This window comes from Paenibacillus sp. JQZ6Y-1, assembly GCF_040719145.1.
In the GTDB taxonomy this organism is placed as follows: domain Bacteria; phylum Bacillota; class Bacilli; order Paenibacillales; family Paenibacillaceae; genus Saccharibacillus; species Saccharibacillus kandeliae.
In genome coordinates this window covers 1-57,671 of record NZ_JBFDUZ010000008.1, presented here as the reverse complement: position 1 = coordinate 57,671, position 57,671 = coordinate 1, and the positions used below count along the sequence as shown (strand labels likewise).

Below are 57,671 nucleotides of genomic sequence, written 5' to 3'. Positions count from 1 at the left end.
TTCGTTCACCGAAGCACAAATACTGGCTGGAAAACCATTGTATCCTTTGAATGACGGCAAGGCGTCCTGGCTGCGAATGTAACGATCCGCAATCATATCGAGCTCTTGCGTGGTAATGCCTGGCTCAATGTGCTGCTTGATTAGAGCATGGGTTTCAGCGACGATACGCCCTGCTTCCCGCATAAAGCCAAGTTCTGTTTCGGATTTGCAAATGATCATTTTGCTTAACCCCGAAGCAGTGACACAATATCGGATGATACCTGGTCAATGCCCTGTTCGCCATCAATGTCTCTTACCAAATCCTGATCACCGTAGTACGACAGCAGCGGTGCAGTCTTGTTACCATACTCATCAAGACGCGTTGCTACGCTTTCCTCGTTGTCATCCGGTCTTTGGTAGAGTTCACCACCATCCAGGTCGCAGATGCCTTCCTGTTTTGGCGGATTGAAAACAATATGATAGGTAGCGCCGCATGTTCTACAAATGCGTCGTCCGGTAATACGAACGAGCAGCTTGTCGCGGTCTACTTTCAAATTGATTACGTGGTCCAGCTTGCGGTTCATTGCTGCCAGCATTTTGTCGAGCGCTTCAGCCTGAGCCAGCGTTCTTGGATAACCGTCAAGCAAAAAACCTTTTTCGCAATCGGGTTGAGCGAGTCGCTCCTCCACGATTCCGTTTGTTACATCATCCGGTACAAGCAAGCCTTGATCAATATAGGACTTGGCTTTTACTCCGATTGGAGTTTCCTGTTTGATCGCCAGACGAAAAGCATCGCCTGTTGAAATATGAGGAATGCCGAGTTCCTTTACGATTACTGCAGCTTGTGTTCCTTTTCCTGCTCCCGGAGGTCCAATGAATAGGATATTCACGCTACATCACTCCCCCCAAAACGACTTTTGCAAGAACAGCACGGAAAGGTGCCGGTTAGAACGGGATCACCCATTCAGCCGGAACCTGCCGTCTATTTATTGATAAAACCTTTGTAATGACGTTTAATAAGTTGGCTTTCGATCGTTTTCATCGTATCCAGTGCAACACCGATTACGATAAGAAGCGATGTACCACCGATTTGAACCGATTTCGGCAAACCGGAGATTGCCCCGAGGAATACCGGCAGTACCGAGATGATCGCAAGGAACAGGGAACCTGTCATCGTCAGACGCGTCATAACTTTCGTCAGATACGTTGCCGTAGGTTTACCTGGACGTACGCCCGGAATATAACCACCGTTCTTCTTCATATTATCCGCCATTTGCGTAGGATTCATTTGCACAAATGTATAGAAGAAAGTAAAGCCTATAATCATTACTACATACAGGACCATACCAAGCGGTTTGTCATACCACAGATTTGCGGTAATCCATTTTGCCCAGCCGTGTGTGGACCAGAAGCTTGCAATAATGATCGGGAATTGAAGCAGGGATACAGCGAAGATTACAGGGATAACACCAGCCGAATTGATCTTCAGTGGGATATGTGTATTCTGACCGCCATACATTTTGTTGCCTACTACGCGTTTTGCATATTGTACTGGAATTTTACGAATACCCTGTTGGATAAAGATAACGCCCACTACGATCAAAATCACGACGAGAACAACAACAACCAGCTTAATCACATTCATGAACGTCTGGCCCTGAGCGAGAAAGTCCGATTGAACCATATCGCGGATATGCTGCGGAATAGCCGCAACGATACCTGCGAAGATGATAATCGAGATCCCGTTACCAATCCCTTTTTCGGTGATTTGCTCACCCAACCACATCAAGAATGATGTACCGGCAGTCAATACAATAGCAATCAGAGCATAACTCCAGAACGTTGCGCCTGGAATCATCTCTGTATTGTATAAACGGTTAAAACCGATAGACGTACCAAAAGCCTGGATCAGACCCAAAATGATTGTACCATAACGGGTGACCTGTGCCAGTTTCTTTTTACCGTGTTCCCCTTGTTTTGCCCATTCCGCAAACTTCGGAATAACGTCCATCGACAGCAACTGCACGATAATGGACGCGGTGATATACGGCATAATTCCGAGGGCAAAGATCGAGAAACGAGACAATGCACCACCGGAAAAGGTGTTTAGAAGACCGAACAATTCTTGGCCCTGGTTATTTACAGCAGTGAAAACTTCCGTATTTACTCCAGGTACTGGTACGAACGAACCGATACGGTAGACAATCAGCACCAGCAAAGTAAAAATGATCCGATTTCTAAGGTCTTCCACCCGCCATATATTCTTCAGGGTCTTGAACATTAGATCACCTCGGTTTTACCGCCGGCAGCCTCGATCTTCTCTACCGCAGATTGAGAGAACTTATTCGCTTTTACATTCAGTTTTACAGTCAGATCACCGTTACCCAGGATCTTGATTCCGCTTTTCGTATTTTTTACAATACCTTGCTCAACCAAGAATGCCGGAGTCACTTCAGTATCAGCAGCCAGACTGTTCAGCTCAGCTACGTTTACCAGAGCATACTCTTTACGGGTAGGGTTAACAAATCCACGTTTCGGCAAACGACGATACAATGGGTTTTGTCCGCCTTCAAATCCTGGACGAACACCGCCGCCAGAACGGGAGTTTTGTCCTTTGTGACCACGACCCGATGTTTTACCTGTACCGCTACTAGTACCACGACCTACGCGTTTGCGTTCTTTGCGGGAACCAGGAGCTGGTGAAAGCTCATGCAATTTCATCGTTCGTTGCACCTCCTTATTGATAATAGGCTAATCTTTCGATCAATTAGCCTTGAATTTCTTTTACAGATACCAAGTGTTTTACCTGGTTAACCATGCCACGGATTGCAGCGTTATCTTCTTGAACGACCGATTGGTGCAGCTTACGCAGACCCAATGTTTTCACAGTAACACGTTGTGTTTCTGGACGACCGATCACGCTACGTACGAGGGTAATTTCCAATTTAGCCATGAGATTCCCTCCTTAACCGAGCAGCTCTTCGATTGTTTTTCCACGCAGTTTAGCTACGTCTTCGGCACGTTTCAGGCGAGACAAGCCTTCCAGTGTAGCGTTAACCATGTTCATGGAATTCGAAGAACCCAGGGATTTTGTCAAAATGTCACCTACACCAGCAAGTTCCAGAACGGCACGAACTGGACCACCAGCGATAACACCAGTACCTTCGGATGCTGGTTTCAGCATTACGCGGCCTGCACCGAATTTACCGTTTACCAGGTGAGGAATAGTTGTTCCTACGAGTGGAACGTGGATCAGGTTTTTCTTGGCATCTTCGATACCTTTACGGATCGCATCAGGTACTTCGCCAGCTTTACCCAGACCAGCACCAACCCAGCCTTTACCGTCGCCTACTACTACCAGCGCGCTAAAGCTGAAACGGCGTCCGCCCTTAACTACTTTAGCAACACGGTTGATATGAACTACTCTTTCAGTCAGTTCCAAAGTGTTTGGATCAATACGCAAGTCGTTTACCTCCTTTTTGCAATGGTTTAGAATTGAAGACCCGCTTCACGAGCAGCATCCGCCAGGGCTTGAATCCGTCCGTGATACAAGTAGCCACCGCGATCGAATACTACAGCTTCGTGTCCTTTTTCTTTTGCACGTTTAGCGATCAGTTCGCCAACTTTTGCAGCAGCTTCTACGCTACCACCGTTAGCAATCTCGCCAACTTCTTTATCAACAGTGGAAGCAGAAACCAGAGTTACGCCTGCCACGTCATCGATCAGTTGAGCATAGATGTGCTTATCGGAACGGAACACGTTCAAACGTGGACGCTCAGAAGTACCAGTGATGTTCTTACGAACACGCAGATGTCTTTTCAGACGAGCTTTATTTTTATCAGCTTTAGTAATCATGACTGTATATTTCACTCCCTTCATTATACATAAGCTAGCTTGAGGTTAAGCTGCTTGGGGTAATGAGCCATTATCCCCTAGCTTATTTCTTCTTACCAGCTTTACCTTCTTTACGCAGAATGCGTTCGCCTTCGTATTTGATACCTTTACCTTTATAAGGTTCTGGTTCACGTACGGAACGGATTTTCGCAGCATAAGCGCCTACGCGCTCTTTGTCGATACCGTTAACTACGATACGAGTGTTCGAAGGAACATCAAATTCGATACCAGCTTCCGGTGTGATTTCTACCGGGTGAGAGTAACCAACGTTCAGAACGATTTTCTCGCCGGATTTGCTTGCGCGGTAACCGACACCAACCAGTTCCAGGGCTTTGGAGAAACCAGTAGTTACTCCGCTAACCATGTTGCTTACTACGCTGCGTGTAGTTCCGTGCAGGGAACGATGCAGTTTGTTGTCAGAAGGACGCTCAATCGTGATCACGTTACCTTCAACGACTACTTTCATATCTTTGTGAAGTTCGCGAGACAGGGATCCTTTCGGACCTTTTACTGTCAGAGTAGTGTTGTTCAGAGTTACCTCTACACCACTTGGTACTTCAATTGGTTTACGACCAATACGGGACATTGCATTGCACCTCCTTATTTTATGACGTTAATTACCAAACGTAACAAACGACTTCGCCGCCGCTTTTCGCTTGACGAGCTTCTTTATCAGTTACTACTCCGTTGGAAGTAGAGATGATCGCGATTCCGAGTCCACCAAGAACACGAGGAACCTCGTTGCTCTTTGTGTAAACACGAAGTCCTGGTTTACTGATACGTTTCAGACCAGTAATTACGCGTTCGTTATTTTGACCGTATTTCAGGAAAATACGGATAATTCCTTGTTTGTTATCCTCAATGACTTCAGCATCACGGATGAAACCTTCACGTTTCAGGATATCAGCGATTTGCTTTTTCATTTTGGAAGCTGGAACTTCAACCGTTTCGTGACGCACAGTGTTGGCGTTACGAATACGTGTAAGCATATCAGCAATTGGATCTGACATAGACATGTGTGTGAACCTCCTTCCTGTTAATCAATGGTTTACCAGCTTGCTTTTTTCACGCCAGGAATCTGGCCTTTGTACGCCAATTCACGGAAGCAAATACGGCAGATTTTAAACTTTTGCAATACGGAATGTGGACGACCACAACGTTCGCAACGAGTATATGCACGCACTTTGAACTTCGGAGTACGTTGTTGTTTTACTTTCATTGAAGTTTTAGCCACTTCGCCTGACACCTCCTAAATATTTTCGGAGAAAAAGGGGCTTATATTAGAACCCCGTACATTTCACATCTTATTTTACGAAAGGCATTCCCAGTTGAGTCAGCAGTTCGCGAGATTCTTCGTCTGTTTTTGCAGTTGTTACGATAACGATATCCATACCACGTACTTTATCAACTTTATCGTACTCGATCTCCGGGAAGATCAGCTGCTCTTTCAGACCCAGTGTGTAGTTACCACGACCGTCAAACGCTTTGGAAGAAACACCACGGAAGTCACGTACGCGAGGCAGTGTGATGTTAACCAGTTTGTCCAGGAAGTAGTACATACGATCGCCACGCAGTGTTACTTTAACACCGATAGGCATACCTTCACGCAATTTAAATCCAGCGATGGATTTTTTTGCGCGAGTGATTACTGGTTTTTGACCAGCGATCATTTGCAGTTCGCTAACAGCGGAATCCAATACTTTGGAGTTCGATACTGCTTCACCAACACCCATATTGATTACGATTTTTTCAACTTTTGGTACTTGCATTACTGTACTGTAGTTGAACTTAGTAGTCAGGGCTGGCACGATTTCATTCAGGTACATATCTTTCATTCTTGAAGCCATTCTGGAAAGTCCTCCTTTCTTTAAGGAAAATTATTAATCGATAGTATCGCCGGAGCGTTTAGCTACACGAACTTTTTTGCCGTTGTCCAATGTTTTGTAACCAACGCGGGTTACTTTCTTTCCGTCCTTAGGATCAACGTGCATTACGTTAGACACGTGAATAGGCGCTTCTTGCTCGATGCGTCCGCCTTGCGGGTTCAGCTGAGACGGTTTTTGGTGTTTAGTAATCATGTTCACACCTTCAACCAGCACGCGGTTTTCACGAGGGTAAGCAGCGATGATGCGACCTTTTTTACCTTTGTCTTTACCGCTGATTACGATAACAGTGTCATCCTTTTTAACGTGCAGCTTGTTGTTGTGGGATTCCAAAACTTTTTTCACTTTAGCCATTTCTGTACACCTCCTATAACTCACTCAGGCACAGAGCCTTATATCGATATCGTTTAGATGACTTCCGGAGCCAGGGAAACGATTTTCATGTAATCACGGTCACGCAGTTCACGAGCAACTGGTCCAAAGATACGAGTACCACGAGGGCCTTTATCGTCTTTGATTACCACTGCTGCATTCTCATCAAATGCGATGTAAGAACCGTCTTTACGACGTACAGAGCTCTTCGTGCGAACAACTACTGCTTTCACTACATCACCTTTTTTGACAACGCCGCCTGGTGTTGCTTGTTTTACAGAACAAACGATAGTATCACCGATTGCAGCTGTACGACGTCCAGTACCACCGAGTACGCGGATACACATCAGTTCTTTTGCGCCAGAGTTATCGGCTACAGCCAAACGTGTAAATGGTTGAATCATTGTTAGTTCCTCCTTCCGGGCAGCTTATCGTAATCATCAAATGATGATTGCTTCTTCTACTACTTCCACGAGTCTCCAGTTTTTGTCTTTCGACAGTGGACGAGTTTCCATGATTTTAACGATATCACCGATTTTCGCAGTGTTGTTTTCATCATGAGCTTTGAATTTCTTAGTGTACTTGATACGTTTGTGGTACAGATCGTGTTTTTTGTAAGTTTCTACAGCAACAACGATAGTTTTGTCCATTTTATCACTGACAACTTTACCTACCTGTACTTTACGGGCATTGCGTTCGCTCATAGTGTGCCTCCTCCCTTGCTGACGGGCATCAACAGTCCGTCAAATATTGGATTATGAAGTAATTCCGAGTTCTCTTTCACGTACTACTGTTTTAGCACGTGCAATTTGCTTGCGAACAGCGCTAATACGAGTAGGGTTATCCAATTGACCGGTAGCAAGTTGAAAGCGCAGGTTAAAGAGTTCCTCTTTAAAACCAGCAATCTTTTGCTCGATTTCAGCAGTGGTAAGGTTGCGCAATTCATTAGCCTTCATTTGCTTCACCACCCAATTCTTCACGTTTCACAAACTTAGTTTTAACTGGCAGTTTATGAGAAGCCAGACGCATCGCTTCGCGAGCGATTTCTTCAGATACGCCAGCAAGTTCAAACATAATTTTTCCTGGTTTTACGATGGCAACCCATTTCTCAACGTTACCTTTACCACTACCCATACGAACCTCAAGAGGCTTTTGAGTGATTGGTTTGTCCGGGAAAATCTTGATCCATACTTTACCACCACGTTTGATATAACGAGTCATAGCAATACGGGCAGCTTCGATTTGACGGTTCGTGATCCAAGCAGGCTCGAGAGACTGCAGACCGAATTCGCCGAAGTTCAGTTCAGTACCGCCTTTAGCGCGTCCTTTCATACCTGGACGATGCTGTTTACGGTGTTTTACACGTTTAGGTACCAACATGATTAGTTGCCTCCTTCCTGAGCAGCTTGTTTCTTAGCCGTAGGAAGAACCTCGCCACGATAGATCCATACTTTTACGCCGATGCGGCCGTAAGTTGTATGAGCTTCAGCTGTACCATAATCGATATCAGCACGAAGTGTATGCAGTGGAACAGTTCCTTCGCTATAACCTTCGGAACGGGCGATTTCAGCACCGCCAAGACGTCCGCTAACGGCTGTTTTAATACCTTTAGCGCCAGAGCGCATAGTTCTTTGAATCGATTGTTTCAGAGCACGACGGAAAGAAACACGACGTTCCAGTTGTTGTGCAATGCTTTCTGCAACGAGAATTGCATCCAGCTCTTGGTTTTTGATTTCGGAAATGTTGATGTGAACTTTTTTACCGCCTGCAATTTTAGTAACTTCGTTACGAAGTACTTCAACTTCAGAACCACCGCGTCCGATAACCATACCTGGTTTCGCAGTGTGGATTGTTACGTTCACACGATTAGCCGCTCTCTCGATTTCGATACGGGAGACAGCGGACTCTTTCAGTTTTTTCTTCAGGTATTCACGAATCTTAACGTCTTCCAGAAGAAGATCGCCAAAATCTTTACCAGCGTACCATTTAGATTCCCAGTCACGGATAATACCTACGCGCAATCCGATGGGATTTACTTTTTGGCCCACACGTTTTCCCTCCTTTTATTTTTCAGTTACCACCAAAGAAATGTGGCTTGTACGTTTGTTGATCTTACTAGCGCGACCCATCGCACGGGGACGGAAGCGTTTCAGAGTAGGACCTTGGTTTACGTAAGCTTCGGAAATGAACAGGTTGTTCACATCCATAGACTCGTTCTTCTCGGAGCTGATGAACTCAGCATTAGCGATTGCGGAGTTGAGCAGTTTCTCAACTACCGGAGACGCAGATTTTGGTGTATGACGCAGAATTGCGATCGCTTCACCAACTTGCTTACCGCGGATCAGATCAACAACCAGTTGAACTTTGCGCGGAGCGATGCGTACAAACTTTGCATGTGCTTTCGCTTGCATTGCGTGACCTCCTCTCTTACTGTTACTACTCTATATTAACGTCTTGTTTTTCTGTCATCGTCAGTGTGACCTTTGTACGTACGTGTTGGTGCAAACTCACCGAGTTTGTGTCCAACCATATCTTCCGTTACGTATACAGGCACGTGCTTGCGGCCATCATAGACTGCAAATGTATGTCCGATGAATTGTGGGAAAATTGTAGAACGACGGGACCATGTTTTGATCACTGCCTTTTTGCTGTCGGCATCCAGAACTTCTACTTTTTTCAGCAGATATCCATCCACGAAAGGACCTTTTTTAAGACTGCGGCTCATATATTGAATCCTCCCTTCACTGTTCGTCAATCCGTTACATCAGTCACGCACAAAGATTATTACTTCGTGCGGCGACGAATGATGTATTGATCGGAAGCTTTACCTTTTTTACGAGTTTTGTAACCCAGAGTTGGTTTACCCCAAGGCGACATTGGAGATTTACGACCGATAGGAGCTTTACCTTCACCACCACCGTGTGGGTGATCATTCGGGTTCATAACTACGCCTCGAACTTGTGGACGTTTGCCCAACCAGCGGTTACGACCAGCTTTACCGATTTTGATCAATTCGTGATCTTCGTTACCTACGGAACCGATTGTAGCGCGGCATACTTTCAGTACACGACGTACTTCACCGGAAGACAGGCGGATAGACACGTATTTTTCTTCTTTACCAAGCAATTGGGCTTCCGTACCAGCTGCACGTACCAGCTGACCACCTTTACCTGGTTTCAATTCGATGTTGTGGATAACTGTACCAACCGGAATGTTTTCCAGTGGAAGGGAGTTACCGATTTTGATATCAGCGTCCGCGCCGGAGAATACTTGATCTCCAACTTTCAGGCCTTTTGGAGCGATGATATAACGTTTTTCACCATCTGCATAGTGCAGCAGCGCGATGTTGGAAGTACGGTTCGGGTCGTACTCGATTGTAGCAACGCGACCTGGTATTCCATCTTTGTTACGTTTGAAGTCGATGATACGGTATTTACGTTTGTGTCCGCCGCCGTGGTGACGAACTGTAATTTTACCTTGGTTATTGCGACCAGCTTTTTTGAAAAGCGGAGCCAGCAACGTTTTCTCCGGTTGATTCGTTGTAATCTCTTCGAATGTAGAAACACTCATATTACGACGAGCCGGCGATGTCGGTTTGTACTTTTTAATAGGCACAGGTTGTCCCTCCTTACTCTACAGATTCAAAAAACTCTAGCGGTTTGCTATCGGAAGTCAATGTTACGATCGCTTTTTTCCATTCGGAAGTATAGCCATTGTAACGACCATAGCGTTTTGGTTTAGCAGGCATGCGAAGAGTGTTAACTTTCGACACTTTCACTTTGAAGATTTCTTCAATTGCCTTTTTGATTTCGGTTTTGTTAGAACGAATGTCTACTTCGAAAGCATATTTCAATTCGCTCATATACTCAGCAGTGCGCTCAGTAATTACCGGACGCTTAATGATATCACGAGGATCCTTCATTACGCGAACACCTCCTGTACCTTCTGAACTGCATCCTTAGTCAGAATCAGTTTGTCGTGAACGAGCACGTCGAGAACATTCACACCATCAGCTGCAACAAATTTAACGCCTGGGATGTTACGAGCGGACAGAGCAACATTGTTGTCGTATTCCGGAGCAACGATCAGTGCTTTACGGTCTACTTTCAGGTTGTTCAGAATCGCTAAGAATTCTTTCGTTTTTGGAGTGTTCAGAGTCAGAGCATCCAGAACGATGATTTCGTTAGCAATTACTTTGGAAGACAGAGCCGATTTGATCGCCAGACGACGAACTTTTTTAGGCAGTTTGAAAGCATAGCTACGCGGAGTCGGTCCGAATACTACGCCGCCGCCTTTCCATTGTGGAGAACGGATAGAACCCTGACGGGCACGTCCAGTTCCTTTTTGTTTCCAAGGTTTGCGTCCACCACCGCGAACTTCAGAACGTCCTTTAACTTTGTGAGTACCCAGACGAAGGGAAGCGCGTTGCATAACAACTGCATCGTGGAGCACACTAGCATTAGGTTCGATACCGAATACGGAATCGCTCAATTCGATTTCGCCAACTTGGCTACCATCGATACTATAAAGTGCTACTTTTGGCATTTCATGTTCCTCCTTTCTTTTTTACTTATTTTTTCACCGTTTCTTTTACTTTAACGAAACTGTTTTTAGGGCCCGGGATGGAACCTTTAACAAGGATAACGTTACGCTCAGCATCCACGCGGATAACTTCAAGACGTTGGATCGTTACTGTATCATGACCCATATGTCCTGGCAGACGTTTACCTTTTGGTACACGGTTAGCCTGGATGGAACCCATGGAACCTGGTCTACGATGGTAACGGGAACCGTGGGACATTGGTCCGCGGCTTTGGCCCCAACGTTTGATAACGCCGGCAAAACCTTTACCTTTAGAAATACCCGTTACATCAACGAATTCACCTTCAGCAAACAGATCTGCTTTCAGTTCCTGGCCAACCTCGACACTAGCGAGGTCAACACCGCGAATTTCGCGAACGTAGCGCTTAGGCACAGTGTTTGCTTTAGTAGCATGTCCTGCTTCCGGTTTGTTTGCACGACTTACTTTCTTGTCTGCAAAACCGATTTGTACCGCTTCGTATCCGTCATTTTCCAGGTCTTTCTTTTGCAGCACCACACATGGGCCTGCTTCGATAACCGTTACAGGAATGACGTTACCTTCTGCGGTAAAGACTTGAGTCATACCCAGTTTTCTTCCTAAGATACCTTTCATGTTGACACCTCTTTCTACTTTCCGTAGTACCACAATCTATGTGGATTACAATTTAATTTCGATATCTACGCCAGACGGTAAGTCCAGACGCATCAGAGCATCCACAGTTTGTGGAGTTGGGTTTACAATGTCGATCAAACGTTTATGTGTACGTTGTTCGAATTGTTCACGAGAATCTTTGTATTTATGCACTGCACGGAGAATAGTGATTACTTGTTTCTCAGTTGGCAGCGGGATCGGTCCCGATACTCCTGCGCCGGAACGTTTAGCCGTTTCAACGATTTTCTCTGCGGATTGATCAAGAATTCTGTGATCGTAAGCTTTCAAGCGAATACGAATTTTTTGCTTTGCCATTTTTTAGTCCCTCCTTCTATCGCCCAATTTATTATCGGACATACTCCGTGAAAATTTTCCGACCGCACCGCTCATGGCAAAGGAGCCGGGTGTGTCAGTAACCTCTCACATCATCGCAACGTCTCAGCACAACATTAGTTATTATATATGATGAGACCGTATTGACGCAAGTCTTTTTTGAAACTTTCCATAAAAAAATAAGGCCCGCTTCACAATGAAGGAAGCAGACCTTATCGGACTTTCGATTAGGATACATTGTTGCTTCGTTACAATACACTGTTGCTTATTGAAAATCTTCCTTCGTCTATAAAAGACGGATCAGGAAAGATTTATTATTTGGAGATGGATGCAACCGCACCAGCGCCTACTGTACGACCGCCTTCGCGGATCGCAAAGCGTGTGCCTTCTTCGATCGCGATTGGGTTGATCAGGGATACGCTAACAGTGATGTTGTCACCTGGCATAACCATTTCAGTACCTTCTGGCAGGGAGATAACGCCAGTTACGTCAGTTGTACGGAAGTAGAACTGTGGACGGTAACCAGTGAAGAAAGGCTTGTGACGGCCACCTTCTTCTTTTGTCAGAACGTATACTTGAGCGGAGAACTCAGTATGTGGGTTAACGGAACCCGGTTTGGACAGTACTTGTCCACGCTCGATTTGAGTACGATCAACACCACGCAGCAGTGCGCCGATGTTGTCACCCGCTTGAGCGGAATCCAGCAATTTACGGAACATTTCTACGCCCGTAACAACGGATTTTTTAGTTTCTTCGTGGATACCAACGATTTCGATTTCATCGCCGACTTTAACCACACCACGCTCTACACGGCCTGTAGCAACTGTACCACGACCAGTGATGGAGAATACGTCCTCGACAGGCATCAGGAAAGGCTTGTCAGTTTCGCGTTCTGGAGTTGGGATGTAAGTGTCGATTTCTTCGAACATTTGAACGATTTTTTGAGCCCACTCACCATCAGGGTTTTGCAGTGCTTCACGAGCAGAACCACGAGTGATTGGAGTGTCGTCGCCTGGGAATTCATATTCGCTCAGCAGATCGCGAACTTCCATTTCAACCAGTTCCAGCAGCTCTTCGTCTTCAACCATATCACATTTGTTCAGGAATACGACGATGTAAGGAACACCTACTTGACGGGACAGCAGGATGTGCTCACGAGTTTGTGGCATTGGGCCGTCAGCTGCGGATACAACCAGGATTGCTCCGTCCATTTGAGCCGCGCCAGTGATCATGTTTTTAACATAGTCGGCGTGACCTGGGCAGTCTACGTGTGCGTAGTGACGGTTAGGAGTTTCGTACTCTACGTGTGCAGTAGAGATTGTGATACCGCGCTCGCGCTCTTCTGGTGCTTTATCGATTTGGTCGAATGCTACAGCAGCACCGCCATAAGTTTTGGACAGTACAGTAGTGATTGCAGCTGTCAGAGTTGTTTTACCATGATCGACGTGACCGATAGTACCGATGTTAACGTGCGGTTTATTACGTTCAAATTTAGCTTTAGCCATTTTAAACATTTCCTCCTTAAAGGTAGTGTTGTGTATTGATATTAAGTACGGAATGTATGGAAGAAAGCGGTCAAGCCGCTCTCTCTACATCCCATAGGTAAAAACAAAGTTGGGCGTATTAGCCGTTAGCTTTTGCACTAACTGCTTCAGCAATGCTCTTAGGCACTTCTTCGTAGTGAGAAAGTTCCATGGAGAACACGCCGCGTCCTTGTGTACCGGAACGAAGTGTTGTGGAATAACCAAACATTTCGGACAGAGGTACTTTAGCACGGATAATTTGAGTACCGCTGCGGGAATCCATACCTTCGATACGGCCGCGACGGGAGTTCAGCATACCCATTACGTCACCCATGTACTCTTCTGGTACTGTAACTTCAACTTTCATGATTGGCTCCAGCAGGACAGGTTTACACTTGTCTTTTGCGGATTTCAATGCCATCGAACCGGCAATTTTAAATGCCATCTCGTTGGAATCGACATCATGATAAGATCCGTCTACAACTGTAGCTTTTACGTCTACAACCGGGAAGCCTGCAAGAACACCGTTCTTCATTTGCTCCTCGATACCTGCGAGTGCAGGACCAACATATTCTCTTGGTACGGAACCACCGACGATTTTGCTTTCGAATTGGTTACCAGTACCTGCTTCGAGAGGTTCGAATTCAACCCATACGTGACCGTATTGACCACGACCACCGGATTGACGTACGAATTTACCTTCGACGCGAGCTGGCTGACGGAAAGTTTCACGATAAGCAACCTGAGGTTGACCTACGTTCGTTTCAACCTTGAACTCACGACGCATACGGTCGATGATGATATCAAGGTGAAGCTCACCCATACCTGCTAGGATGGTTTGTCCTGTTTCTTCGTTAGTCGAAGCGCGCAGAGTAGGATCTTCTTCTGTCAGTTTACCCAGAGCAGTTGCCATTTTATCTTGGTCTGCTTTGGTTTTAGGTTCTACAGCGATTTCGATAACCGGATCAGGGAAGTTCATAGACTCCAGAATGATCGGGTTTTTCTCATCACACAGTGTATCACCTGTTCCTGTATCTTTCAAACCTACAGCTGCAGCAATGTCACCAGCGTAAACTACGCTGATTTCTTCACGGCTGTTGGCGTGCATTTGCAGAATACGACCGATACGTTCGCGTTTGCCTTTAGTGGCATTCACTACGTAAGAACCGGATTGCAGTACACCAGAGTATACACGGAAGAATGTCAGTTTACCAACATAAGGGTCGGTCATGATTTTGAACGCCAGTGCAGAGAAAGGATCTTCATCCGAAGAATGACGAACTTCTTCTGTACCGTCTTCGAGTTCACCTTTGATCGCCGGTACATCCAGTGGAGACGGCAGGTAGTCGATGACAGCATCCAGCATAGGCTGAACACCTTTGTTACGGTAAGAGGAACCACAGATTACTGGGAAGATCTTAACATCACAAACACCTTTACGCAAAGCGCCTTTGATCTCATCGATCGTCAGTTCTTCGCCTTCCAGGTATTTCATCATCAGGTCTTCGTCCAGTTCTGCAACTTTCTCTACCAGTTCCATGCGAAGCTCTTCAACAGTATCTTTCAGATCGGCTGGGATCTCGATATCTACCGGATCTTTACCCAGATCATCTTTGTACTGGATAGCTTTCATTTCAACGATATCAATGATACCAACGAAGTCGTTTTCAGCGCCGATAGGCAGTTGAATGGCAACAGCGTTTGCTTGCAGACGATCGCGCATGTCTTTAACAACATTCAGGTAGTCTGCACCAATGATATCCATTTTATTGACATAAGCGATACGAGGTACGCCATAACGGTCTGCTTGTCTCCAAACAGTCTCGGATTGTGGCTCTACGCCCTCTTTCGCACTAAATACGCCTACGGCCCCGTCCAATACACGCAGGGAACGTTCAACTTCAACTGTGAAGTCAACGTGACCTGGAGTATCAATGATATTAACGCGGTGGCCCTTCCACTGTGCAGTTGTCGCAGCAGACGTGATAGTGATACCACGCTCTTGCTCCTGCTCCATCCAGTCCATAGTCGCAGCACCTTCGTGAACTTCACCGATTTTGTGCGTACGGCCTGTGTAGAACAGGATACGTTCTGTAGTGGTTGTTTTACCGGCATCAATGTGTGCCATGATACCAATGTTACGTGTATTTTTCAAGGAGAACTCTCTTGCCATGAATAGGTACTCCCTTCAAAAATATGAATTTTTGAAAATAGGCTTGAATCCTACCAGCGGTAGTGAGCAAACGCTTTGTTCGCTTCAGCCATTTTGTGTGTGTCTTCGCGTTTTTTAACGGATGCGCCAGTGTTGTTGGATGCGTCGATGATTTCAGCAGCCAGACGCTCTTCCATTGTTTTCTCGCCGCGGTTGCGGGAGTAGTTTACGAGCCAACGCAGACCCAAAGAAGTACGTCTCTCCGGCTTAACTTCGATAGGTACTTGATAGTTAGCACCACCGACACGGCGAGCTTTAACTTCGAGAACCGGCATGATGTTCTTGATTGCCGCCTCGAATACTTCCATAGGATCATTTCCTGTGCGTTCTTGAATCAGGTTGAACGCGTTATAAAGAATGCTTTGAGCAACTCCACGTTTTCCGTCGATCATGACGCGGTTGATCAGGCGTGTAACAAGTTTGCTGTTATAAACCGGATCAGGCAGCACGTCTCTTTTGGTAACTGGACCTTTTCTTGGCATGGTTATCCCCCTTTCTCAATTATGCAGCGCAGTGATCTGCGCTAGCGAATTACTTTTTCTCTTTTGGACGTTTTGTACCATATTTCGAGCGAGCTTGCATGCGGTTGTTAACACCAGCAGTATCCAGTGCGCCACGAACGATATGATAACGAACCCCTGGTAAGTCTTTAACCCGGCCACCGCGTACGAGTACTACGCTGTGCTCTTGAAGGTTATGACCGATACCTGGAATGTAAGCAGTAACCTCGATACGGTTAGTTAAACGTACACGAGCATACTTACGAAGCGCGGAGTTCGGTTTTTTCGGAGTCATCGTACCTACACGAGTGCAGACACCACGTTTTTGTGGAGCACTCAGGTTTGTCTCTTGACGTTTCAGAGCGTTAAACCCTTTTTGCAGTGCAGGAGATTTCGATTTCTCGATTTTCGCTTGACGTCCTTTACGGACCAATTGATTAATAGTTGGCATTGTATTGCCACCTCCTTCCAATATGTTTGGCACTTTTGTAAACCGTCTGTTAAGCCCACAGACCCAGGCGGTTCATAAAAGAGCAAATGAAAAGTTCTTGCCTGCCATACGACCTGCAAAAACGTTCCTGACTTCCTTTATTTAAGAATGACAGCCATCGCACTGCCCACTTCGATACCGCATGCTTTGCCCAGTTCCTTCATCGTCTCCACATAGGTGACTTTGACGGAATGTTTGTTGCAAAGCTGTACGATTCGGGTGATCAGATGCTGTTCTGCATCCTGCGCAACATAGACTTCTTCAGCCTGTCCAAGTTCGACCATCCGCATTGTCTGCTTCGTGCCAATCTTGATGCGGGCATCCTGTAATCCTTTATCATTAGTCATCTTACGATTCCCTCCAAAAGAACAGGGATCAACGTTCTACTCACGCACCTTTGCTATAGTAGCATTATCATAGGCAAGGTGTCAATACATAAATCAATTGTAGCGAAAAGATTATTTCGTTTCAGTTCCCATTTCATTATCAACCACAAAACGGAAGCCCGACCAGAAAAAGGATTGCTCTTCTTTCTGGTCAGACTCTATTCTGTGTTGGCAGCTTCATAAACTGAAGTTACCAATAACCTGCTGCCGTATGCACAGCAGCAAGCTGTAGATCTACTACTCGACCGTTACAGTCTCCAGATTCTCTTCGTTTCCTTCGATTTGTTCCGGCTCTTCAAATTGAACGCTGCGGTAACGGTTCATACCTGTACCAGCAGGAATCAGCTTACCGATAATAACGTTCTCTTTCAGACCGAGCAGTTTGTCGACTTTACCTTTGATTGCAGCATCAGTCAGGACACGAGTAGTCTCCTGGAAGGATGCAGCAGACAGGAAGGAGTCAGTTTCCAGAGATGCTTTGGTAATACCGAGCAATACTGGTTTCGCAACGGCTGGCTCACGGTCAGCAATAATTGCCACTTTGTTAGCATCTTCGTATTCGTAGATGTCGACAAATGAACCTGGCAGCAGCGTTGTTTCCCCGTTATCGACGATACGGATTTTGCGCAGCATCTGTCTGATCATAACTTCAACGTGTTTATCGTTGATTTCTACACCCTGGTTACGATATACGCGTTGTACTTCTTGCAGGATGTAGTTTTGAACGCCACGGATACCTTTGATACGCAGCATTTCTTTCGGGTCGATCGAACCATCAGTCAGCTCGTCCCCTGCTTCGATTTCCATGCCTTCTCTTACTCTCAGGCGGGAACCGTAGGTAACGGAGTAAACTTTTGTTTCCGCTTCACCTTCAACCTCGATCTCACGACGGTCTTTAGCTTCACGGATTTCTTTCACGACGCCGTCGATCTCACTGATTGTCGCCTGACCTTTAGGGTTACGGGCTTCAAACAGCTCTTGGATACGCGGCAAACCTTGTGTAATATCGTCTCCGGCAACACCGCCGGTGTGGAATGTACGCATGGTGAGCTGTGTTCCTGGTTCACCGATGGATTGAGCAGCGATAATACCAACCGCTTCACCGATCTCAACGTGTTTACCAGTTGCCAAGTTACGACCGTAGCATTTTTTACATACGCCATGACGGGTACGGCAGCTCAGTACGGAACGAATCTGTACTTTGTTGATGCCAGCTGCAACGATTGCTTCCGCTTTATCGGAGTCAATCAGTTCGTTGCGGCCAACGATCACTTCGCCAGTTTCTGGGTGACGAACAGTTTCGAAGCAATAACGTCCTTCCAGACGATCGTACAGATCCTCGATAACCTCTTTACCGTCTTGGATACGTCCAACGATAAAGCCTTTGTCCGTTCCGCAATCGTCTTCGCGAACGATTACGTCTTGGGCAACGTCTACGAGACGACGAGTCAGGTAACCGGAGTCAGCCGTACGAAGGGCTGTATCCGCCAGACCTTTACGCGCACCGTGAGTAGACAGGAAGTACTCGAGTACCGTCAGACCTTCACGGAAGTTCGATTTGATTGGGAGCTCGATGATCCGACCGGATGGGTTGGCCATCAGACCACGCATACCGCCCAGCTGGGTGATCTGCGATTTGTTACCACGGGCTTTGGAGTCAACCATGAGCATGATGGAGTTGTAACGATCCATCGATTTCATCAGGATGTCAGTCAGCTCGTCTTTGGTACGGGACCAAATTTCGATAACACGGTCATAACGCTCTTCATTTGTAATCAGACCACGACGGTACTGATTGGTGATAACAGCAACTTTTTTATCGGATTCAGCCAGCAATGCGGTTTTTTCCGGTGGAACGACAACGTCTGCCACACCAACGGTAATACCCGCACGAGTGGAATACGTGAAGCCCAGTTGCTTGATTTTATCCAAAATGACCGAAGTCAATGTTGTATGGTAGATCTCGAAGCAACGTGCAATGATTGTACCGAGGTATTCTTTGCCGACAGCGCCGGTTTGTGGAACAGCCTTCATGAATTCCAGTACGTTTGTACCTTTTTCATAGATGAAGTAGTGATCCGGGATACCTTGATACAGGTTGGCACGAGTTGGTTCGTTGATATACGGGAAGGACTCAGGGAAGATCTCGTTAAAGATAATCCGTCCAACCGTAGTGATCAGCATACCTGTTTGCTGCTTGTCAGTGAAGCTGGTTTTACCCAGTGCACTTGCCGGAATAGCAACACGAGCATGCAGGGAAGCTGTGCCACGTTGGTACGCGGATACGGCTTCGTTAACGGTACGCAGAATCATACCAGCGCCTTTGGCTTCCATGTTATCCATAGTCAGATAGTAGGAGCCGAGGACCATATCCTGGGATGGTGTAACAACCGGTTTACCGTCTTTAGGGTTCAAGATGTTACCGGATGCCAGCATCAGCAGGCGTGCTTCCGCTTGTGCTTCCGCAGACAATGGAACGTGAACCGCCATTTGGTCACCGTCAAAGTCAGCGTTGTATGCTGTACATACGAGTGGATGCAGACGGATCGCGCGACCTTCAACCAGAATCGGTTCAAATGCTTGGATACCGAGTCTATGCAGCGTCGGTGCACGGTTCAGCAGAACTGGATGTTCTTTGATAACTTCTTCCAGCACGTCCCACACCTCAGGGCTTACGCGTTCAACCTTGCGCTTCGCACTCTTGATGTTGTGTGCCAGACCTTTGTTAACCAGCTCTTTCATTACGAAAGGCTTGAACAGTTCCAGTGCCATTTCTTTTGGAAGACCACATTGGTACATTTTCAGGTAAGGACCTACGACGATAACCGAACGACCAGAATAGTCGACACGTTTACCGAGCAAGTTTTGACGGAAACGACCCTGTTTACCTTTCAGCATGTGGCTGAGGGATTTCAGAGGACGGTTACCCGGACCAGTTACTGGACGTCCACGACGACCGTTATCGATCAGAGCATCGACTGCTTCTTGCAGCATACGTTTCTCGTTTTGTACGATAATGTCAGGAGCGCCCAGATCAAGCAGGCGTTTCAGACGGTTGTTACGGTTGATAACACGACGATACAGATCATTCAGGTCAGATGTTGCAAAACGTCCGCCATCCAGCTGTACCATTGGACGGATTTCCGGTGGAATAACCGGCAGTACGTCCATGATCATCCAATCTGGGGAGTTGCCAGAATTACGGAATGCTTCGATAACTTCAAGGCGTTTGATCGCACGGTTGCGACGTTGACCTTGAGCAGTACGCAGCTCTTCACGCAGGAATTCCAGTTCTTTGTCCAGATCGAGATCTTGAAGCAGTTTTTTGATCGCTTCCGCACCCATGCCTGCTTGGAATCCGTAGCCGTATTTTTCACGGTAGCTGCGGTATTCTTTTTCGGACAGCAGTTGTTTCTTTTCCAGTGGTGTCTCGCCTGGATCGGTAACAACGTAGGATGCAAAGTAAATAACTTCTTCCAGGGAACGTGGGGACATGTCCAGTGCCAGACCCATACGGCTCGGGATACCTTTGAAGTACCAGATATGCGATACAGGTGCTGCCAGTTCGATATGACCCATGCGCTCACGACGTACTTTAGCGCGTGTTACTTCAACGCCACAACGGTCACAAACGACCCCTTTGTAACGTACGCGTTTGTATTTACCGCAATGGCACTCCCAGTCTTTGGTTGGTCCGAAAATGCGTTCGCAGAACAGACCGTCCTTTTCCGGTTTGAGCGTACGGTAGTTGATTGTCTCCGGTTTTTTAACTTCTCCGCGGGACCAAGAACGAATTTTGTCTGGGGAAGCAAGCCCAATTTTCATAAATTCGAAATTGTTAACGTCTATCAAGAGACACCCCTCCTAAGGCCAAATCCTATTTATTGTAAAGCTCTGTATTCCGCACAAAACCCAATGCACCGTCCGACGAATGAGGCTGAACCGGAATACCTCCGGTTCGCCTGCATCTGTCATCGGACAATGTTGGGAATATGACAAGTGATATTAATCTACGCCGACTTCGGAGCCTTCCAAGTTCAGGCTCAGTTTATCATTGGTGTTTTCCTCTTCGTCATCCAGCTCTTTCATCTCAATTTCGTTTTCTTCCTCATTGAGAATCTTAACGTCCATACCCAAGCTTTGCAGCTCCTTGATCAATACTTTGAACGATTCAGGAACGCCCGGTTCAGGAACGTTTTCGCCTTTGACGATCGATTCGTACGTTTTTACACGACCAACGACATCATCGGATTTGACTGTAAGGATCTCTTGCAGGGTGTATGCAGCGCCGTAAGCTTCCAGCGCCCAAACTTCCATCTCACCGAAACGCTGACCACCGAACTGAGCTTTACCACCCAGCGGCTGTTGCGTAACGAGAGAGTAAGGACCAGTGGAACGGGCATGGATTTTATCATCGACCATGTGGGCGAGTTTGATCATGTGCATGACACCGACAGTGACTTCACGCTCAAACTCATCACCAGTTCTGCCATCGTAAAGAACGGTTTTACCGTTACGCTGCATACCGGCTTCTTCCATAGTGTCAAATACATCGTACTCGTTCGCGCCATCGAATACCGGTGTAGCGACATGAATACCAAGCTTCATGGCTGCCATACCGATGTGGACTTCCAGGATCTGACCGATGTTCATACGGGAAGGTACGCCCAGCGGGTTCAGTACAACCTGTACAGGTGTACCGTCCGGCATAAACGGCATATCTTCTTCCGGCAGAATACGGGCTACGACCCCTTTGTTACCGTGACGTCCGGCCATTTTATCGCCTTCGGAGATTTTACGTTTTTGCGCGATGTAGACACGTACCAGATGGTTTACACCCGGTGGCAATTCGTCACCGTTTTCTCTGGTAAATACTTTTACGTCTACAACGATACCGTCAGTACCGTGAGGTACTCTCAGGCTGGTGTCGCGAACTTCGCGAGCTTTCTCACCGAAGATTGCGTGCAGGAGACGTTCTTCCGCAGTCAGTTCGGTTACACCTTTCGGAGTAACTTTACCAACGAGGATATCGCCAGCAGCGATCTCAGCACCGATGCGGATAATACCGCGCTCGTCGAGGTTTTTCAACGCGTCTTCACCGACGTTCGGGATGTCGCGTGTAATTTCTTCAGGTCCGAGTTTGGTATCGCGGGCTTCGGATTCGTATTCCTCGATATGGATCGAAGTGTATACATCCTCTTTGACCAGCTTCTCGCTCAGCAGGATCGCATCCTCGTAGTTATAACCTTCCCAGGTCATAAATGCGACGACAACGTTACGGCCGAGTGCGATCTCGCCCATCTCCGTGGAAGGACCGTCTGCCAGGATATCGCCTTTTTTGACAATATCGCCAGTTTTAACGATCGGACGTTGGTTGATGGACGTACCTTGGTTCGAACGCATAAATTTGTGTAATTTATACTTAACAAGGTCGCCTTTGACTTCTTTGCCATCTACGTTCTCAATACGGCGCAGCGTAATTTCGCTGGCTGTAGAACGCTCGATGATACCGTCAAACTTCGTAACGATACATACGCCGGAGTCTTTTGCAGCTTTGTGTTCCATACCCGTACCGACCAGAGGCGCCTTCGGAATAAGCAGTGGCACCGCCTGACGCTGCATGTTGGAACCCATGAGCGCACGGTTGGAGTCATCGTTTTCCAGGAACGGAATGAGTGCTGTTGCCACGGACACAACCTGTTTAGGAGATACGTCCATGTAGTCAACGCGCTCACTTGGCATAGGGAGAATGTTATCTGCCTGTTTGTTATAACGGACGATAACCATCTCATCTGCAAAGGAGCCGTCTTCTGTCAGCTGCGCATTCGCCTGAGCGATTACATAGTTGTCCTCTTCATCGGCTGTCATATAGTCGATATGCTCGGTTACGCGATGCGTTTTCGGGTCAACACGACGATATGGAGCTTCGATAAAGCCGTACTCGTTAATACGAGCAAAGGTGGACAAGGAGTTAATCAGACCGATGTTCGGTCCCTCTGGTGTCTCGATTGGACACATACGACCGTAATGACTTGGATGGACGTCGCGGACTTCAAAGCCTGCGCGCTCACGCGTCAAACCACCGGGTCCGAGTGCGGACAGACGACGTTTGTGCGTCAGTTCGCCCAGCGGATTCGTTTGGTCCATAAACTGGGACAGCTGGGAGCTACCAAAGAACTCTTTGATCGATGCAATAACCGGACGTATGTTGATCAGTGCCTGTGGTGTGATGACGTTAGCATCCTGAATCGACATTCTCTCACGAACCACACGTTCCATACGGGACAAACCGATACGGAATTGGTTCTGAAGCAATTCACCTACGGAACGCAGACGACGGTTACCCAGATGGTCAATATCGTCGGTATCGCCGATACCTTGAAGCAGGTTCAAGAAGTAGCTGATCGATGCGATAATATCAGCTGGTGTGATGTTTTTGACGGATTTGTCGATGATACCGTTAGCGATAACCGATACTACTTTGCCATCTTCCAATGGGGAGAAGACACTGATGTTTTGCATCGGAATATCATTGGCATCCAGAACGCCGCCAGCTACATGATACGTTTTGAAATTCAGGTCGCCTTCCAGATATGGCATGATTTCGTCCAACAGACGACGATCTACCACTTGGCCAGCTTCCGCAATAATTTCGCCAGTATTTGTATCAATCAGCGTCTCAGCCAGCCTTTGGTTGAAGAGACGATTTTTGATATGCAGCTTTTTGTTGATTTTGTAACGACCAACATTCGCCAGATCATAGCGTTTTGGATCGAAGAAGCGTGCTACGAGCAGGCTTTTTGCGTTATCCAGTGTTGGTGGCTCGCCCGGACGAAGACGCTCGTAAATCTCGATCAGCGCTTTCTCGGTAGAGTCGGTGTTGTCTTTATCTAAAGTGTTGCGGATATATTCGTCATTGCCGAGCAGGTCCAAAATTTCAGCATCGCTGCCGAATCCGAGTGCGCGCAGCAGGACAGTTACTGGAATCTTACGGGTACGGTCAATACGGACGTAAACAATGTCCTTCGCATCCATTTCCAGTTCCAGCCATGCACCGCGGTTAGGAATAACGGTAGCTGTATATGATGTTTTACCATTTTTATCGACTTTAGTGCTGAAATAGACGCTGGGAGAGCGAACCAACTGGCTGACAATAACCCGTTCTGCACCGTTGATAATAAAGGTGCCGGTTTCCGTCATCAGCGGGAAATCACCCATGAATACTTCCTGCTCTTTGACTTCACCCGTTTCCTTGTTGATGAGACGGACTTTGACCCGCAGTGGAGCTGAATACGTAACGTCGCGCTCTTTTGCGTCGTCTACTGTATATTTAGGCTCACCCAGGCTGTAGTCGATGAACTCAAGCACCAGATTGCCAGTGAAATCCTGAATTGGCGAGATATCCTGGAACATTTCACGCAATCCTTCATCCAAAAACCACTGATAAGATTTTTGTTGGATTTCGATCAGGTTTGGTACTTCAAGAACTTCGTTAATTCGTGCATAACTTCGCCGAGTGCGTCGACCATATTGAACAAGATGTCCTGCCAACTTATACTCACCCCTTAATGTCTACTCACTTAAAAATTTCATTGCGAACTGCTGTTTGGATCACGTATAATAAGTTCATAACACAGAAGTTCACACCCACAAATAGAGAAAAGCCCTTATCGAAATGGTTCGAAAAAAGAGCACCATCAGCTATCAACGGATGTGATCCAGCGTCTACACTTGCAATTCCGGTTGAAATTCACCGAAAGAACGATTATTATACGTTTATGGGCAATATTAAACACCCTTTATAGTGCATAATTTTCGACATTTGCAGAAAACTAAAGCCAAAAAGGGCATCTTAATACTGACATTTCATAATAATATCATATTAAGCTTATGCAGTCAACTATACTGTTTCACAATTATTGCCCATTTCATTTCTGAATGGATCAAGCCTGTTCACCCTTGCCCGGTGATCAGGTTTTTTATTTGGTCGCTTTGAAGATGCGATACCCTTTATCCTTGGTTACTTCTTCTACCTCATCAAACAACTGCTCCAGCTTTGCCCAGGCTGATGGTGCGCCCTGCTTTTTCTGGATGACGATCCAGAGCGAACCGCCCGGATTCAGATGCTCATATGCTTGTTCAAAGATCGAATGCACGGTTTCTTTACCTGCACGGATCGGTGGATTGGTAATAACCACGTCAAAGGATTGTCCCGCAACAGCTTCCAAACGGTCACTGACTTTAACTTCCACGTTATCAATGTTATTCAGTCTGGCATTTTCCCGTGCAAGCTGTACAGCACGCTCATTCACATCCAGCATCGTAACATGTCCCTTTGGTGCAAGAATCGCTGCTGACAGCCCCATGGGACCATAGCCACATCCTACATCCAATACGTTGGCGTCCTCTGGGATGTGCAGTGCCTCAATCAATACGCGGCTACCATAATCAATTCCTGTTTTGGAAAAGACACCCGAATCACTGACAAAGGTAAACTTCCGTCCGCGCAGCTCTGTCTCGAGCTTGCGACGTTCGTGTGCAGCTCCCGGTTGACTGGAATAATAATGATCTCCCATATCATTCCCTCACCCTTTCCTTGTTCCTTTTTTACAAAACAAACCCCTTGAACGAATTCAAGGGGTTTGTAAGAAACAAGAGAAACTCTCTTATTTCAATTCTACAGATGCGCCAGCTTCTTCCAGTTTTGCTTTGATGGATTCAGCTTCTTCTTTAGCAACGCCTTCTTTGATTGCTTTAGGAGCGTTGTCTACTACTTCTTTAGCTTCTTTCAGACCCAGACCAGTTACTTCGCGAACTGCTTTGATTACGTTGATTTTGGAAGCACCAGCGGAAGTCAGTACTACATCAAACTCAGTTTGCTCAGCTTCTGCTGCTGCGCCGCCGCCAGCTGCTGCTGCTACTGGAGCTGCTGCAGTTACGCCGAATTCTTCTTCGATTGCTTTTACCAGATCGTTCAGTTCCAGTACAGTCATGCCTTTGATGGCTTCAAGGATTTGCTCTTGACTCATTTATAAACCCTCCATGTTGGTTTTATTTGGATTTGTTTTGGCTGTATCAGCCTGTTTTACGCCACATGGGCGTGAGGCAGAAGGAACAGTCGCTTACGCGCTTTGCTCTTCTTTCTCGGATACTGCTTTAACTGCCAGTGCGAAGTTGCGAACTGGAGCTTGAAGTACGCTAAGCAGCATGGACAAGAGACCTTCGCGGGATGGCAGTGCTGCCAGCGCTTTGATTTCGTCCGCGCTTACTACGCGACCTTCTACAACGCCGCCTTTCAGTTCAAGCGCATCGTTGGTTTTAGCAAAGTCGTTCAGAATTTTAGCTGCGATTACTGCATCGTCTTTACTGAAAGCGATAGCGGTAGGACCGCTCAGCACTTCGTTCAGTTCAGTCAATTCAGCAGACTCAGTTGCGCGGCGAACCAGTGTATTTTTCAATACCTGGAACTCAACGCCAGCTTCACGCAGTTGTTTGCGCAATTCTGTAACTTGAGCTACGTTCAGACCACGATAGTCAGCTACAACAGTCGATACGCTCTCGCGCAGTTTTGCTGCTACTACTTCTACCGCTTCCTGTTTTGCCTGGATTACTTTTGCGTTTGCCAAGTGTGGACACCTCCTGATCGTATTCTTGCTTTTCCGTACACCCCTGAATGAGCTGCGAAAAAGTGTTCCTACGGGCATTAAAAAAGCCCCCGTAGAATCACGAAGGCTTGATAAGGCGGAATGGATCGGCTGCCACCTAAGCGACAACCGTTCATCCCGTTATTCTATCAGAACACCTCGGTAGGAAATTAAGCCGCAAGCGGCACCTACTGTCTACGGTTAAACGTATTCGAATGTAATAGCACAAACAAAGTTCGTACGTAATCACAACTTTTACAGATTATCAAATGCGTTGACAGATGTCAACACTTAATTATCTGTAAGTTGCAGCGTTTACGCGCGCGCTTGGTCCCATTGTGGAAGATACCGCAATGTTTTTCAGGTAAACACCTTTTGCCGCAGCTGGTTTAGCGCGGTTCAGAGCGTCAACGAGAGCTTTGAGGTTCTCGTTCAGTTGCTCTTCAGTGAAGGAAACTTTACCGATTGGCGCGTGAATTTGTCCTGCTTTGTCCAGACGGTATTCGATTTTACCAGCTTTGATTTCTTGAACAGCTTTGGTAACGTCGAATGTAACTGTACCTGCTTTAGGGTTAGGCATCAGACCTTTACCACCCAGCAGACGACCCAGTTTACCAACTTCGCTCATCATGTCCGGCGTAGCTACGCAGACATCAAATTCGAACCATCCTTGTTGGATTTTGTTGATCATGTCCTGATCGCCTACGAAGTCAGCGCCAGCAGCTTCCGCTTCTTTTGCTTTTTCGCCTTTTGCGAATACGAGAACACGTTGAGTTTTACCAGTACCGTGTGGCAGTACAACTACGCCACGAACAGCTTGGTCTTGTTTACGAGGGTCAACACCCAGACGTACTGCTGCTTCAACAGTTTCGTCGAATTTTGCAGTAGCTGCCTTTTTAACCAAAGCAACTGCTTCAGTTGGCTCGTAAGTAGCTTCGCTGTCAATCAGCTTAACAGCTTCCAGATACTTTTTACCATGTTTAGCCATTTAATATTCCTCCTTTGTGGTATTAGCGGATATTCCTCCCACATATGTCAAATCATACGATTCGGCATAGACTGCCTCCCGAAGGAGTGCAGTAAAAACTAATAAAAATTAGTCTTCGATTGTGATACCCATGCTACGTGCTGTACCTTCAACCATCAACATTGCTGCTTCGATCGAAGCTGCGTTCAGGTCAGGCATTTTTTGTTCAGCAATTTCACGAACTGCAGAACGTTTCACAACTGCAACTTTCTTCTTGTTCGGTTCGCCAGATCCTTTTTCGATCTTAGCAGCCACTTTCAGAAGAACTGCAGCCGGTGGAGTTTTAGTGATGAAAGTGAAAGAACGATCTTCAAACACTGTGATCTCAACCGGAATGATCAAACCTGCTTGATCTGCTGTACGAGCGTTGAATTCTTTACAGAATGCCATGATGTTGACACCTGCTTGACCCAATGCCGGACCTACTGGAGGAGCCGGGTTCGCTTTACCAGCTGGGATTTGCAGTTTTACCATTTTGATTACCTTTTTAGCCATGTAAAACACCTCCTTGCGAATAGTGGTAGACGGACATCGCTGCCCTCCCACGAAAAACGCCGCAATTGCGGGCTTGCGCCGCACAGACTGCGGTAAAACCGGAAGCACCGGTCAGAATCAAAACAGATCGCTCTGTTCCAATCCCCTGTGTCATCCTAGAAACCAGCTTATATCTTTTCCACTTGAGTATAATCCAGCTCAAGCGGGGTTTCCCGTCCGAACATGTTAACATGCACTCTGAGCTTACTCTTCTCAACCAAGATTTCTTCCACGGAGCCAACAAAATTCGCAAACGGTCCAACTTTGATGCGTACGGATTCTTTGATGTCGAAGTCGATATTCTCCTTCGGCTCTTCCATACCCATATGTTTGAGAATCTGTTCCACTTCTTCTGGCAGCAGCGCAGTCGGCTTAGAGCCTGAACCTGTTGAACCGACAAAGCCGGTCACACCAGGAGTATTGCGTACTACATACCAAGAATCATCGGTCTGGATCATTTCAACAAGCACATAACCGGGGTAAACTTTACGCATGACAGTTTTTTTCTTACCGTCTTTGTTTACCAGCTCTTCTTCCATCGGAACAAGAACCCGGAAAATCTTGTCTTCCATGCCCATGGACTCAACGCGTTTTTCCAAATTGGCCTTGACCTTGTTTTCATACCCGGAATAGGTATGAACGACGTACCATCTTTTTTCCATATCAAGCCACCTGGAACCCTTCTTAAATTATCGCTTCGATCACAGCGGAAATGCCGATATCCAAAACCCAAAAATAAATGCCAACAAACAAAATCGTACCGATAACAATCAGTGTATAGTTTATCAGCTCTTTACGATTAGGCCAGCGAACCTTTTTAAGTTCAGCCCAGCTTTCGGAGAAAAAGGAAAACAAAGACTTGAAGCTTCGTGCCACGATTACACCTCCAAAAGACGATCAGGTACAAAGAATTATCCAGACTATACAGTCGGTTATATTCTTCATCCCCATGTGGTCAGGGTGGTTACGCATGTTCTCAGGCACGCCATTCTTCAAAGCATTTAAAGATTGGCACACTTAAAAACAGGCGATTTTTGGCCTACCTAAAACACTTTAGCACAGCACCCTTACCCTGTCAACGAATATTACTGTTTTGCTTTGCAAAAAAATAACATTTTTTGTTCTGTTCCGGCAACGGCATTTCCAGCGACCAGCGCTGTATTTTACAGGGAGACATACAAAATAAAAAAGACTCCGTCACAGAGTCTTCACTTGGTTGCTTGCGGCATTATTGTTCGTCCCGCACTTCAAGATACCGTTCCAGTTTGCGTTTGACACGCTGCAGTGCATTGTCGATAGATTTGACGTGGCGGCACAGATCGACCGCGATTTCCTGATAGGAACGTCCATCCAGATACAGCATTAGTACTTTGCGTTCCAGATCGCTCAGAATTTCGGACATCTTGTCTTCAAGACCCGTAAATTCCTCCTTGTTGATCACCAGTTCTTCAGGATCGGACATGGGCGAACCACAGATCACATCGAGCAGTGTACGGTCGGAATCTTCATCATAGATCGGTTTATCCAGAGAGACATAGGAGTTCAGCGGAATGTGCTTTTGCCGGGTGGCTGTTTTGATCGCCGTAATAATCTGACGAGTAATACACAGCTCGGCAAAGACTTTGAACGAAGACAGCTTATCGTTTTTGAAGTCGCGGATTGATTTATACAGGCCGATCATGCCTTCCTGTACAATATCCTCGCGGTCAGCACCGATCAGAAAATACGAACGGGCTTTGGCGCGGACAAAATTCTTATACTTGGTAATCAAGTACTCCAGCGCTTCGGAATCGCCATGACGGACAGCTTCCACAAGATCTTCATCGCTCTGGTAATCATATGGTGATACCATGATATCTTTGAGGTCGACACTCACAAACAATCCCTCCGGTTGCAACGCAAGGTCTCCGTTACCCTATAAAATATAGCATCAGTATATATTATGTAACCTCACATCGTCAACCGATTTTGCCCCATTTGACGGGAGATTACGCGCTTATTTACCGGATTCACCGTAAACCGGAACACAGGTTCGCAGATAAGCTGTCATCGGACTGACAGCCTATTCTCCCCTGCGCCATTTTTCAAACATTAGACGCTGCTGTGGATTGAGTTTGCCATCGAGCGTATTGCGATTGCTATCAAGTCGTTGCTCACGGATTCGCTGCCGAATCTCGCGTTCGCCGATCTGTACTTCGATCAATAGCTCACGTGCGGATATACGCAATGCGCCCTGACCGAAGATCACATGCTGCTCCGTCATATCGCTCGTCGCCACATAGATTTGTCTGCGTCGATGCTTCAATTGACCGACAAAACGCTCAATTGCCTCATCTGCCGTTTCCTTTTCCTTCGTAAAATACAGCTCCACGCGTCCTTGCTCGTACGATTTGCCTAATCCAGGAACTCGATAAGCATCAAATACGGCAACAACACGCTGCCCGGAAAAGGCCTGGTAATTCGCTAGCCGTTCCAGCAGTCGATCACGCGCCTCCTGAAGGCTATTTTCCGCCAGTTCCACCAGGTCGGGCCACGATCCGATCATGTTATAACCATCCACCAGCAGAACATCGCGGAGATCAGCCATATGCCTAACCCAGCGACTGACGGCGGCGGAGTACTTCGTACATGACCACACCAGCGGCAACGGACGCATTGAGCGAGTTGATCTGACCTTGCATCGGGAGCTTCACCAGTACATCGCATTTTTCGCGAATTAGTCTGCCCATGCCCTTGCCTTCGTTACCGATGACAACAGCAACCGGACCAGTGAATACGTCCGCTTGGTACAAACTACTATCGGTAGCAACATCTGTACCGACAACCCATACGCCTTGCTCCTTGAGACGATCAATCGTTTGTCCCAGATTCGTCACGCGTGCAACTGGCACATACTCTACTGCACCAGCGGATGTTTTGGATACGGTAGCGGTGATGCCTGCCGAGCGACGCTTCGGAATGATGACGCCGTGTACACCGGTGCAATCTGCTGTCCGCAGGATCGAGCCTAGGTTATGCGGATCTTCAATCTCATCCAGCAGCAGGATAAATGGCGCTTCGCCTTTTGCCTGTGCTGCTTCCAGGATGTCTTCTACCTCCGCGTATTCATAAGGTGCGGCTTGCGCGATAACGCCCTGATGCTGTACGCCCGGTACAAAGCTGTCCAGCTTGCGCTTGTCTACATATTGGATCACGATGCCCTTTTCGCGAGCTTCAGCGACTACGGGTTGCACTAAATTTTTCTGTGCGCCCTCGGCGATCCATATTTTATTGATGCTTCTGCCAGCGCGCAATGCTTCCGTTACGGAATGCTTACCGGCGATGTATTCTTCTTCCATCCTGTTTCCTCCTGTGTACTACTATTCACGTTGCTGCTTATTACCCGCTTTGCAGGTCACTGCATAGGGTAGTACATCGTTTTATTCTGTAGATTGGTTATCTGGTTCGCTGGAGCGAACACATGATCATTTTGGTTGCTGCTCTAAATGTTGAATGCCCGTAGTGATCAGCTCCAGAATGCGCTCTTGCTGTCCGCGATAATACAGATAGCCAAGCAGGCACTCCCATGCTGTCGCATATCGGTAATCCAGCACGCTAGCATTTTTCGGTACGGTGCCAGATTTGGCATTGCGTCCCTGACGAACAATGCTGGCTTCTTCGTCGGTCAGCATAGGCTCTACATGCAATAAAATACGCGCCTGCGCACCGGCGGAAACAAAGCCTGTTGACAACCGGTGCATATGATTAGGACGCAGATTTTTGCCGGACAATATATATTGCCTTACAGCGACTTCATGAATGGCATCGCCCATATAGGCTAGCGCCAGCGGTGGCAGCTGCTCCAACGGGCGAGAAGGCGGGAATGGAAACCAGCCTTGGAAAGATTGCTCCTGTTCTGAAGGGGTCATGGTGTCATTCCTCCCTTCATTTGCGGCGCCATCTCATACCCTGCGGCGTATCTTCAAGAATAATGCCCTGTGCAGATAGCAGATCGCGAATTTCATCGGAGCGCGCCCAATTTTTGTTGGTACGTGCTTCGACGCGTTCCGCGATGAGCTTCTCTACATCTTCGTCCAGCAGCTCTTCTTCTGCCCAGTACAGACGCAGCACTTCGTTCATTTCGTCAAACAGTGCCAACAATGCTTCCAGCGATTCTTGTTGTACCACATCGCGTTGCAGCAATTGGTTCGCTTCGTTCACCCATTCGAATACAGCGGTAATCGCATCTGGCGTATTGAAGTCATCCTGCATTTTTTCATGGAACAGGGCACGGATCTCGTCTACACGCACTGCCAGTTGCGCATCTACCGGAGAGACAGTATCCGAAGAGGACAGACGATGCTTCACGTTTTCTACGGCATTGGTGATACGCTCTACACTATTTTCTGCCTGCGTCATTGTATCGTCGGTATAGTTGAGCGGATTGCGATAGTGAGTGGATAGCATCAGATAACGGATTGCTGCTGGTTTGTGTGCGGCACGCAGGTCTTTGACCAGAATGCCGTTGCCAAGCGATTTGGACATTTTCTCATCGTCGATACGGATAAAGCCGTTGTGCATCCAGTAGTTGGACAGCGGCTTGCCAGTCACGGATTCGGATTGCGCGCATTCGCACTCATGGTGAGGGAATTGTAGATCTTGTCCACCGCCGTGAATGTCCAATGTATCGCCTAGATAATGGCGCGCCATCGCCGAGCACTCGATATGCCAGCCTGGACGACCGTTGCCCCAAGGACTTTCCCAGAAAATCTCGCCCGGCTTAGCTGCTTTCCATAACACAAAGTCTTCTGGATTTTCTTTGCGCTTGTCGACTTCAATGCGGATACCAAATTGCAGTTCGTCCAGCTTTTGATGAGACAATTGTCCATACTTCGAGAATTTGCGGGTACGGAAGTATACATCCCCTTCTTTGGCATATGCGTAGCCTTTGTCCACTAGTGTACTGATAAAGTCCAGAATGATGTCCATATTCTCAGTTACACGAGGATGAAGAGTCGCGCGGCGAATGCCCAGACCTTCCAGATCGGCAAAATAAGCATCGATAAAACGCTCCGCTACTTCGATGACGGTTGTATCCAGTTGCTCCGCCTTGCGAATCAGCTTGTCATCTACATCGGTAAAGTTCACTGCATAGTCTACTTTGTATTTTTGATTTTCCAGATAGCTACGTACGACATCAAAAAAGATCATCGGACGCGCATTACCAATATGAATATAGTCATACACGGTTGGACCGCATACATACATTTTCACTTCGCCAGGTATCTGACTAACAAACTCTTCTTTTTTGCGGCTCATGGTATTGTAAATTTGCAATGCCATACTGTCATCCCTTCCCTGTGTAAACGATATGTTTGGATTTCTACTTGATTATGATTATGGTCAAAGCTGCTATAGGCACCATGTTACCATACTCCGCACTTATGACGAATGACGGCTATGATCGCGACCAGCCATCAGTCTGTGGTCAATCTGACGTTGCTGCTGTTCCAGCTCTTGTTTGAGACGGTCAATCTCCGCTTGCAGCTCTGCCAAACGAGATGCGACTGGATCGGGCATCTGATGGCTGAGTCGATCAGCCCGCTTGCCATCCTGAATGACGATTTTGCCCGGAATACCAACAACGGTACTATTTGGCGGCACTTCGCGCAGTACGACGGAATTTGAGCCGATGTTAGAGTTAGAGCCAACGGAGAAGGAACCAAGCACTTTGGCACCCGAGCCGATCACGACGCTATTGCCGATGGTCGGATGGCGTTTGCCTTTCTCCTTGCCAGTACCACCCAGTGTGACCCCTTGGTAAATAACCACATCATCGCCGATCTCACAAGTTTCGCCAATCACCACACCCATGCCATGGTCAATGAATAGCCGCTTGCCGATCGTTGCACCGGGATGAATCTCAATACCAGTCATAAAACGACTCATCTGTGAAACAACCCGTGCAATCGTAAAACACTTTTTGCCATAAAACCAGTGAGCAAGCCGGTGTCCCCAGATTGCATGCAGTCCTGAATAGGTAAAGATGACTTCAAACCAGCCACGCGCAGCGGGATCATTATCGAACACGGCGCGGACATCGGATCTTAAATTGGTCAGCATTGGTTTACCTCTCCTTGCTTACGCTCATTAAAAAACGCCCCCGCAGCCCGAAGGCTGCAGAGGCGTCGATTTACGCGGTTCCACTCTGCTTAGGAAACTGGTCGATGCTGCACAATAGCGTATATCGGCAGATCAATCAGGTATCCCAACTTATGCAGTCCGTAACGTAAGACCAGACGGCAAAGCCTACTTATTTACGCTGCTCTTTTCTTCAAATTGAGTGAAAGACAGCGAAAATGTTCGGCTTTGCGGCTCACAGGTGCATGTTCAGTCTGTCCGAAGTGGATGATTCTCAGCCACCTGTTCTTTTACAACAGGGTCATCCTCTCTGGGACTTCGGTTTCAGACTTACTTTTCCTGCTCATTGCCATTATATAGATAAAATTAATTGCATGTAGATGATGATTACAATTGCTGCTTTAGGTGATCATTATAACGGACTGTGGCGGATTAAACAATATGCAATTCCGCCGACAATTAAGCGCCTTTGATCTGAGATTCAAGACGTTCAATAACACGATCACGTCCAAGCAGGTAAATGGTATGGTTCAGATCACGACCGTGCATTTCGCCAGTCAAGGCAACGCGGATCGGCATAAACAGCTGTTTGCCTTTATAGCCTGTTTCCTTTTGCACTTCTTTGATCAATGTCGCCGCTACGGTTGGGCTGAACTCATCCGATGCTTTGATTTTGTCCAGCAGCGCCTGCAAGACCGGTTTCACATGCTCCTCGCTCAGCAGTTGCTGACCTTCAGCATCCAGTTGCAGATGCGAACGGAAGAACATTTCGGACAGCGTTACGATATCGGAAGCAGCCACCAGTTGCTCTTGATACAATGCCACCAGATCATGCGCCCATGCTTGCTGTTCTTCGCTTAGTTCAGCTGGCAGACGACCTGCTTTTTGCAGATGCGGAATTGCCATTGCGGTAATGCGATCGGTATCTGCATTTTTGATGTACGTATTGTTCAGATGCGCCAGCTTGTTGGTATCGAACACTGCTGGGCTTTTGGACAGACGCTTCGCATTGAAAATACGGATCAGATCGTCATGCGAGAAGATTTCTTCTTCTCCTTCTGGCGACCAGCCCAGCAGGGCAATAAAGTTGAACAGTGCTTCTGGCAGATAACCCAGTTGATCATATTGCTCGATAAATTGAATGATCGATTCGTCGCGTTTGCTCAGCTTTTTGTGGTTTTCGTTGACGATCAGGGTCATATGACCAAATTGCGGTGGTTCCCAGCCCAGCGCTTCATAGATCATCAATTGACGCGGTGTATTGGAGACATGGTCTTCCCCACGCAGAACATGAGAAATCTCCATCAGATGGTCATCCAATGCAACGGCAAAGTTATACGTTGGAATGCCGTCTTTTTTAACAATAACAAAGTCACCGGTATCCTCAGTTGTAAAGGAGATTTCGCCTTTGACAATATCATTGAAGGTATACGTTTTGTTTTCCGGTACGCGGAAGCGAATGCTTGGAATGCGTCCTTCGGCTTCAAAAGCAGCGCGCTGCTCATCCGTCAGATCGCGGTGTTTGCCAGAATAGCGAGGCGTTTCGCCACGAGCAATCTGTTCTTCACGCTCTTGCTCTAACTCCTGCTCGGTGGAATAGCATTTGTATGCCAGCCCGCGATTCAGCAGGTCTTCCCAGTATGGACGATACAGATCCAGACGCTCCGTTTGACGATACGGACCATAGTTGCCGCCTACGTCGATACTTTCATCCCATTCGATACCAAGCCATTTGAGATAAGACAGCTGGTTCTCCTCGCCGCCCTCTACATTACGCTTCACATCGGTATCTTCAATACGGATAATAAATTTGCCACCTTGACTGCGGGCAAACAGATAATTAAATAGAGCGGTACGGGCGTTACCAATATGCAGGTGTCCAGTTGGACTTGGTGCATAACGTACGCGTATTTCATTCGACATCTTGATTTCCTCCTTGATTGGACAGTATTGCCATTCCAATACTGTTGTATGGCTGATTGCTCAGCTTAGGGTGTACTTCTATCGAATCGCTTGATTAGGATTCTTTGACGAGACAAATGACTGCTTGGGCAGCAATGCCTTCACCGCGACCCGCAAAGCCAAGCCATTCGGTTGTTGTTGCTTTCACGTTCACTTGATCGATCTCTGCTTCCAATACCGAAGCAATGACTTCTGCCATCTGTGGAATATAAGGAGCCATTTTCGGCTTTTGCGCAATAATCGTTGCATCGACATTGCCTAATACATAACCGCGCTCACGGATGAGTCCCCATACATGCTGCAGCAGTTTCACGCTATCTGCATCCTTGAATTCTGGATCGGTATCGGGAAAATGCTTGCCAATATCGCCTAGTGCCAATGCGCCAAGCGCTGCATCAGCAATCGTATGCAGCAGCACGTCTGCGTCGGAATGACCGAGCAGCCCTTTTTCATATGGAATGGTCACTCCACCAATGATGCACGGGCGGCCCTCGACCAGCTGATGCACATCAAATCCCTGACCTATACGAATCATGATAAATTCTCTCCCTTATGTGTCAATAAATAAGCGGCATAATCTAGATCATCCGGTGTCGTCAGCTTGATATTACTATAGCTGCCTTCTACCACTGTCACAGAAATACCAAGTCGCTCAACCAGCATCGCATCATCGGTACCGCGGAACTGCTGTTCTTCCGCTTGTCGATGTGCATTCCGCAAATCGGTTGAACGAAAGGTCTGCGGTGTCTGAATCGCCCATAATGTACTGCGATCCGGTGTACCTGTAATATGGAGCTGCTGATCCACCTGCTTGATCGTATCCTTGACTGGCACCGCCAATACAGAAGCACCATCGCGCTGCGCTGCTTCCAGACACTGCTCCATATGCTGCTCCGTAATAAATGGACGTACGCCGTCATGCACCATTACCCAGTCCGACTGGATATGCTCCAACCCACGGTATACGGATTCCTGACGATCATGCCCGCCGACGACAACGGCTTGGACTTTGTGCAGTCCATATTGCTGTACCCATTCTCGGCAGCGCTCCACATCTTCTGCTCCTGTAACGATGACGATCTCCTCCGCAACAGCCGAGCGTTCAAACACTTCCAGTGTATGTATAATAATCGGTTTATCCTGTAGCTTCAGATATTGCTTGCTCTCCACCGTACCCATGCGTGAGCCTTTGCCCGCTGCCACGACGATGATTCCAGCTGTGTTTGCCATAATCCCCATCCTTACCGGTTGCTGTCCGCGCCTGCATTGCTGCACGGCGTGCGAATCCCATTTCTTAATAATATACCCGGCAATACCAACAGCACAACAGGCAATACGTTTATGACAGACGCGTCTCCGTCTATGAACTGTACGGAGCATCGTGTTTTTGAAGGGAAACGCTGTTTAACGAATTATTCATAGGTCCTGCTTATCTTATTCTGAATGCTCCTCAGTATGCGGGCGAGCAAACACCATTTTACCATTAGACGTTTGTAATACACTGGTGACAATCACTTCTAGTTCTTGTCCGATATGATCCTTCCCCTGTTCCACTACGATCATCGTACCATCATCCAGATAAGCGATGCCCTGTCCGGGTTCCTTGCCAGCGCGAGTCATCTGTACATACAATAACTCACCTGCGATCAGCTGTGGCTTGAGCAGCGCAGCAAGACGGTTCACAGACAAGATACGAATACCATGTAGTTCAGCAATTTGCTGTAAATTACGGTCATTTGTAATCAAAGCAGCCTTACGTGCAGCCGCCAATTGCACCAAGCGCTCATCTGCACTCATAGTGTTAGAATAATGTGTGGATGCGACCTCTAACTCAATGCCCGACTGATCGCGCAATTTGGTAAGTGTATCTAGCCCTTTTTTGCCACGTTGTCGACGTAACGTATCAGCGGAATCGGCAATGGCTTGCAGTTCCTGTACGATAAAATCAGGTACAATCACGATTCCCTGCACAAAGCCGCAGGCGATAATGCCTTCAATTCTACCATCAATTGCGATATTCGCATCCATGATACTAATTGCAGGCATTCTCGATGCCATGAGATCAACCTCCTGCGCACCGTCCGGTAATTCCTTAACTACCTTCTCGCTATCCTTCGATATAGGCTGACCATAATCGGCAGTATATCGCACTCGGCGATGCTCTGGATATAACAGTTCTCCTGCGCGTTCATATCCAATACGCAGCCCTAAATAGCCTAGTGTCAGCATCAAAAAGGTTCGCACAATCTCATACACGCTTGGCCACCACGCAATCACCAGAGCACCAAGCCAGCCAATCAGCAAACCAATGAGCAAGCCAAACGATGCAGCCAGCACCTTTTCTGCTGGTAATGCTAACACCTGTACTCGCTGACGCTCAATCAGCACCAGCAGGCGGCGAATGAGCAATGACAGTAGTATCGCTGCTACTACGATCATTCCAATATGAATAGCCATTATTCCCGGAGTATCCGGCTTTCCTGCCAGCATTGCCATCCACGACATCCATTGTTCCATCATCTGTCCATCCCCTTTGATTGTAATAAAGTGCATAAAAAAAGCATTCATTCCCCTTTAGAAGTAGAGAAATAAATGCTTTTTCATTATCTATTTGCTGGGCCGTCGATCGCTTAGCGAAGCGATTCTTTGGAACGATTCTCATCATCACGACGGGCATGACGGCGCATCAGTCTTCGAATATTCTGTTTGAAGCCATACAGCGCATACGCTGCTAGCGGTACGAAGATCAGTTTGGATACCTGATCGGGGAACATGATTGCAATCACCACACCGGCAGCGACCACAACCGGAGCGAGCCAGAGGGCTTTTTTCGGAATACCGACTTTTTTGAAATTCGGATATTTCACCTGACTGACCATCAGATACGAGAGCATAAACGTACTGATAATCATATAGGGCGTAGAAACTTCATTATGGAATAGCGAGAGCGTTGCCAGTACACCACCAGCAGCTGGAATAGGCAATCCGGTAAAGTAACCCGGTACGCCGGCTTTGACATTAAATCTCGCCAGACGCATCGCTCCACACATCGGGAAAATCAGAGCAGCAGAGATCGCGAGAACTGGGTTAATGTCTTTGAATACCATATCGTACATGATGACGATTGGAGCTACACCAAATGAAACAAGGTCAGACAGGGAATCCAGTTCCTTCCCCAACTCGCTCTGCGCATTAAGCGCGCGTGCCATCCGTCCGTCCAGACCATCCATTAACATCGCCACAATAACCATGACTGCCGCAAGGCTGTAGTTATCGTGCAGCGCCAGTAAAATAGCCAACATTCCAAGTCCCAGGTTAAATAGCGTACACAGGTTTGGAATTGATTTTGTAATCATTTTGTCTTGTCACCTCAAAGATGGATATATTAACCAATTAACTCTACGATTCTATCGCTTTTAGATTTGTCTGTCAATAAATACTTGCTCCTGGATGCGTTCCAGACCGGCACGAATCGTACGTGCGCGTACTTCACCGATACCATCCACTTCATCCAGCTCATCAATGCTAGCAGAGATTACATGGTGTAGAGCGGCAAACCGTTCCACCAGATTATTAATAATCACATTCGGCAAACGTGGAATTTTGTTCAGCACACGGTAACCGCGTGACGGAACGACTTCCTCCGATTGGGCAGCTGCCATCGGATAGCCGAGCATTTTTACAATCTGGTTGACGTCCATTAGCTCATTATCGGTAATTCGCTTCAATCCGTTAACGATTTCGTCCAATCTTTCCTCGCTAATATCACGACCGTAATCTTTGAGCAGCAGACGGAACTCTTCTTCCGTATTGCCAACCAGCTCATCCATTTGCATGGAGATTAGACGACCTTCGGCGCCTAACTCGGTGACATAGCGACTGATCTCGGTTTGAATACGCAGCACCATTTCCACCCGTTGCACGACGCCGATCACCTCAGCAATTGTCACCATCTGCTCAAACTCGGAAGCGGTCAGGTTCGTCAATGCCTGCTTGAGCACGACCTGATACCGTTCCAGCGTCTGAATGGCTTGATTCGCTTTGGTCAAAATCACACCAATTTCCTTGAGTGCATAGCGCAGATTGCCTTTATACAGGGTGATAATATTCCGACGCTGCGAAATGGAAATCACTAGCTCGCCTGTCTGCTTGGCAACACGCTCTGCCGTCCGGTGACGAATCCCCGTCTCAATCGAGGAAATGGAGGAATCGGGAATCAACTGCGTATTCGCATACAGGATTCGCTTCAGATCATCGCTCAGGATGATCGCCCCATCCATTTTCGCCAGCTCGTACAAATAGTTGGGCGAAAATTCGCAATCGATGGAAAAGCCGCCATCGACCACATTCATTACTTGCGGTGTCGAACCAACAACGATCAGTCCGCCTGTTTTGGCACGTAGCACGTTTTCCAGACCGTCGCGAAATGCAGTACCGGGTGCAACCATTTTCAATAAACGATTTATTTTCTCAGCCTGGCTGAGCTCTTTCATCAACTGTTCCTCCTAGTCCAATGCAGCTTTTAATGCTTCCGCTATCGTATTTACTCCGATCAGTTTAATATCCTTAGGATGGGTCCAGCCTTTCAGGCTTTTCTCCGGCATAATAACACGTTTAAAGCCTAATTTTGCCGCTTCCTTGACCCGCTGCTCCGCGCGCGATACCCCGCGAACCTCACCAGTTAGACCAATTTCCCCGAATACCACATCATCCGGCTTGGTTGGTGCATCACGGAAGCTGGAAGCCAGACTGACCGCAATGGCAAGGTCGACGGCAGGCTCATCCAATCGCACACCACCGGCTACATTCAGATAAGCATCCTGATTTTGCAAAAACAAGCCCATCCGCTTTTCCAGTACGGCGATAATCAGCGCGAGACGATTGTTATCGACTCCTGTACCCATTCGGCGTGGCGAAGGAAAATGCGTTGCCGCTACCAGCGCCTGCATCTCAACCAACATTGGACGCGTTCCCTCCATGCTAGCAATTACCGTAGAGCCTGCTGCACCTGCTGAGCGTTCGGACAAGAACAACTCCGAGGGATTCGATACCTCGGTCAAGCCTTCCTCATGCATTTCAAAAATACCCATCTCATTCGTCGAGCCAAACCGGTTCTTCACCGCACGCAGCAGTCGATACGTATGATGACGCTCACCTTCAAAATACAGCACGCAGTCTACCATATGCTCCAGCATCCGTGGACCGGCAATCGCACCTTCTTTGGTCACGTGACCGACCAGCACAGTAGCGATCCCGCGAATTTTGGCAATCCGCATAAATCGCGATGTACATTCACGCACCTGAGACACACTACCCGGTGCACTCGTTACTTCCGGCTGATATACCGTTTGGATAGAGTCGATGACAAGAAAATTCGGATTGAGGCTATCAATCGCTTCCTCAATCAGCTCCATATTGCTTTCACACAACACAAATAGCTCATTGGATAGCGCACCGAGACGCTCGGCGCGCAGCTTGGTCTGACGTACCGATTCCTCACCGGAAATGTACAGTACTCGCAGCCCTTTGACTGCCAGCGCATGTGACGTTTGCAGCAGCAGCGTCGATTTACCAATCCCCGGATCGCCACCTACCAGTACAAGCGAGCCTGGCACTATACCGCCACCAAGTACACGGTTCAGCTCATGAATACCGGTTTGGATGCGCGGTTCTTGACCAGCTTCCACTTCCGTAATCGCCTGCGGCTTAACCGATGTTGGCGTTTGGAATAGGCTGGAATTCATGCCCTGTGTTTTGACAGCCGACGTTTCCTTTTCTTCAATCATGGTGTTCCAAGCCTGACAACCCGGACATTTGCCATACCATTTGGGCGATTCATAGCCGCAGTCGGTACAGAAAAATTTTGTTTTTACTTTTGCCATGGACGTCCCTTTCTATATATACGCTAAATCACGTTGAATTTGAAAAACCTCTGTTCTGCAACAGACAAGATTTTGCAGTCTATTTACATTATAACATTAAAAAGGCTGGTTCCGAGGGCATATTTGCCTTCGAAACCAACCTTTATTTTAACGATGCTTTCGTATCGCCTCAGCGTCTATACATACGCATAGGGGCGGGTAAAGTTGCTATGGTGATAGCAGTCTCATGTAGAAAAGTTGCCTTTTCGATGACTGAGCTGCGTTTATCAGGATTTTGCTTCGTTTGCGGAAACACTGTCACTTTCTTGAGAAGGAGTTACTTTTTCTACAGACAGTGTGCCTTCTTTTTCGTCGATCAGCAGGGTATCGCCTTTTTTGACGCTGCCGGTCAGCAGTTCCTCGGACAGACGATCCTCGATGTGCTTTTGAATTGCACGACGCAGTGGGCGTGCACCATAAGCAGGGTCGAAGCCCTCTTTGGCAAGGAATGCTTTCGCCGAATCGGTGAGTGTAAAGTCGACTGCATATTCACGCAGACGCTTGCGCAGCTCTTCCGACATGAGTGTAACGATCTCGGCAATGTGTTTTTCTTCCAGCGAGTGGAATACGATCACATCGTCGATCCGGTTCAGGAACTCTGGACGGAAGTGACGTTTCAGCTCGTCGGTCACTTTGCCCTTCATGTTGTTGTACTCGGCACCGGAATCGACCGCTGCGGTAAAGCCCAGCGTTGTATTACGGCGAATCGCTTCTGCCCCTACGTTGGAAGTCAGAATGATCAGCGTATTGCGGAAATCGACAACACGTCCTTTGGAATCAGTCAGACGACCATCTTCCAGTACTTGCAACAGAATGTTGAACACTTCTGGGTGAGCTTTTTCGATCTCATCCAGCAGGACAACGGAATATGGTTTACGGCGTACTTTTTCGGTCAATTGACCGCCTTCTTCGTAGCCTACATATCCCGGAGGCGCACCAACCAGACGGGAAGTCGAATGTTTCTCCATATACTCGGACATATCGATACGGATGATTGCATTCTCATCACCAAACATCGATTCCGCAAGCGCACGAGCTAGCTCCGTTTTACCAACACCGGTAGGGCCGAGGAAGATAAACGAACCCATTGGACGCTTCGGATCCTTCAGACCAGCGCGAGCACGACGGATCGCACGGCTGACAGCCACTACCGCTTCATCCTGACCGATTACGCGCTCATGCAGCAGGCTTTCCATGTTGAGCAAACGATCGGTTTCTTCTTCTTTCAGCTTCGTTACCGGAATACCTGTCCAGTTGGCAACAATGTCGGCGATATCTTCCGGTGTAACCTCGGAATCGGTACGACCTTGTTTTTCTTTCCACTGGTTTTTGGTTGTATCCAGCTCTTCGCGAATCTTTTGCTCCGTATCGCGCAGTGCTGCCGCTTTTTCAAACTCCTGACTTTGTACAGCCGCGTCTTTTTCCTTACGGATATCTTCCAGACGGCTTTCCAGTTGTTTGAGATTTGGCGGTACAGTATACGAGTTCAGTCTTACTTTGGAACCTGCTTCGTCGATCAGATCGATCGCTTTATCCGGCAGGAAGCGGTCTGTGATATAACGATCGGACAGCTTCACAGCCTGTTCAATCGCTTCATCGGTAATTTTTACACGGTGATGCGCTTCGTAACGGTCACGCAGACCCATCAGGATCTGAACCGCTTCTTCTGGTGACGGCTGATCCACCGTAATCGGTTGGAAACGACGCTCCAGCGCAGCATCTTTTTCGATATATTTACGATACTCGTCCAGCGTAGTTGCACCGATACATTGCAGCTCACCACGAGCCAGTGCAGGCTTCAGAATGTTGGATGCGTCAATCGCACCTTCTGCGCCACCAGCACCGATCAGCGTATGCAGCTCATCAATGAACAGTACGATATTGCCAGCTTGGCGAATTTCGTCCATGATTTTTTTGAGGCGGTCTTCAAACTCACCGCGATATTTGGTACCTGCAACAACTGAACCCATATCCAATGTCATAACGCGCTTGTCACGCAATGTTTCTGGAATTTCGTTGTTGATAATCTTTTGTGCTAGACCTTCGGCGATGGCTGTTTTACCAACGCCCGGCTCACCGATTAGTACCGGGTTGTTTTTGGTACGACGGCTCAGAACTTGAATCACGCGCTCAATTTCTTTGCTACGACCAATAACAGGGTCTAGATTGCTGTCCTTCGCAATGGCAGTCAGATCGCGTGCCAGACTGTCCAGCGTTGGCGTGCTCACATTGGCAGGTGTGCCATGGTGACTTGATACGGCTTCATTGCTACCAAGCAGCTGCAACACTTGCTGACGCGCCTTGTTCAGACTGATACCCAGATTGTTCAATACGCGTGCTGCTACGCCTTCTCCTTCGCGGATCAGACCGAGCAGGATATGCTCTGTGCCAACATACGTATGACCAAGCTTACGCGCTTCGTCCATCGAAAGTTCGATAACCTTTTTTGCACGTGGGGTATACGCGATATTCGTAGGTTGCTCTTGACCACGACCAATCAGCGATTCTACCTCATCCTGAATTTTCTCAAGTCCAAGACCTAGACCGATCAGCGCTTTAGCAGCGATGCCTTCGCCTTCACGAATCAATCCAAGCAAAATATGCTCTGTACCGATGTTATTGTGACCGAGACGAACCGCTTCCTCCTGAGCCAATGCCAGGACTTTTTGCGCTCGCTCCGTAAATCTGCCAAACATCATATTGAAGCACCTCCACGGTTTAGTCTTCTACGTGTACATTACCCAATGTATCGCGGATCAGCTGCGCCCTGTACATATCGCGTTCTCCTGATCCCATTTTAACACCGAACGTTTTCTGAAGGAAACCCGGTTGTGTCATAATCAGCAATTCGTTCATCTGAACGACGGATGCCCGATCAATCAACCCCAGATCTACTCCAAGCCGCACATCCGAAATGCGCTGAAAAGCTTCCTTCGCATCCATCATCGTTGCATACGACAAAATGCCGTATGAACGCATGATGCGGTCGGTAATGCGCAGCTTCGATTCGGTCAGCAAGCGACTACGCGCATGCTGCTCGTATTCGATAATTTGCATAACCACACTACGTAGATTGTCGATAATCTCATCTTCGGACAATCCAAGCGTAATCTGATTGGAAATTTGAAACATATTCCCGATCGCTTCACTGCCTTCGCCGTACAATCCACGGATCGCCAAACCAACCTGAGATACCGCCGATAAAATACGACCGACCTGATTGAGAATGGTCAATGCTGGCAAATGCAGCATCACCGATGCACGCAGTCCCGTACCTAGATTGGTCGGACAGCTGGTCAGATACCCGCGTCGGTCGTCAAAGGCATAATCGACTACCTTTTCAAAAGCATCGTCGATCTGTGACGCCCGCTGCCATGCTTCCTGTAGCTGAAAACCCGGATACAGACACTGAATACGCAAATGATCTTCCTCATTCAGCATAATGCTGACCGCTTCATCATCCGTCAACAATACAGCCCCTGCTTTGGAATCATTGATCAGATTAGGACTGATCAAATGCTTTTCCATCAGTACTTCCTTGTCGACGTCATTCAGTTCGCCCAGTACAATCGGCTCAAACGGTCCAAGTGCCTGTATACCTTCGTCCTGCAGCGCAGCTGTGAGCTGCTGACGTACCTGCTCAGCCTGTTCTTCGGAAGACACAATCGGGAATGGCTGATGCACCAGATTACGGGCAATACGTACCCGGCTGCTGATGACAACATCCGAATAATCTCCGCCCTTTTGCATCCATTCGCTCAAAGGCTTTTCAGTAAAACGGAGACCCGGCATACGTCATTCCTCCTTACGACTCCTGTGAAATTTGCTTTTCCAGCTCGCGAATCTGATCGCGCAGCTGGGCAGCCTGCTCAAATTCCTCTTCGGCAATGCGTTGCTGCATCTCATGACGCAGCTCATGCACCTGTCGTCTTGCTTTGATCTGTACACCGGCGCGCTCTGGCAACTTACCCGCATGAGCAGTACTGCCATGAACCCGCTTCAACAATGGATCAAGCTGACGGTCAAAGGTAGGATAACAGGAACTGCATCCAAAGCGTCCCAGCTTACGGAATTGGGCATAGGTCATGCCGCATTCCGGGCATTGCAGCTGTTGGGCAAGGGTACCTGCCGCTTTGGCTTTGTTGCTGGAATCAAAATCCATCAATCCCGATAATAGATTGTGAATAGAAAATCCACCGGAAGTGCCTGGAATCAGCTCCCCTTTTTCATGAGCACAATGTTCGCAAATGTGGAATTCCGTCTTCTCCCCATTTACGATCTTGGTGAAATGAAGGGTTGCCGGCCGTTGCTGGCATTCCTGACAAATCATATCGCTATGCCTCCCTTCTTCCCTATGATCAAGACCCAAGCAATGAGATCAGCATGGCCTTCATCATTCGTGCACGGACTTCATCCCGATAGGGAAGATTGAGTGAAATAACATCCCTGCACACCACCGCACGCATCATCTCTGCTTCGCGCTTGGAGATCAGCCGTGCCTCGAACAGCTGGTAAATTAACCCTTCTGCTGCCGTCTGGCTCATTGCTTGGCCAATACTTTCGTGAATATGGGTATGGATGGTAGAATGTGACGGAAGCTCGATTCGGCGAATACGAATATAACCGCCGCCGCCCCGTTTGCTCTCCACCAGATAGCCCTTTTCCAGCGTAAAACGTGTACTGATCACATAGTTAATCTGCGACGGTACGCAGGAAAACTGGTCAGCCAGATCGTTACGCTGGATCTCCAATGCACCTTCACCTTCCTGAAGCATGCGTTTCAAATATTGTTCGATAATGTCGGAGATATTACGCATTGTATCCTCCTCCATGTATAGTTAAACATGAATTCGCCAATGATAATATCAAAGTCTACATAAACAACACTTAACCATATCTTTTATGGTCAGAAACGAACATATTGTAGAATCCCTGTAATAAATGAAAACAGCGTTTCCGGGCAGGATCACATCCATTTCGTGGATAATAAACTGGCATATTTGTTCGCTGACTTTGACTTTCTTTGACTTTATAATATTATACCATAAAATTCCGTTTTGCCAAGGGGGATCAACAAGGATAACAACAGCGTAGCTTACATGTCAGCTGTTGGATTCTCATTCCGCAACTAGAATAAATACCTTCCCATCTGCATTAAGTACCTGTGTTCCATTTTGCAAACGGGCGTAATGCTCTTGTCCTTGTTCCGTCTGCCAGCCGACATGACCGCAGCAGATTAGAACAGGACTATATTTTTCCACTTCCACGCGCACATTCTGATCCCCTGGACGACAGTTGGATGGATCATCTGGTCCCTGGTGCATAACCAATACATCCGGCGATTTTCTCAATAGACTTCCCAATTGTTTCAAAAAATCAGGTTCTGGCATGCGATTAGGTTTATCTGGTCTACCTGTAATACCACTTAATCCTGCGATATGTAAATCTTGCATCTGTTGCAATTGAGGTTCTAACATCCATATCGCTTCTTGATGCGTATTAATATGCTTCTTCTCTTGCTCTGCAAAAATATCATGATTACCCGATACTGCAGCCATATGAACAAATGTTTGTTGAAAAGCTTCCCAAACCGCCATCGGACTTCCGCTGGCACCCCTTTTCTGCACATCTGCATATAAATCTCCACATAACAGAAGCATAACCTGCTCCTTGTGTATATGTGGCCAATCCATTTGCAATAATAGTTCTAACATTTCCGGCAAAGCCTCACCTAACAAGTGAGAGCGCCGTCTAGTCGAAGATGGAGCAGTGGTAGATATAAATTGCTGATCTGTCATAGTTATAGAACAAGAATCAGCCAAACGCTCAACCTCCCCTCCTATACCGTCAAATGCCGTATATTCCATGACACCTTGTAGATCCGATGTGACGATTACGGCCTTCAAACAGTCCGGCAATCCTCGTACCGTCCCCCTATAAATAGGTAGCTGCTTTCGATCAACCGACTGACTTCCCGGAGTTGGTGCAAGATAAGAAATTTGTTCTATCGGCTCTGCCTGAATATGTACAATTTCCAACATGTCATTACCTTCTTTCTAGACCAGATACATACTCATGGAATGATAAGGTCTGAGCGCTATTGAAACCGAATGTTTTATCCTCATTCGATCCAACATCATAAACAAATCATACAGTCGCCAGCTATTTATAACGTTCCTTCTACCACAATATAGTCAGCATACTGTAATCTCTTGCGAATCCACTCCGTAACTTGTTGAATAAATAAGCGATGTGCTTCATTTTCTGGCGGAAATCGATCCATCTCATCCAAAATCTCTTTCCAAACCGAAGCGGCAATCACGTTATCCCAACAATGATCAAATGCTGTATATACCTCGCCCGTTTGCGGATCTGTGAGAGGATACTGCTTTTCCACGATAGGCATTAGCAATTCCATATCCACATAGCTGACAAATAGTAATTCTTCACATGTATATAAATCCTCCCCCGGTCGATGGGTCCCAAAAAAATAGCCCGGCTCATTGCGTCTTTGTTCGCTATGATAAGACAAATATTGAATGGTTTGCTTTGGCTTGCTCATATGTATTCCTCCTTGTTCCTCTCATCTATTTCACGGTAAACGTCCAATCGACACCGCACGTATTTTACTCATCATAGCTTGACGCTCTTGCTTCCATCAAGTACACTGATACAAATCCATATGATGAAACGGCCAGTGAAGGGAATCCAACCCGGAGGCGTTTTCGGCAAGGAACAGCAGCTATCGCAGCATCTCGAAGAATAGTAGCTGGTTCCCTAAGTTAAACGGTATTCGCCCGTTATCGCGGAACCTGAGTGGATCGGAGATGGTTATTCTCCGGTTAAATTGGGTGGCACCGCGAGCAGAACGCTCCTCGTCCCAAGTTGATGAGGAGCGTTCTTTGTGTTTTTACAAATTATCGGCAGCCACCTACTGCCTATCCACAAAGGAGCGAATATTCATGTTAGACATTCAGTACATTCAACAACATGCCGCAGCACTACAGGAGATCGCCAATAAAAAGCATATCCAAGTCTCGATTGCGGAACTATTGGACCATTATCAGGCACGGAACCGTCTGCTTCACCAGATCGAGCAGCTTCGTCAACAGCGTAATCAGCTAACTCGTGAGATTGGCGCTTTGATGAAGACTACGACTACAGAACAGCCAGTAGATGCTGATCCATTGCGCGACCTTGTCAAAGGCATTAACCAGCAGCTTCAACAGCTGGAGCCGCAAGGAGAGCAAATGCAACAACAATACAGCACACTTATGAATCTAGTACCCAATGTGGTCGCACCGGATACACCGGATGGAGAGTCGGATGCAGATAATGTAGTGCTCCGACAGCATGGAACCGTACCGACCTTTCCTTTTCCGCTCAGGGATCATGTAGAGCTTGGCGAGCTGCACGGCTTGATGGATACGGCGAGAGGCGTTAAGGTCAGTGGCAGCCGTCAATATTACTTGACTGGCATGGGCGTGTTGCTACATCGTGCCGTACAGCAGCTTGCTTTTGATCTACTGCTTGGTAAAGGCTATACCCCGCTCGAAGTTCCTATGATGGTCAGAGGAGCAGCTTTGCAAAATACGGGATTTTTCCCATTGGGTATGGATCAGACATTTCAAATTCAAGGTGAAGATCGCTGGCTCACCGGCACATCGGAAGTCGCCCTCGTCTCGTATTATCAAAATGAAATCGTGGATCTTAGTAACGGCGCAATCAAGCTGGCTGCCGCTTCGCAAAGCTTCCGTAGCGAAGTGGGATCGGCAGGTAAAGATGTACGCGGATTATATCGCGTGCACCAATTTGCCAAAGTAGAGCAGGTAATCTTATGCGAAGCTGATCTGGATCAATCGGAGCAGATTCATCAAGAGATTACCGCCAATGCTGAGGAGCTTCTGCAATTGCTGGAATTGCCTTATCAAGTAGTTGCTGTCTGTATCGGTGACATGTCGCAAAAAACGTACAAGCAATACGATATCGAGACATGGATGCCTGCTCGTCAAGCATATGGTGAAACTCATTCGTCGTCGAATCTGCACGACTTTCAGGCGCGCCGTGCCAATATCCGCTATCGCACTGCGGATGGCAAGCTGCAATACTGTCATACGCTCAACAACACTGCTGTCGCATCGCCGCGCATTTTAATTCCATTATTGGAAAATCATCAACAAGAAGATGGTAGCATTTATATTCCACTCGCCCTGCGTCCGTACGTAAATGGGCTGGAACGAATCGAGGCACCCTTGGTCAGCATAGAGGAGTAAGCGTTCCCCCTTCCAAGCGCAAGCAAATAATCATATCTTACATTTCCAATATTCATTGCTGTTGTTGGGAACTATACCTGCTTGTTATCGTTGCCATTTCTTTTGTATCGCTTCCATTTGTAATGATGGAAGCTCGCTATACTTCACACCCAAACGACTATACCAACATGCGAATGACGCCACTTCCCATAATCGGAGTGGCGTCATTCGTATGTTCTTCTTTTATAAAGGTGATAGAGAACGACTACGCATTTCTTTCGTAATCGTACTTCCACTGCTGCACAATCCGTCGCAAATAGGACAAACAACTTACCCCTTCACTGAACCGGCAGCCAATCCTTCTACAATACGATTACTCAGCAGCAAGAACGCCACCAGAATCGGAATAATACTGATCATCAGCGTCGCTCCAATCGCGCCCCAATCGGTCAAATACTGCCCAACAAAGTTGTTTACGCCAACCGTCAGCGTCTTCCACTGATCTGAGCTAATAAACGTATTTACAAACACAAACTCATTCCAGTTATAGATCATGTTGATAATCGCTGTTGTCGCGATGACCGGTGACGTGAGCGGCAACACAATTCGGAAAAAGATCCGGTGTACCGAGCAGCCGTCAATGACTCCTGCTTCTTCAATCTCCCTAGGAATCGCCTGATAAAACCCTAGCAAAATCATAATCGTCACCGGCAAATTAAACGCCGTATACGACAAGATAACCGATAATGGATTATCAATCAGATTCACATGCTTGAAAAAGTTAAACAACGGGATCAATGTCGAATGTAGCGGAATCATCAAGCCGATAATAAACAAACCCAGTACCAGCTTGCTTAGCTTCCAGTGCATCCGTGTAATCGCAAACGTAACAAAGCTTGCTAGAACAATTGTCAATATAACCGCCACGACGGTATACCAGACACTATTAAAAAAGTACAGATTAATATGCCCTTGGCTCCATACCTTCGGATAATTGCCCCACTGCGGATTCTGAGGCAGCGCAAAAGGCGACATCCCAAACACTTCTTGATTCGTCTTTAGTGAGAACAAAAACAACCAGATTAACGGATAAATCTGTATAACCGCCAGAATGCCCAGCACCAGATAGAGCAGTCCGAAGCCAAGACGACTCGCCCATCTTGTTTTCACCGCTGTACCGGAGCCTGCATTGGATCGTTTGCTTGCAGCCCATTCACTCATCTGTCTCTTCCCTCCTCAGTACTGCACATCTTCCTTGGATGTCGTCAGTTTACGAATAAGCCATGTCATCAGCAGACAAATGATCAGCAAAGCAAAGCCGACCGCACTGCCGTATCCAAAATTATATTTGCTAAATGCTTCGCCATACATGTACGAAGCCATTACTTCACTAGCATGGTTCGGTCCGCCGCCTGTCATAACGAAGATCAGATCAAAGTATTTCAGCGATCCGACTAGTGCGAGTACAATCGTTACCTTAAAGACCGAAGAGATCAGCGGCAGCTTTACCCGTGTCGCTACCTGCCACGGCGTTGCGCCATCAATGGTAGCAGCTTCGACAACTTCTTCCGATACATTTTTCAAAGCAGCATAATAGATAATGATGTAAAATCCTGCATACTGCCACACAATCGGTACAAAGATCGCATACAACACGATATTCGGATCGGATAACCAAAGTGGCGGATTCTCCACCCCAAAGCTCATTAACAAATTATTCAGCATTCCGTTTGCCGGATCATAAATTTTAGACCACAACTGTGCAATCGCTACAGAAGACAACAGCATAGGAATGAGATAAATTTTGCGGAACAGATTGGCGCCTTTGATACGACTCGCCAGTACCATAGATACCGCTAAATAAATAAACAAGCTCAATGTCGAGAAAATACCTAGCAATACGGAATGATACGTACTTTTCCAAAACATCGAATCATGGATCAGCTTATTGTAATTGCCTAACCCGATAAACTTCATCGGAGCAAAACCTTTCCAATCCATCATGCCGTAATACCCAGTAAGCACCAGCGGAATATAAATAATAACCAGAATCAATAACAGCGCCGGCAGTACATACATGGCAATTGCGGCTCTATTGGACATGACAGCTTTCATAATGCGTTTGCCTCCTTTGATCCCATTTCCCGTTCCAGCTCTAGCCAGCACACAGCGCAGGAGAATCGATTCAAAAGACCACGAGCTACACATGCCTGTGGTCTTTTGAATCGTGAGCCGATGACCGTCCTTACAGAGAGCAACGATGCCAGTACCAATAGCTTTCGGACTTTGCCATCACCTATATTGTGTTCACTGTCACCTGTCACCTGTCACCTGTCACCTGTCACCTGTCACCTGTCACCTGTCACCTGTCACCTGTCACCTGTCACCTGTCACCTGTCACCTGTCACCTGTCACCTGTCACCAAACGATTTTATTGCTTTTCCTCCGCCAATGCAGCCGCCGTTTGATCGACGAATTGCTGTGGTGTAATCTGCTTACCAAACAGTGCTGCAATGAGATCGTGATGCAGTTCAGCCACATTCGGGCTAGCCTGAGTATCAAAGTAGGTTGTTACATTGGAAGCCTCACTCAAATCCTTCAAAATCTCCACATACATAGGGTCCAGCTTTTGGTCTGTCGTATCTACCTTTGTTGCTGGGATCACACCTGCATCCGTAACCGATTTTTTGCCCCATTCTTTTACAAGAAAGGCTGCAAAATCCTTCGCTTGCTCTTTTACCTGAGAATGATCCGCTACGAACAGACCTACACCCGGTCCGCCGACATAGCTGTTAATATCTGTACCTTTGCCACCCTCATAGAGTGGGAATTTGAAGTAACCGATTTTGTCTTTAAATTCCTTTGGTACATCTGGGCTTGTTGTATAATTCGGCAGCTCCCATGTTGCAGTCAAAAACATCGCTGCCTGCTCATTCATAAAGTAGCCTTTTGCTTCATCGTTGGATAGTCCACTGTTACCTTTTTCAAACGTATTCATATCCACCAGATTCTGTACTTCTGTTGCCGCTTGCAAAATAGCCGGATCATTAAAGCTGCGTTTGCCCTTGATCACATCCGTCAGAATCGTTGGCCCACCAATACGATCTGCCAGATACATGAACCAGAACGAACCCGGCCATCCTTCTTTGTTACCGACTGCTGCCGGAATGACTTTGTTTTGATTTAAAGTATTTACGATATTTTTGAATTCTGTATACGTTTTAGGTACCTGGAGATTGTATTTCTTAAAAATTTCCTTATTGTAGAAAATGTAAGAAATATTCAGCTCCAGCGGCATGCCGTATGTTTTGCCATCAATGGCGTACGATTCTTTTACACCGGGGATAAAAGCATCCTTCAGATTGGCATCAATCACATCATCCAAAGGCGTAAACAGCTGACCTTCTACATAAGGCTTGAGGAAGCCGTCCGACCAAGTCATACCGACATCAGGCAATTCGTTGGACGATGCCAGCACCTTCAGCTTTTCACGATACTGATCATTACCGAGAATTTCTGTCTGAATCTTCACATCGGGATGCTGTTTTTCATAATCCTGAATAATATCGTTCACGATCGTATACTGAGCCTTCGAGCTACCTTCTGGCCACAGATGCATAAACTTGATAACCGTTTGCCCGCCACTCGCTGCATTACTGCTACCTCCATCACTAGCAGAAGAACCACAACCTGAGAGAGCAAAAGACATCATAAGCAATAGAGTTAACATAATGGGAAGCGCTTTCTTTTTTGACAATGAAACTACCTCCTTTGTGGGTTCATAGCCGATTGACTATAGTTCAAGTCTAGCAGTTGGATCTATTCCACATAAGGCAACAGCCATTGGTAAAAATTCTCTTTTCTTTGGACAATTGGAATATACTCCAATACTCCAATACTCCAATACTCCAATACTCCAATACTCCAATACTCCAATACTCCAATACTCCAATACTCCAATACTCCAATACTCCAATACTCCAATACTCCAATACTCCAATACTCCAATACTGAACAAGTATACGAAGGCGTACAGCATATGCAAGGTTCTATTTAGCGCACCGATTTACGATAGGTACTCGGTGTCATACCTTCCAGCTCCTTGAAAATTTTAATAAAATACTTCGCTGTCCGATACCCTGACTGCTCCGCAATATCCCCTACCGACAAGCTTGTAGAAATAAGCAGTTCCTTGGCACGCTGAATACGCTGACGAGTCACATATTCACTGAACGTAAGCTCCACCTGCTCCTTAAATAGCACGCTCAAATAGCTAGGATTTAGATGAATATAATCAGCCAACTCCTTCAAGCTCAGCTCTTCCTGCAAATGAGTGTCAATATAGTGCATCGCTTCCCGAATACGCTCGCCAGCAGTCTGACTTTTCTCGTTAACCTGAACAAGCTTGTCATCGACCACCTTTTCAATAATTGTGGCACGCATCTGCTTCGCCTCTACCCCTAATGCCACGTCTACCGCTTCGATCAGATCAGCTTTACTAATCGGCTTGAGCAAATAATTCACAACACCAAGCCGAATCGCCTCCTGAGCATAAGCGAATTCTGAATACGCTGATATTAAAATAACAACCGGCGATTGTCCCTGTGCTCGAATCTGTTGCAACATCGATAGTCCATTCATTTCTGGCATCCGAATATCCGTTAACAACACATGCACTTGTTGCCGTTTAAAAATACCAAGCGCCTCTTCTCCATTCTCCGCCATCATCACCTGATACTGCCCTTCACACCACTGATCCAGCACCTTTTTCAACCCTTGCCGTGTACGCGGCTCATCATCCACAATTAAAATCGTTTTACTGTACATGCGATGCCTCCTTTTAATAATCAAACTGTTCCTCATGCCCGCACAATGATCTTCCTAGCAATTGAGCATACAAGTGAACATAATCTATAGCACTTCTAGTAGCTTTAATCGCTTTATTGTTTCTAGCGCTTATAGTGCTTGTAGTGCTTGTAGCGCTTTTAGTGCTTCTAATATCTTTAGTTTCTATAACACCCTTAACCATGCCGAACGTCAGCCATATGAAACGGAATCTCAATCACAATGCGTGTTCCTTCATCCAGTTTACTTTCGATATGAATACGCGACTCTTCCCGCTCTGGAAAATACAAATGCAGCCGCTGATACACGTTCGATAAAGCAATACCGTTCCCGCTCGATTCTCCACCTGCCACTTGTCCACGACTCTCGCCACCATTAGCAAACGTAGATATTCCGCCCTCTTTCATCGACCGCTGCACCAAGTCAAGCATGTCCTGCGTCATGCCCGGACCATCATCCTGAACAACAATGTGGAGCTGCCTTTGCTGTGCATCCACTTGGGCAGAAATCGTAATCGTACAATCCCCTTTCTTGTTACCTGCTCCATGCAGAATCGCATTTTCCACTAATGGCTGAATAAGCAAACGTGGAATACGAACCTGCGACGCTTCGTTGGATAAAGATATACGGTAATGCAGACGTTCGCCAAACCGCATTTTCATAATTTCCATATAATTATCAATATGCCGAATCTCCTCGCGCAGCAGCACCCATTCATCGTCACTTTGTCTAGTGATCGTATAGCGAAACAAATTGGACATCGCCACGACCTGCTCTGCAAGCTCTTCCTGATCCTTTTCCTCTAATGACCAACGTAGCGCATCCAGCGCGTTGAACAAAAAGTGCGGATTGATCTGTGCTTGTAATGCCTTTAGCTCACTACGGTTCCGAGTAATCTCCTTTTCATACACCATTTTGATCAAATGGTTTGTTTCTTTCACTAGCTGGTTGTACGTACTGTTCAATTCATTGATTTCATTCACCGTATGGATTTTGGGGTTGAGTGTCATCGGTCCAGCAATAGCTTGCTGCATCGTATGCGTTAATCGAAGAATCGGTTTTGTAATAAGTGTGGACAGAAAATAGGAGCAGATAAAATAAATCACAATTCCAATCACACCCGCATATACAATCCCGTTACGCAACACATGTACGCTTTCGTATAAAGCGCTTACAGGAGTCAAAATCAAAACCGTCCATCCTGTAATCGTAGACTGCTGCCTCGCCATGATGTATTGCTGTCCATCCAATGCTACAATCGGCATTTGCTGTGGGTGATCCAAGATCGCAGTAAGCGAGCCTTTATAATTGGAATTGATCGTTTCCAAATCTTGACCTAATAAAATGGAATATTGATCTGCCGCACTCGCCAGCTGCTGGTTCGCAAACTGGAAATAATATCGATACATGCTAACCAACAAATATCCACCTGTCGTATAATGCTCTTCCATCAAGTTCACTCGCCGAATTGCTAGAAAATAATTCTTATCCGTCGGATCATCCCCGATCCATACCAATCGACCGCCAGCATGATCAGCTTTAGCGATCCATTCATCTGTAATGCGTCCAGATAAACTTGCTCCATCCAGCGGCAATATACGCTCTGACTCCTTCGTATACAGTTCAAAGGACGAAATGCCGTCCGAATTCGCCTGAATTGTATTCACAATCCCTTTCAATTCCTGCCGATCTTTAAAAGAAACATCATTATGGTAATACTTACGCTGCAACACATTTTGTACATTTTTATTCGTCGTCACAAGCTTAGAGACCATATTAACCTGTTCATATAACGATTCAAAACGCCCATTTGCCTCTACCGCCACCTGCTGAATCTGATGCTCCGTATTCGCCTGTAACATCGAGGAAATCGGTCGAAACGTCATCACGCTAACGACCAGCAAAACAATGACCATCACCGATAAAAATACAAACAGCACCTGATTACGCAGCGTATTCCATTTTCTCAATGCTTGTAGCATACTCATCGCCCTTCTTCTTGTTTGCCTTCTCCCATTCTAATCGTTGTCGAAATCCTTTTTAAGCATTTTATGTAATATACAATTAAAGGTAAGAATAGCAGAAAACCACACAATAGAACATAGACATGTTAGAGCATACACACCTCTTAGAACATACACATTAGAATACACAGATTAGAACAGAGAGACTAGAATGACACATCTTATCTGTTATACCAAACTGAAAGATTAAAAAACAACATAAAAAAGACACGACCTATGCAGATCGTGTCTTTACTTCTCGCTTGGCAACGTCCTACTCTCCCAGGACCCTGCGGTCCAAGTACCATCGGCGCTGGAGGGCTTAACGGTCGTGTTCGGGATGGGTACGTGTGGAACCCCTCCGCCATCATCACCAAACGTGCAGGTATGTTCATCACCTGAAAACTGAATCCGAAACGAATCATCGCGTGTTTAGAATCTTGGATAAGCCCTCGACCGATTAGTATTGGTCAGCTCCATGCATTGCTGCACTTCCACCCCCAACCTATCAACCTCGTCGTCTTCAAGGGGTCTTACATACTGGGAAATCTCATCTTG

The 57,671-nt window shown here is 46.9% G+C and carries 63 protein-coding genes, 2 rRNA genes and 2 other annotated features (1 of these 67 running past the window's edge); of the genes, 1 reads left to right on the top strand and 64 read right to left on the bottom strand.

All coding sequences use genetic code 11. The features are described from left to right. From map to ABXR35_RS22765, 57 genes are all read right to left on the bottom strand, one after another. Positions 1-219 carry the start of a type I methionyl aminopeptidase gene (gene map / locus ABXR35_RS23045; protein ID WP_367064409.1) on the bottom strand. It extends 534 nt beyond the left edge of the window, so 219 of the gene's 753 nt are visible here — the first part of the coding sequence; it begins with the start codon at positions 217-219; its stop codon lies off the left edge, out of view. Positions 220-224: 5 nt separating this feature from the next. Continuing rightward, entirely contained in the window at positions 225-869 is a 645-nt protein-coding gene (locus ABXR35_RS23040; protein ID WP_367064408.1) for an adenylate kinase, read from the bottom strand. Between the two features lie 92 nt (positions 870-961). Beyond that, on the bottom strand, positions 962-2,260 hold the full coding sequence (gene secY / locus ABXR35_RS23035; RefSeq protein ID WP_367064407.1) for a preprotein translocase subunit SecY: 1,299 nt from the start codon (positions 2,258-2,260) through the stop codon (positions 962-964). Then, on the bottom strand, positions 2,260-2,700 hold the full coding sequence (gene rplO, locus ABXR35_RS23030; protein WP_367064406.1) for a 50S ribosomal protein L15: 441 nt from the start codon (positions 2,698-2,700) through the stop codon (positions 2,260-2,262). The genes secY and rplO overlap by 1 nt, the downstream gene beginning before the upstream one ends. Before the next feature lie 46 nt (positions 2,701-2,746). Beyond that, the gene (gene rpmD, locus ABXR35_RS23025; RefSeq protein WP_367064405.1) at positions 2,747-2,932 is read right to left on the bottom strand and encodes a 50S ribosomal protein L30; all 186 of its coding nucleotides are present in this window, start codon (positions 2,930-2,932) and stop codon (positions 2,747-2,749) included. 12 nt (positions 2,933-2,944) lie between these two features. Beyond that, positions 2,945-3,442, bottom strand: a complete 498-nt coding sequence (gene rpsE, locus ABXR35_RS23020) for a 30S ribosomal protein S5 (RefSeq protein ID WP_188777883.1) — start codon at positions 3,440-3,442, stop codon at positions 2,945-2,947. A 26-nt stretch (positions 3,443-3,468) separates the two neighbouring features. Continuing rightward, a complete protein-coding gene (rplR, locus tag ABXR35_RS23015; protein WP_367064404.1) occupies positions 3,469-3,834 on the bottom strand; it encodes a 50S ribosomal protein L18 in 366 nt (121 codons plus the stop codon). Between the two features lie 82 nt (positions 3,835-3,916). Then, complete coding sequence (gene rplF / locus ABXR35_RS23010) at positions 3,917-4,459, bottom strand: 50S ribosomal protein L6 (RefSeq protein WP_367064403.1); 543 nt, start codon at positions 4,457-4,459, stop codon at positions 3,917-3,919. 31 nt (positions 4,460-4,490) lie between these two features. Next, a complete protein-coding gene (gene rpsH, locus ABXR35_RS23005) occupies positions 4,491-4,889 on the bottom strand; it encodes a 30S ribosomal protein S8 (RefSeq protein WP_367064402.1) in 399 nt (132 codons plus the stop codon). Between the two features lie 32 nt (positions 4,890-4,921). Then, positions 4,922-5,107: a type Z 30S ribosomal protein S14 gene (locus tag ABXR35_RS23000; RefSeq protein WP_013312154.1), complete on the bottom strand. Its 186-nt coding sequence runs from the start codon at positions 5,105-5,107 to the stop codon at positions 4,922-4,924. Between the two features lie 70 nt (positions 5,108-5,177). Next, positions 5,178-5,720 (bottom strand): 50S ribosomal protein L5, encoded by a 543-nt coding sequence (gene rplE / locus ABXR35_RS22995; RefSeq protein WP_367064401.1) that lies wholly within the window; start codon positions 5,718-5,720, stop codon positions 5,178-5,180. 33 nt (positions 5,721-5,753) lie between these two features. Then, positions 5,754-6,110 carry a 50S ribosomal protein L24 gene (gene rplX / locus ABXR35_RS22990; protein ID WP_229685996.1) on the bottom strand — a complete coding sequence of 119 codons (357 nt, stop codon included), beginning with the start codon at positions 6,108-6,110 and terminating at the stop codon, positions 5,754-5,756. A gap of 53 nt (positions 6,111-6,163) precedes the next feature. Continuing rightward, positions 6,164-6,532 (bottom strand): 50S ribosomal protein L14, encoded by a 369-nt coding sequence (gene rplN, locus ABXR35_RS22985; RefSeq protein WP_017815372.1) that lies wholly within the window; start codon positions 6,530-6,532, stop codon positions 6,164-6,166. A gap of 36 nt (positions 6,533-6,568) precedes the next feature. Then, positions 6,569-6,832: a 30S ribosomal protein S17 gene (gene rpsQ / locus ABXR35_RS22980; protein WP_046213344.1), complete on the bottom strand. Its 264-nt coding sequence runs from the start codon at positions 6,830-6,832 to the stop codon at positions 6,569-6,571. Positions 6,833-6,883: 51 nt separating this feature from the next. Further along, complete coding sequence (gene rpmC, locus ABXR35_RS22975) at positions 6,884-7,084, bottom strand: 50S ribosomal protein L29 (RefSeq protein ID WP_017815370.1); 201 nt, start codon at positions 7,082-7,084, stop codon at positions 6,884-6,886. Next, positions 7,074-7,508, bottom strand: a complete 435-nt coding sequence (gene rplP / locus ABXR35_RS22970; protein ID WP_322907992.1) for a 50S ribosomal protein L16 — start codon at positions 7,506-7,508, stop codon at positions 7,074-7,076. The genes rpmC and rplP overlap by 11 nt, the downstream gene beginning before the upstream one ends. Positions 7,509-7,510: 2 nt before the next feature. Then, positions 7,511-8,176: a 30S ribosomal protein S3 gene (rpsC, locus tag ABXR35_RS22965; protein ID WP_367064400.1), complete on the bottom strand. Its 666-nt coding sequence runs from the start codon at positions 8,174-8,176 to the stop codon at positions 7,511-7,513. A 15-nt stretch (positions 8,177-8,191) separates the two neighbouring features. Beyond that, on the bottom strand, positions 8,192-8,539 hold the full coding sequence (rplV, locus tag ABXR35_RS22960) for a 50S ribosomal protein L22 (RefSeq protein WP_367064398.1): 348 nt from the start codon (positions 8,537-8,539) through the stop codon (positions 8,192-8,194). 35 nt (positions 8,540-8,574) lie between these two features. Further along, positions 8,575-8,853 (bottom strand): 30S ribosomal protein S19, encoded by a 279-nt coding sequence (gene rpsS, locus ABXR35_RS22955; protein ID WP_188777901.1) that lies wholly within the window; start codon positions 8,851-8,853, stop codon positions 8,575-8,577. A 59-nt stretch (positions 8,854-8,912) separates the two neighbouring features. After that, the gene (gene rplB / locus ABXR35_RS22950) at positions 8,913-9,743 is read right to left on the bottom strand and encodes a 50S ribosomal protein L2 (protein ID WP_367064396.1); all 831 of its coding nucleotides are present in this window, start codon (positions 9,741-9,743) and stop codon (positions 8,913-8,915) included. A 13-nt stretch (positions 9,744-9,756) separates the two neighbouring features. Then, complete coding sequence (gene rplW, locus ABXR35_RS22945; protein WP_188777907.1) at positions 9,757-10,050, bottom strand: 50S ribosomal protein L23; 294 nt, start codon at positions 10,048-10,050, stop codon at positions 9,757-9,759. Then, positions 10,050-10,673 carry a 50S ribosomal protein L4 gene (gene rplD / locus ABXR35_RS22940; RefSeq protein WP_367064395.1) on the bottom strand — a complete coding sequence of 208 codons (624 nt, stop codon included), beginning with the start codon at positions 10,671-10,673 and terminating at the stop codon, positions 10,050-10,052. Before rplD ends, rplW begins: the two co-directional genes overlap by 1 nt. 25 nt (positions 10,674-10,698) lie before the next feature. Next, positions 10,699-11,322, bottom strand: coding sequence for a 50S ribosomal protein L3 (rplC, locus tag ABXR35_RS22935; RefSeq protein WP_367064394.1), 624 nt, complete (start codon positions 11,320-11,322; stop codon positions 10,699-10,701). 45 nt (positions 11,323-11,367) lie between these two features. Then, positions 11,368-11,676 (bottom strand): 30S ribosomal protein S10, encoded by a 309-nt coding sequence (rpsJ, locus tag ABXR35_RS22930; RefSeq protein ID WP_009226637.1) that lies wholly within the window; start codon positions 11,674-11,676, stop codon positions 11,368-11,370. A 332-nt stretch (positions 11,677-12,008) separates the two neighbouring features. Then, positions 12,009-13,199 (bottom strand): elongation factor Tu, encoded by a 1,191-nt coding sequence (tuf, locus tag ABXR35_RS22925; RefSeq protein WP_367064393.1) that lies wholly within the window; start codon positions 13,197-13,199, stop codon positions 12,009-12,011. Positions 13,200-13,317: 118 nt separating this feature from the next. Next, the gene (gene fusA, locus ABXR35_RS22920; RefSeq protein ID WP_367064392.1) at positions 13,318-15,390 is read right to left on the bottom strand and encodes an elongation factor G; all 2,073 of its coding nucleotides are present in this window, start codon (positions 15,388-15,390) and stop codon (positions 13,318-13,320) included. Positions 15,391-15,440: 50 nt separating this feature from the next. Further along, positions 15,441-15,911 (bottom strand): 30S ribosomal protein S7, encoded by a 471-nt coding sequence (gene rpsG / locus ABXR35_RS22915; RefSeq protein ID WP_367064391.1) that lies wholly within the window; start codon positions 15,909-15,911, stop codon positions 15,441-15,443. 49 nt (positions 15,912-15,960) lie between these two features. Next, positions 15,961-16,380 carry a 30S ribosomal protein S12 gene (gene rpsL / locus ABXR35_RS22910; protein ID WP_188777916.1) on the bottom strand — a complete coding sequence of 140 codons (420 nt, stop codon included), beginning with the start codon at positions 16,378-16,380 and terminating at the stop codon, positions 15,961-15,963. Positions 16,381-16,517: 137 nt separating this feature from the next. Continuing rightward, on the bottom strand, positions 16,518-16,766 hold the full coding sequence (locus tag ABXR35_RS22905; RefSeq protein WP_367064390.1) for a ribosomal L7Ae/L30e/S12e/Gadd45 family protein: 249 nt from the start codon (positions 16,764-16,766) through the stop codon (positions 16,518-16,520). 276 nt (positions 16,767-17,042) lie between these two features. Next, the gene (rpoC, locus tag ABXR35_RS22900) at positions 17,043-20,657 is read right to left on the bottom strand and encodes a DNA-directed RNA polymerase subunit beta' (protein WP_367064389.1); all 3,615 of its coding nucleotides are present in this window, start codon (positions 20,655-20,657) and stop codon (positions 17,043-17,045) included. A gap of 153 nt (positions 20,658-20,810) precedes the next feature. Beyond that, positions 20,811-24,356, bottom strand: coding sequence for a DNA-directed RNA polymerase subunit beta (gene rpoB, locus ABXR35_RS22895; protein ID WP_367064387.1), 3,546 nt, complete (start codon positions 24,354-24,356; stop codon positions 20,811-20,813). A 428-nt stretch (positions 24,357-24,784) separates the two neighbouring features. After that, a complete protein-coding gene (locus ABXR35_RS22890; RefSeq protein WP_367064386.1) occupies positions 24,785-25,381 on the bottom strand; it encodes a class I SAM-dependent methyltransferase in 597 nt (198 codons plus the stop codon). 90 nt (positions 25,382-25,471) lie between these two features. Further along, complete coding sequence (gene rplL, locus ABXR35_RS22885) at positions 25,472-25,834, bottom strand: 50S ribosomal protein L7/L12 (protein WP_367064385.1); 363 nt, start codon at positions 25,832-25,834, stop codon at positions 25,472-25,474. A gap of 93 nt (positions 25,835-25,927) precedes the next feature. Continuing rightward, positions 25,928-26,431, bottom strand: coding sequence for a 50S ribosomal protein L10 (gene rplJ / locus ABXR35_RS22880; protein ID WP_367064384.1), 504 nt, complete (start codon positions 26,429-26,431; stop codon positions 25,928-25,930). A 70-nt stretch (positions 26,432-26,501) separates the two neighbouring features. After that, positions 26,502-26,668 (bottom strand) — a sequence feature (ribosomal protein L10 leader region). A gap of 76 nt (positions 26,669-26,744) precedes the next feature. Further along, positions 26,745-27,437: a 50S ribosomal protein L1 gene (gene rplA, locus ABXR35_RS22875; protein WP_367064383.1), complete on the bottom strand. Its 693-nt coding sequence runs from the start codon at positions 27,435-27,437 to the stop codon at positions 26,745-26,747. Positions 27,438-27,545: 108 nt separating this feature from the next. Next, positions 27,546-27,971, bottom strand: coding sequence for a 50S ribosomal protein L11 (gene rplK / locus ABXR35_RS22870; RefSeq protein ID WP_026136396.1), 426 nt, complete (start codon positions 27,969-27,971; stop codon positions 27,546-27,548). Positions 27,972-28,138: 167 nt separating this feature from the next. Continuing rightward, a complete protein-coding gene (nusG, locus tag ABXR35_RS22865; RefSeq protein WP_367064382.1) occupies positions 28,139-28,672 on the bottom strand; it encodes a transcription termination/antitermination protein NusG in 534 nt (177 codons plus the stop codon). 22 nt (positions 28,673-28,694) lie between these two features. Then, on the bottom strand, positions 28,695-28,886 hold the full coding sequence (secE, locus tag ABXR35_RS22860) for a preprotein translocase subunit SecE (protein ID WP_367064381.1): 192 nt from the start codon (positions 28,884-28,886) through the stop codon (positions 28,695-28,697). A 352-nt stretch (positions 28,887-29,238) separates the two neighbouring features. Next, the gene (gene sigH / locus ABXR35_RS22855; RefSeq protein WP_367064380.1) at positions 29,239-29,886 is read right to left on the bottom strand and encodes an RNA polymerase sporulation sigma factor SigH; all 648 of its coding nucleotides are present in this window, start codon (positions 29,884-29,886) and stop codon (positions 29,239-29,241) included. Positions 29,887-30,072: 186 nt separating this feature from the next. Further along, complete coding sequence (locus ABXR35_RS22850; RefSeq protein ID WP_367064379.1) at positions 30,073-30,597, bottom strand: NYN domain-containing protein; 525 nt, start codon at positions 30,595-30,597, stop codon at positions 30,073-30,075. A gap of 4 nt (positions 30,598-30,601) precedes the next feature. Beyond that, positions 30,602-31,348: a 23S rRNA (guanosine(2251)-2'-O)-methyltransferase RlmB gene (gene rlmB, locus ABXR35_RS22845; RefSeq protein WP_367064378.1), complete on the bottom strand. Its 747-nt coding sequence runs from the start codon at positions 31,346-31,348 to the stop codon at positions 30,602-30,604. Between the two features lie 126 nt (positions 31,349-31,474). After that, positions 31,475-31,918, bottom strand: a complete 444-nt coding sequence (locus tag ABXR35_RS22840; RefSeq protein ID WP_367064377.1) for a Mini-ribonuclease 3 — start codon at positions 31,916-31,918, stop codon at positions 31,475-31,477. Positions 31,919-31,934: 16 nt separating this feature from the next. After that, positions 31,935-33,332 carry a cysteine--tRNA ligase gene (gene cysS, locus ABXR35_RS22835; protein ID WP_367064375.1) on the bottom strand — a complete coding sequence of 466 codons (1,398 nt, stop codon included), beginning with the start codon at positions 33,330-33,332 and terminating at the stop codon, positions 31,935-31,937. A gap of 99 nt (positions 33,333-33,431) precedes the next feature. After that, positions 33,432-34,112 carry a serine O-acetyltransferase gene (gene cysE / locus ABXR35_RS22830; protein WP_367064374.1) on the bottom strand — a complete coding sequence of 227 codons (681 nt, stop codon included), beginning with the start codon at positions 34,110-34,112 and terminating at the stop codon, positions 33,432-33,434. A gap of 55 nt (positions 34,113-34,167) precedes the next feature. After that, positions 34,168-34,486 (bottom strand) — a binding site (T-box leader). A 103-nt stretch (positions 34,487-34,589) separates the two neighbouring features. Further along, positions 34,590-36,053: a glutamate--tRNA ligase gene (gene gltX / locus ABXR35_RS22825; RefSeq protein WP_367064373.1), complete on the bottom strand. Its 1,464-nt coding sequence runs from the start codon at positions 36,051-36,053 to the stop codon at positions 34,590-34,592. 94 nt (positions 36,054-36,147) lie between these two features. Next, positions 36,148-36,627 carry a 2-C-methyl-D-erythritol 2,4-cyclodiphosphate synthase gene (ispF, locus tag ABXR35_RS22820; protein ID WP_367064372.1) on the bottom strand — a complete coding sequence of 160 codons (480 nt, stop codon included), beginning with the start codon at positions 36,625-36,627 and terminating at the stop codon, positions 36,148-36,150. Continuing rightward, the gene (gene ispD / locus ABXR35_RS22815; protein ID WP_367064371.1) at positions 36,624-37,322 is read right to left on the bottom strand and encodes a 2-C-methyl-D-erythritol 4-phosphate cytidylyltransferase; all 699 of its coding nucleotides are present in this window, start codon (positions 37,320-37,322) and stop codon (positions 36,624-36,626) included. Before ispD ends, ispF begins: the two co-directional genes overlap by 4 nt. 204 nt (positions 37,323-37,526) lie before the next feature. Further along, positions 37,527-38,612, bottom strand: coding sequence for a PIN/TRAM domain-containing protein (locus ABXR35_RS22810; RefSeq protein ID WP_367064370.1), 1,086 nt, complete (start codon positions 38,610-38,612; stop codon positions 37,527-37,529). A 110-nt stretch (positions 38,613-38,722) separates the two neighbouring features. Then, on the bottom strand, positions 38,723-39,448 hold the full coding sequence (gene pssA / locus ABXR35_RS22805; RefSeq protein WP_367064369.1) for a CDP-diacylglycerol--serine O-phosphatidyltransferase: 726 nt from the start codon (positions 39,446-39,448) through the stop codon (positions 38,723-38,725). 60 nt (positions 39,449-39,508) lie between these two features. Then, a complete protein-coding gene (gene disA, locus ABXR35_RS22800; RefSeq protein ID WP_367064368.1) occupies positions 39,509-40,585 on the bottom strand; it encodes a DNA integrity scanning diadenylate cyclase DisA in 1,077 nt (358 codons plus the stop codon). A gap of 12 nt (positions 40,586-40,597) precedes the next feature. Continuing rightward, positions 40,598-41,974, bottom strand: coding sequence for a DNA repair protein RadA (radA, locus tag ABXR35_RS22795; RefSeq protein WP_367064367.1), 1,377 nt, complete (start codon positions 41,972-41,974; stop codon positions 40,598-40,600). Between the two features lie 266 nt (positions 41,975-42,240). Then, positions 42,241-44,712 carry an ATP-dependent protease ATP-binding subunit ClpC gene (gene clpC, locus ABXR35_RS22790; RefSeq protein ID WP_367064366.1) on the bottom strand — a complete coding sequence of 824 codons (2,472 nt, stop codon included), beginning with the start codon at positions 44,710-44,712 and terminating at the stop codon, positions 42,241-42,243. A 19-nt stretch (positions 44,713-44,731) separates the two neighbouring features. After that, positions 44,732-45,805, bottom strand: a complete 1,074-nt coding sequence (gene mcsB / locus ABXR35_RS22785; protein ID WP_367064365.1) for a protein arginine kinase — start codon at positions 45,803-45,805, stop codon at positions 44,732-44,734. 13 nt (positions 45,806-45,818) lie between these two features. Further along, positions 45,819-46,343 (bottom strand): protein-arginine kinase activator protein McsA, encoded by a 525-nt coding sequence (gene mcsA / locus ABXR35_RS22780; RefSeq protein ID WP_367064364.1) that lies wholly within the window; start codon positions 46,341-46,343, stop codon positions 45,819-45,821. Between the two features lie 28 nt (positions 46,344-46,371). Continuing rightward, the gene (locus ABXR35_RS22775; protein ID WP_367064363.1) at positions 46,372-46,830 is read right to left on the bottom strand and encodes a CtsR family transcriptional regulator; all 459 of its coding nucleotides are present in this window, start codon (positions 46,828-46,830) and stop codon (positions 46,372-46,374) included. A 300-nt stretch (positions 46,831-47,130) separates the two neighbouring features. After that, on the bottom strand, positions 47,131-48,054 hold the full coding sequence (locus ABXR35_RS22770) for a metallophosphoesterase family protein (protein WP_367064362.1): 924 nt from the start codon (positions 48,052-48,054) through the stop codon (positions 47,131-47,133). A gap of 125 nt (positions 48,055-48,179) precedes the next feature. Beyond that, positions 48,180-48,575: a hypothetical protein gene (locus tag ABXR35_RS22765; protein WP_367064361.1), complete on the bottom strand. Its 396-nt coding sequence runs from the start codon at positions 48,573-48,575 to the stop codon at positions 48,180-48,182. 400 nt (positions 48,576-48,975) lie between these two features. Here ABXR35_RS22765 and serS point away from each other — a divergent pair, with 400 nt between their 5' ends. Further along, positions 48,976-50,286: a serine--tRNA ligase gene (serS, locus tag ABXR35_RS22760; protein ID WP_367064360.1), complete on the top strand. Its 1,311-nt coding sequence runs from the start codon at positions 48,976-48,978 to the stop codon at positions 50,284-50,286. Positions 50,287-50,595: 309 nt separating this feature from the next. Here serS and ABXR35_RS22755 read toward each other — a convergent pair whose 3' ends face one another. From ABXR35_RS22755 to ABXR35_RS22725, 7 genes are all read right to left on the bottom strand, one after another. Further along, the gene (locus tag ABXR35_RS22755) at positions 50,596-51,486 is read right to left on the bottom strand and encodes a carbohydrate ABC transporter permease (RefSeq protein WP_367064359.1); all 891 of its coding nucleotides are present in this window, start codon (positions 51,484-51,486) and stop codon (positions 50,596-50,598) included. A 15-nt stretch (positions 51,487-51,501) separates the two neighbouring features. Next, on the bottom strand, positions 51,502-52,380 hold the full coding sequence (locus tag ABXR35_RS22750; RefSeq protein ID WP_367064358.1) for a carbohydrate ABC transporter permease: 879 nt from the start codon (positions 52,378-52,380) through the stop codon (positions 51,502-51,504). Positions 52,381-52,696: 316 nt separating this feature from the next. After that, positions 52,697-53,995 carry an extracellular solute-binding protein gene (locus ABXR35_RS22745; protein WP_367064423.1) on the bottom strand — a complete coding sequence of 433 codons (1,299 nt, stop codon included), beginning with the start codon at positions 53,993-53,995 and terminating at the stop codon, positions 52,697-52,699. Positions 53,996-54,318: 323 nt separating this feature from the next. Continuing rightward, positions 54,319-55,092, bottom strand: coding sequence for a response regulator transcription factor (locus ABXR35_RS22740; RefSeq protein ID WP_367064357.1), 774 nt, complete (start codon positions 55,090-55,092; stop codon positions 54,319-54,321). 194 nt (positions 55,093-55,286) lie between these two features. After that, entirely contained in the window at positions 55,287-57,098 is a 1,812-nt protein-coding gene (locus ABXR35_RS22735) for a sensor histidine kinase (protein WP_367064356.1), read from the bottom strand. A gap of 276 nt (positions 57,099-57,374) precedes the next feature. Next, positions 57,375-57,491 (bottom strand): 5S ribosomal RNA (gene rrf, locus ABXR35_RS22730). 62 nt (positions 57,492-57,553) lie between these two features. Then, positions 57,554-57,671, bottom strand: a 23S ribosomal RNA gene (locus ABXR35_RS22725); the annotation flags it as partial.

Excerpts from the sequence above, each read along its gene's own strand:
- rplN (WP_017815372.1), bottom strand. The coding sequence starts at position 6,532 with ATGATTCAACCATTTACACGTTTGGCTGTAGCCGATAACTCTGGCGCA.
- fusA (WP_367064392.1), bottom strand. The coding sequence starts at position 15,390 with ATGGCAAGAGAGTTCTCCTTGAAAAATACACGTAACATTGGTATCATG.
- cysS (WP_367064375.1), bottom strand. The coding sequence starts at position 33,332 with ATGGCATTGCAAATTTACAATACCATGAGCCGCAAAAAAGAAGAGTTT.
- rplL (WP_367064385.1), bottom strand. The coding sequence starts at position 25,834 with ATGAGTCAAGAGCAAATCCTTGAAGCCATCAAAGGCATGACTGTACTG.
- ABXR35_RS22740 (WP_367064357.1), bottom strand. The coding sequence starts at position 55,092 with ATGTACAGTAAAACGATTTTAATTGTGGATGATGAGCCGCGTACACGG.
- cysE (WP_367064374.1), bottom strand. The coding sequence starts at position 34,112 with ATGCTGACCAATTTAAGATCCGATGTCCGCGCCGTGTTCGATAATGAT.
- rpsS (WP_188777901.1), bottom strand. The coding sequence starts at position 8,853 with ATGAGCCGCAGTCTTAAAAAAGGTCCTTTCGTGGATGGATATCTGCTG.
- rplC (WP_367064394.1), bottom strand. The coding sequence starts at position 11,322 with ATGAAAGGTATCTTAGGAAGAAAACTGGGTATGACTCAAGTCTTTACC.
- rpsJ (WP_009226637.1), bottom strand. The coding sequence starts at position 11,676 with ATGGCAAAGCAAAAAATTCGTATTCGCTTGAAAGCTTACGATCACAGA.
- rplR (WP_367064404.1), bottom strand. The coding sequence starts at position 3,834 with ATGATTACTAAAGCTGATAAAAATAAAGCTCGTCTGAAAAGACATCTG.
- rlmB (WP_367064378.1), bottom strand. The coding sequence starts at position 31,348 with ATGGAAGAAGAATACATCGCCGGTAAGCATTCCGTAACGGAAGCATTG.
- rplW (WP_188777907.1), bottom strand. The coding sequence starts at position 10,050 with ATGAAGGATCCTCGTGATATCATTAAGCGTCCGGTAATTACTGAGCGC.
- rplV (WP_367064398.1), bottom strand. The coding sequence starts at position 8,539 with ATGCAAGCGAAAGCACATGCAAAGTTTGTACGCATCGCTCCGCGCAAA.
- secY (WP_367064407.1), bottom strand. The coding sequence starts at position 2,260 with ATGTTCAAGACCCTGAAGAATATATGGCGGGTGGAAGACCTTAGAAAT.
- clpC (WP_367064366.1), bottom strand. The coding sequence starts at position 44,712 with ATGATGTTTGGCAGATTTACGGAGCGAGCGCAAAAAGTCCTGGCATTG.
- rpsQ (WP_046213344.1), bottom strand. The coding sequence starts at position 6,832 with ATGAGCGAACGCAATGCCCGTAAAGTACAGGTAGGTAAAGTTGTCAGT.
- rplA (WP_367064383.1), bottom strand. The coding sequence starts at position 27,437 with ATGGCTAAACATGGTAAAAAGTATCTGGAAGCTGTTAAGCTGATTGAC.
- rpsL (WP_188777916.1), bottom strand. The coding sequence starts at position 16,380 with ATGCCAACTATTAATCAATTGGTCCGTAAAGGACGTCAAGCGAAAATC.
- rpmC (WP_017815370.1), bottom strand. The coding sequence starts at position 7,084 with ATGAAGGCTAATGAATTGCGCAACCTTACCACTGCTGAAATCGAGCAA.
- ABXR35_RS22765 (WP_367064361.1), bottom strand. The coding sequence starts at position 48,575 with ATGAGCAAGCCAAAGCAAACCATTCAATATTTGTCTTATCATAGCGAA.
- mcsB (WP_367064365.1), bottom strand. The coding sequence starts at position 45,805 with ATGCCGGGTCTCCGTTTTACTGAAAAGCCTTTGAGCGAATGGATGCAA.
- ABXR35_RS22905 (WP_367064390.1), bottom strand. The coding sequence starts at position 16,766 with ATGACTAATGATAAAGGATTACAGGATGCCCGCATCAAGATTGGCACG.
- rpsG (WP_367064391.1), bottom strand. The coding sequence starts at position 15,911 with ATGCCAAGAAAAGGTCCAGTTACCAAAAGAGACGTGCTGCCTGATCCG.
- rplK (WP_026136396.1), bottom strand. The coding sequence starts at position 27,971 with ATGGCTAAAAAGGTAATCAAAATGGTAAAACTGCAAATCCCAGCTGGT.
- mcsA (WP_367064364.1), bottom strand. The coding sequence starts at position 46,343 with ATGATTTGTCAGGAATGCCAGCAACGGCCGGCAACCCTTCATTTCACC.
- ABXR35_RS22735 (WP_367064356.1), bottom strand. The coding sequence starts at position 57,098 with ATGAGTATGCTACAAGCATTGAGAAAATGGAATACGCTGCGTAATCAG.
- pssA (WP_367064369.1), bottom strand. The coding sequence starts at position 39,448 with ATGATTACAAAATCAATTCCAAACCTGTGTACGCTATTTAACCTGGGA.
- rplF (WP_367064403.1), bottom strand. The coding sequence starts at position 4,459 with ATGTCCCGTATTGGTCGTAAACCAATTGAAGTACCAAGTGGTGTAGAG.
- ABXR35_RS22750 (WP_367064358.1), bottom strand. The coding sequence starts at position 52,380 with ATGAAAGCTGTCATGTCCAATAGAGCCGCAATTGCCATGTATGTACTG.
- nusG (WP_367064382.1), bottom strand. The coding sequence starts at position 28,672 with ATGGAAAAAAGATGGTACGTCGTTCATACCTATTCCGGGTATGAAAAC.
- radA (WP_367064367.1), bottom strand. The coding sequence starts at position 41,974 with ATGGCAAAAGTAAAAACAAAATTTTTCTGTACCGACTGCGGCTATGAA.
- ispF (WP_367064372.1), bottom strand. The coding sequence starts at position 36,627 with ATGATTCGTATAGGTCAGGGATTTGATGTGCATCAGCTGGTCGAGGGC.
- ABXR35_RS22770 (WP_367064362.1), bottom strand. The coding sequence starts at position 48,054 with ATGTTGGAAATTGTACATATTCAGGCAGAGCCGATAGAACAAATTTCT.
- rpsH (WP_367064402.1), bottom strand. The coding sequence starts at position 4,889 with ATGTCTATGTCAGATCCAATTGCTGATATGCTTACACGTATTCGTAAC.
- rplO (WP_367064406.1), bottom strand. The coding sequence starts at position 2,700 with ATGAAATTGCATGAGCTTTCACCAGCTCCTGGTTCCCGCAAAGAACGC.
- rplD (WP_367064395.1), bottom strand. The coding sequence starts at position 10,673 with ATGCCAAAAGTAGCACTTTATAGTATCGATGGTAGCCAAGTTGGCGAA.
- disA (WP_367064368.1), bottom strand. The coding sequence starts at position 40,585 with ATGAAAGAGCTCAGCCAGGCTGAGAAAATAAATCGTTTATTGAAAATG.
- rplX (WP_229685996.1), bottom strand. The coding sequence starts at position 6,110 with ATGGCTAAAGTGAAAAAAGTTTTGGAATCCCACAACAACAAGCTGCAC.
- ABXR35_RS22755 (WP_367064359.1), bottom strand. The coding sequence starts at position 51,486 with ATGAGTGAATGGGCTGCAAGCAAACGATCCAATGCAGGCTCCGGTACA.
- ABXR35_RS22850 (WP_367064379.1), bottom strand. The coding sequence starts at position 30,597 with ATGGCTGATCTCCGCGATGTTCTGCTGGTGGATGGTTATAACATGATC.
- ABXR35_RS22745 (WP_367064423.1), bottom strand. The coding sequence starts at position 53,995 with ATGTTAACTCTATTGCTTATGATGTCTTTTGCTCTCTCAGGTTGTGGT.
- ABXR35_RS22890 (WP_367064386.1), bottom strand. The coding sequence starts at position 25,381 with ATGGGAGATCATTATTATTCCAGTCAACCGGGAGCTGCACACGAACGT.
- ABXR35_RS22775 (WP_367064363.1), bottom strand. The coding sequence starts at position 46,830 with ATGCGTAATATCTCCGACATTATCGAACAATATTTGAAACGCATGCTT.
- rplP (WP_322907992.1), bottom strand. The coding sequence starts at position 7,508 with ATGTTGGTACCTAAACGTGTAAAACACCGTAAACAGCATCGTCCAGGT.
- ABXR35_RS22840 (WP_367064377.1), bottom strand. The coding sequence starts at position 31,918 with ATGACCCCTTCAGAACAGGAGCAATCTTTCCAAGGCTGGTTTCCATTC.
- ABXR35_RS22810 (WP_367064370.1), bottom strand. The coding sequence starts at position 38,612 with ATGATGGAACAATGGATGTCGTGGATGGCAATGCTGGCAGGAAAGCCG.
- gltX (WP_367064373.1), bottom strand. The coding sequence starts at position 36,053 with ATGTCGAATGAAATACGCGTACGTTATGCACCAAGTCCAACTGGACAC.
- ispD (WP_367064371.1), bottom strand. The coding sequence starts at position 37,322 with ATGGCAAACACAGCTGGAATCATCGTCGTGGCAGCGGGCAAAGGCTCA.
- rpmD (WP_367064405.1), bottom strand. The coding sequence starts at position 2,932 with ATGGCTAAATTGGAAATTACCCTCGTACGTAGCGTGATCGGTCGTCCA.
- tuf (WP_367064393.1), bottom strand. The coding sequence starts at position 13,199 with ATGGCTAAAGCTAAATTTGAACGTAATAAACCGCACGTTAACATCGGT.
- serS (WP_367064360.1), top strand. The coding sequence starts at position 48,976 with ATGTTAGACATTCAGTACATTCAACAACATGCCGCAGCACTACAGGAG.
- rplE (WP_367064401.1), bottom strand. The coding sequence starts at position 5,720 with ATGGCTTCAAGAATGAAAGATATGTACCTGAATGAAATCGTGCCAGCC.